This is a genomic window from Bacillota bacterium (genome assembly GCA_012837335.1).
Lineage (GTDB): Bacteria > Bacillota > Limnochordia > Darwinibacteriales > DTU012 > DTU012.
In genome coordinates this window covers 1-48,624 of the sequence record DURM01000011.1, presented here as the reverse complement: position 1 = coordinate 48,624, position 48,624 = coordinate 1, and the positions used below count along the sequence as shown (strand labels likewise).

Sequence of the window (48,624 nt, the reverse complement as noted above, 5' to 3'; positions counted from 1 at the left end):
CGGTCTTTTGCATCAATACTACGAAGTATGACTGAGGTCTATCAGGAGCGGTATACGCGGTCCGTACGTACCGTTCTGTGAGAGGAAAACCGCTAGGCTGATCACCTAGCGGTTACCTACTCGATAAGAGGAAGAGGTGGTGTTATGCGCCAAAGACTTCTATATGTGCTCGTGATTTTGGGACTATTGGTAAACTCAGCAGCGGTCTCTGCTCAAGTGAAAGTGGTTGCGACCTTTTCGATTTTGGCAGATTTAGCAGCTCAGGTCGGTGGGGATTTGGTTTCCGTAGGAGCGATTGTTCCCATGGGAGGAGACCCCCACAGCTGGGAACCAACGCCAAGAGAGGCGCGGATGATTGCTGGTGCTGATGTGATCTTTTGCAATGGATTAGGGTTAGATACCTGGGTGGAGCGGTTAATTGACAGTGCGGCCAGTGCTGCTGTGCCGATCATCACTTTGTCCGACGGTTTACCGGCGCTGCCGTATGGAGACGACCATCACCATGAACAGGATCATGATCACGGCAGTTATGATCCTCACATGTGGCTGGATGTTACTTTCACCATGGAGTATGTACGCCGCATCGCTGACATTTTGGGAGAGATTGATCCTGGAAATGGAGCCTATTATCAATCCAGAGCAGCAGCTTATATTGAGAAGTTGGCAGAACTTGACGCTTGGCTTTTAGAAACGGCAGCTGAGATTCCTCAAGCAAACCGCAGGATAATCACTTACCACAACACATTTTCTTATTTTGCCAAGCGCTATGGGTTTTCGGTGGAGTCGTACTTGGTACTTAATCCTGATCGAGAACCGAGTGTGAAAGATATGGTTGAGCTGACCAAGCTGCTTTCAGCGCATCCCCGGAGGGCGATGTTTACCGAACCGCAGGCAGGCATAGGTATTCGCTACGCTGAAGCCGCTGTGAAGGAAGTGGGAGGCAGGCTCTTTACGCTTTATACTGATACTTTAACAGAAGATATCCCTACGTATATTGAGATGATGCGCTGGAACGGAAAATCTTTATTGGAGGCGCTACAGTGAACTATGCCATCGATGTTCAAAACTTAACGGTTGCTTATGATAACCGCGTCGTGTTGAGTAATGTTTCGTGGCAGGTGAGAGCAGGCTCTTTGGCGGCAGTGATTGGGCCGAATGGGGGTGGCAAATCAACTCTGCTAAAGAGTCTGCTGAACCTGGTCAGTCCCGCAGCAGGTACCGTTAAGATTTTCAATCAAAACCCAAAGCAGGCTCGGCCGCGAGTTGCCTACCTTTCCCAGGCTGATGAGGTTGATTGGGAGTTTCCCATCAGCTGTTTTGATGTGGTGCTCCACGGTCGGCTGGTTCATTTAAACTGGTGGCAGCGTCCATCCAGGCAAGATCGAGATGCAGCTTATCAGAGCCTTAAGCTCGTGGGAATGGAGGAACTAGCTAACCGCCCTATTGGTAATCTTTCGGGTGGACAAAAACAGCGCATATTTATTGCCCGCGCCCTTGCCCAGCAGGCAGATTTGATCATCATGGATGAACCGGCGGCAGCCCTTGATGCGGCAGCCCAGCATCAGCTGTTGGATTTGTTTTTTAAGCTGCAGCAGATGGAACATACCGTCGTGATCGCAACCCATGATTTAAACTGTCTGGCAGCAGGCTTTGACAGTGTGCTGGGACTGAATCAAGAAGTAATTTTGGCGGGAACTCCTGGCGAAGTCCTTAACGGCGAGAGTTTAACCAAATTGTTCGCCAAACATTTTCCAGTTATTGGACCGGAAGGCGAGGTGGCCATGCATGACTTTTCAGTGGATAACTGAACCATTTCAATTCTCGTTTATGACCAGGGCTTTTATCGGTACTTCGCTGATTGCAATCTTAGCTGCCATAGTCGGAGTTTTTATTGTGCTGAAAGGTTTAGCGTTCATCGGAGATGCGATTGCGCACACATCGTTTACCGGATTGGCTGCAGCCCTTTTATTTGGCTGGCCGCTGCATTTGGGAGCATTGGTGCTGGCTTTTGGTACAGCTGTCGGAATAACTATTCTCAACAGAACAGCCAAGGTTCGTCACGACACAGCTCTGGCCATTCTCTTCACCGGCGTGTTTGCAGTGGGAATCCTGATAATGGCTCGGATGCCAAATTTCGCCGGTGATTTATCATCACTGCTGTTGGGATCGGTTTTGGCTGTTCGTATGCAAGAACTGTATTTAATCGCAGCCACAGCCTTAGTGGTTGCCGGACTGGTTTGGCTGGTTTTTCATCATTTGGTATTTGCGGTCTTCGATCCGGTTGGAGCAGAAGCCGCAGGACTGCCGGTAGTCGGGCTGCATTTACTGTTGATGCTGATGCTGAGCGCCGCGGTAGTTGTATCGATTCAAGCAGTCGGAGTGATTCTAGTTATGGCTCTGCTGATTACTCCCGCTGCTGCGGCTGGAATTTTTACTAAGAATATTGTTAAAATGATGCTGGCTGCTGGAGTCTTAGGATTAGCTGCCGCCTGGATCGGTTTGTATATCGCGTTTTATTTTTCCCTGCCGCCCGGGGCTGTAATTGTAATTATCACAACCGGCGAATTTGCACTCGCTTTGGTGATGAAACGCTTGATAGTGAAATTCAGCCGCATGCGGCATGGAGATAGTTTAAAGGAAGGATTTAGCAGTGAAACCTGATTTAGTAGAGACTGTTTTGCCCCATGAAGAAGGCTTAATGATTAAAGAAATCATCTACGGCCGACTGCGCCTAAGCAGGGGTCTTCTGCGGCGGATGAGGAACGGGGGACAGGTCTGTTTAAACGGCCGATGGGCTCATATTACCCAAAGGGTAAAGACAGGTGATAAGATAGAAATCTATTTTGCTGACTCAGCAACAGATCTTGTACCCGAACCAATGGAGCTGGACATTGTTTACGAAGATGACAGCCTGCTAGCTGTTAACAAAGCACCGAATATTCCGGTGCACCCAACCGGCGGGTATCCCAGCGGCACTTTGGCAAACGGAATTGCCCACCTCTGGCAGCAGCGGGGACTAAAGCGTAAGATCCGCCTGCTCCATCGTCTTGATCGGGAAACATCAGGGGTAATTCTTATTGCCAAAGAACCGTATGCTTATCATCAGTTGGTGAGGCAGCTGCGCAGCCGGCGGCTGAAACGCAAATATTTGGCAGTTATTAAGGGCAAACTGAATGATAAGCAGGGGATCATCGACCAGCCGATCGGTATGAGCAGCCAAGCTGACCACGGCTTAAAGCGAACTGTGACCGATTCCGGCAGACCAGCCTGCAGTCATTACCGCGTGATTCAAGAGTATGCCTCTGTCTCCCTGGTAGAGCTGGAGCTGGTCACGGGACGAACTCATCAGCTGCGTGTTCATCTTTCGTGGATGGGCAATCCTATCGTGGGCGATGAAATGTATGGCCAAGCCAGCAGTATGATCAACAGACAGGCGCTTCATGCCTGGTCGCTAGACTTTATTCATCCGCGCACAGAACAACCTGTGCAGATAAGGATACCGCTGCCCGGGGATATGAAATCCATTTTAAACCATCAATTACAGCAATTACAATAATTATGCATAATAGTATTTCTTGGAGGTAACAGGAAATACTATTTTCAATGCGAATATAATATTTAAGAGAAAAGGCAAAATTTTAGGAGGGGTAGCATGAAAAAGGCAGTATACGCAGCAGTATTGGTATTAGCTTTGGTTTTGGCGGTTCCAGCGGCTGCATTTGAATTGTCAGGAGAGCTGTGGTCAGTATCGGAACAGGAGTTCATTCCTGAAGGTCAGCTGACCAATATCTACAGAGCAGAGCTGACTTTAATGCAGATTGGACCGGTTCGCTTAATGGGCGGCGCAGATTACGGCGGAAAACCAAATCATATCACAGACTTTATTGATTTAATCCGCGATGATCTGGACGATGAAAAGCTGGCTGATTTAGATGATTTTTATATTTTGGGCGGCCTGGATGGCAAGGTGAGAGTAGATTGGCCGGTGCTGGGTCAGCTTGATATAATTACTTCTGTTGGCTATCGCGTTTTAGGAAACGTCAGCAAGGCAGAAACTGGCATTGATGGCGGTCTGTACGGCGGCATTGAGTACAGCGCAGGATTGGGAATCGATATCGCACCGGGGTTGAGGCTGTCCGGCGTCTATGAGTACGCACCCAGTCTCATTACACTGGTTGGCGAGGAAGACCAGGGCAAAGTAGAAGGTATCGATATCAGCATCGAGTATCAAATTCCATTGGTTCTTGCGAAAGCAGGTTATCGCTCCCAGTTCTTTGAACTTGAAGAAGCTCAAGGACACCGCATCAGCGGATTCTATGTTGGCGCAGGAATTCATTTTTAGAACCTGTTACCAGTAAAAAAACCGGAAGGGGAAAACCCTCCGGTTTTTTTAGTATACAGGCTCAGCAGCGATAGCGCTGATTTTCCAGGTTTCGCTATCTGGGTACAAGTTTAGTGTCAACTTTAATCTGGCGCTAAACTGCGTTTTGATCATAAAAACAGCTTGGTCATCAGAAGTGCTGACAGCCGACGCAATCCACTCGATTTCAGACCGGATCGCCTGCAGCAGCTTAACAGCCTGCAGTTTATTATGGGTAATGTGATAATCGAGCCAAACCAGGTCAAACTCTGTTACCGCAGTGCGAAAATCATCAAGCCACCGCTGAAGCTCGGAATTTCCAATTCTCAAGTCAAATTCATACTCAGCGGGAATCTGGGACCACTCAACCAAAAACCAGTTTGTGGCTGAGTTCTGCCAGAGACTGTATACTTTCGACGTTAACAGATCATTTTCATACAGATCGCAGTAGACTATAGATCCTGACTCAGTAGGTCTAATTTCTACAACTTGATTGGTAATGGTGCTGTCGTGAGGCCGCGAAATCAAATAAGCAATGAACTGCTCGCGATCAGTAAAGTCAGGGTGAATCAAGGCGTTTAGGTCGTCCCGGCTGCTGAGGGAAATAGCTCTGACAAACTCTGTAACCGCTTCATTTATGAGTTCTTCATCTGTACTTTCCACTAGGTCTTGCATCCAGTCTAAGCCTTGACCATCTTCCAAATCTTCTGCTTCGGCCGGCTCAAGTGGCTCTGGTTCTTTGTCTTCGCTGGTGTCAGGCGAATCTGGCTTTAATTCATCGCCAAGTTCTGATGTGTGTTCCGTCGCATCGCTTGGGTCCGGTTCATCAGTGGGATCTGGTGTGTCCGGATGTTCCGGTTCCTCATCCGGTTCTGGTGTTTCATCCGGCTCCGATTCGTCAGCCGGTGTCCCTTCATCAACTGCATCAAGCTCGTCTTCCGGAGTGTCCTCCTGATCCCCAAACCAAATCACTGGGTAACCTTGGTTTTCAACCAACCAGGTATAGGTTGCAAAAGCAGACTCGCGTACATCCAGCAGTTTTCCATCCAGCTTAGGCAGATAGTCTCGTGAGAGGGAAAGCTTAATGCGGTAATCGCGGTTTGGCTGTGATTCAAACAGGGGATACCACATTAAAGTTTCGTCAAGAGCCTGCATTGGCTCTGATTCATAATTGGGAAGAAAACCTTCATAGCTCAGGTCTAATGTCTGCGCAGCACTATCAGGCTGAAACACAGCAGATACTACCGCTGCGGCAGTAGTGTTGTTTACTTCATATGTAAGCAGAGTGGGAATCCAAAGCGCAGTTACATGGGCTTTGGGAAATAGTTTAAACTGAATTTGATCCTGCTCTGCAGGAACGGAGATCCTGGCATTAACACGGATAAAACCCTGCTCCGGGATAAAGAAGACCTCAACTACATCTTGTTCTGCAAAAACACAGGCAGGAAAGGCAAGTATGACGATAAGAACTGAGATTAAGCTGATTTGTTTCACGAACAACCCCCCCTATTCAACTATAACATTTCTTGGATTCATGCGTTATTCCTCTCTTTTTTCGGAGTTTTAGTTAGGCATTTTTGTTGTAATTTCCCTGCGTTCTTGGTATAATACCCATGTGCACAAAAGTGTGTACATAAATAAGGGAGGTAAATCATGCATCCGTATATTGATTTTGTCAATCCCAATTTGGGAGATCTGTTAACCAAGATCGGTTTAGACAAACGCTATGTCAAGGGACAGGGGTGTTACCTCTACGACCAGGAAGGAAATACATATTTGGATTTAATCGCAGCCTATGGTGCGCTGCCTTTCGGCTTTAATCCAGTGGAAATCTGGGAAGCGATTCGGGAGGTGGAAGTCTCCCTCGAGCCCAGTTTCGTTCAGCCTTCATTGCTGACACCAGCAGGGGAACTGGCTAAAAGACTGATTGAAATAGCGCCACCCGGCATGGCTAAAGTAACATTTGCCAACAGCGGTGCGGAAGCGGTTGAAGCAGCAATCAAGCTTGCTCGATCCAAGACCGGTAAAAAAGGCATAGTTTCTACCAAAAACAGTTTTCACGGCAAAACTCTCGGTGCGCTGTCAGCGACAGGAAACAGAAGCTATCAACAAGCATTCGGAGCCCCGATGGAAGGATTTCACTTTGTTCCGTACGGAGATGCTGCAAGCCTTGAACAGCTGCTGGCTGCTGCGGCGGATCAAATTGCCGCGGTGATTCTAGAGCCCATTCAGGGAGAAGGGGGTATTGTCGAACCTCCAAGTGGATACCTGGCTGAGGTGCGGCGGCTGTGCACGGAATATGGAGTTCTGCTGATTTTCGATGAGATCCAAACTGGCTTAGGCCGCACTGGGACCATGTTCGCAGCCGAGGCCGAAGGTGTAATGTGCGATATTATAACTCTTGCCAAAGCGTTGGGTGGCGGACTGATTCCCATCGGAGCTGTGCTGTGCACAGATGATGTTTATAATGAGGAGTTTGCAACCAAGCACTCGTCAACTTTTGCCGGCAATACCATTGCCTGTCGAGTAGGCGCTAAAGTGGTTGAACTGCTCGCAGCCAACGATCAATTCTTAGTTAAGGAAGCTGCCCGCAAGGGAAGTATTCTAAAGGCTGGTTTGGAAAAAATCCAAGCTCAATATCCAGATATTATTAAAGGTGTTCGGGGCCGTGGTTTAATGCTCGGATTGGATTTTGGAAGCAGTCGAGAAGTTTATCCTAACAGCCTCCTTGGTATAATGGCTGAGCAGAAAGTGCTTACGCCGATCATTGCCAGCCACCTGCTGAATGTGGGTAAGGTGCGAGTTGCGCCGACTTTAAATGGTGCCAGCGTAATCCGAATTGAACCGCCGTTGATTATCAGCGATGAGCAGATCGGTCATGCCCTGACCGCTATTGAGAAAACAGTTAGGGTGCTGGCACAGCGGAACACAGCTGCTTTGACGGCGCATTTGCTGTCGATAGATCTGAAGACAGATAGTCAGCCGCCGCAGGTAGAGTTAAGTCCTTCAGCAGAGCAAAGTCTCGAACAGGAGGACGGCCGATTTGCATTTTTAGTTCATCCCCTGAGTATGAAAAACTACTCAGATTATGATCGCAGCTTGGAGGCCTTCTCCGATGAGCAGCTGGCTGAACTTGCCGGCCGCTGGACTGATATGCTGGAACCATATGTTATCTCCAGCGCCAGGATCACATCCCAAACCGGGCAGAGTGCTTTTGGCGATTTTATAGTAGTTCCGTATACGGCGGATGAGCTGCAGCAAATGCCCCGAGTAGAAGCGGAGGCAAAAATATTGGAAGCTGTAGAATTGGCTGTACATCGCGGTGCCAAAATTGTTGGGTTGGGTGCCTATACCTCGGTTGTTACTGGAGGCGGCCGCTCTTTGGTAGGTAAAGCACCGGTAGCGATTACAACCGGCAACAGCTATACGGTTCTTTCGGGAATTGATGCCCTAACCATCGGAGGGACCAAACTAGGATTGGCTTTAGACCGGTCAACGGCTGCTATTGTGGGTGCTGGTGGCGCAATAGGTAAGGCTTCTGCTATGCTTTTGGCAGAGCAAGTGGCTCGCCTAATTTTAATCGGCAATCCGGCGCGTCCGGAAAAGAGCCGCTTTAGGATGCTTAAAGTCATGGCCGAGATGTACCGCTATCTGCGCGAACAGCATTTCGCCGGACGGGAATTTGCAGCTAACAGTATCGGTGCGGTGGTTAACAGATTACCTGATCTGCCTGCCTTGGACGCAGGACTGAGTGAATGGATGGATTACTGCGAAAGCCAACTTGAAAAACCGGGATGTCCAGTTACCGTCACTGTCGACCTGCGGTCGTATTTACCTGCGGCAGATTTAGTTCTGGCAGCAACCAGCAGCACGGATGATTTAATTACTCCGGATATTATCAAACCAGGCGCCTTAATTTGTGATATGTCTCGGCCAGCGAATGTAAGCGGTGATGTGCTTACACAGCGTCAGGACGTGCTGGTGATAGATGGAGGGGTTATTGAACTACCGGGTGAGGTAGATTTGGGCTGGAATTTTGGTTTTGACAAGGGTCAGGCTTATGCGTGCATGTCGGAGACAATCATGTTAGCTCTCGACCGCAACTATACAAACACCAGTATTGGCGCGGATCTAAATATTGCCTATATGAACGAACTGCGGGAGTGTGCCGAGCGGCATGGATTTAGGCTTGCCGGATTTCGCAGTTTTGATCTGCCCCTGCCGGAATCAGTTTGGGAGCAAGTTGTGGCCGCTCGCCAAGAGTTAATGGTAGGAGGACAGGGAGCATAGCTGCATAGACTGAGTTATCGTGTGAACCTGTGGAGAACTGCCGCAGGTTCTATTTTATTTGCTTAAGAATATAAATTAGACAAACAAAGGATCTCGGCCAAGGTGGTGTAACCCGTGCATCGTGTAGTTGTGGCAGGTGGTACCGGACGAACCGGGAAGGCTGTAGTTCAGTATTTAATCGGTTGTGCTGGCCTGGAGGTAGTTGGCATTGTCAGCAGACAAAACGCAGGGCGGTATTTAAGCAGTTTGCTGCCTGATTTAGATGTAGAGATTCCCATCTTTGGCACTTTAGAACAGGCGTATGCAGCTGTTTTGCCAACAGATGTCGTTGATTTTACAGTGCCAGAGGCAGCAGTAAACCATTTTACCTTCTGCATAGAAAAACGCATTCATCCGATTATCGGTACCACGGGCTTGAGCAGTAAAGACCAGCAGCTGTTCGCAGATCTCTGCCGTGAGCATAAGCTTGGAGGAGCATTAATCCCAAACTTCGCCCTGGGTATGATAGTTGTCAAGAAAGCACTAGCCGCAGCAGCTGAGCTGTTTGCATATGCAGCGGTAATTGATTATTATTCAGATCAAAAAAAGGAAGTTCCTTCGGGAACTTCCAAGCAGTTAGCTGCAGAGCTTAAAAAATACAAGAATTACAGTCACGAATCCATACCGGTTTACAGCTTTCGCATCCCGGGTCAGACCGTCAGCCAGCAGCTGAAATTCGGCGGGATGGGTGAAACGATTACAATTAGTCATGATGTGAGCGATCGGGTCTGTTTTGGTCCGGGGGTATATAAAGCAGTGGTCAACATTGGCCGATATGAGCATCTAGTTACAGACTTAGGTTTTCTGCTTTAGCTGTTCTATGGGTTTTTCGGTACTGCATAGGTGAGCAGCTGGTAAATTTCCGGAATACTCTGCCAAAATGCGAGTGGCTTTCATAACCCACCTGCTCAGAAATGGCGCTGATCGGCAGATCGGTAGTACGCAGAAGCTGCTGCGCTGCCTTAATGCGGGTGTTGTTTAAGTACTCAGTTAGCGTCAGCCCAGTAACTTGTTTAAACATTCTACTGAGATAGTAAGGACTGATATAAAATTCATTAGCGATAGCAGTGAGAGTCAGCTTTTCCCGATAATTCTTTCTGACATGCTGAACAATCTTATGGATGGTCAAGTAAACCGGGTTAAGCTCGTTGAGATGGTGATAGACCAGATCAAAATTTAGGCGATTAGAAAACAAGAGAAGCTCTGTTAACAGAACTCTTTGATACAGCTCACCGCCAGGTTGGTGGTTGCTGTACTCGTCTGCCAGCTTCGTAAGGAGTGATTCAATAAAGTTCTGCTGTGCGACAGTCAAGTGGACTACCTTTGTGTCGTGGTAAAAACAGGACAGCAGTTCACTAACTTGAGCTTGGCTGAGCAGCTGTCTGAGAAAAGTTTCGGTGAAGTAAACCACATAGCGGGCGTGCGCTCCCATGCTGCTGTCCGCCTCGGTTGTCCGGTGAATATATCCTTTTGAAATGAACACCAAATCCCCCGGATGAACATGAAAAATTTGATCCTCAATGAAATAAAAACGCTCTCCTGAAACCAGATAATATATTTCATAATGATTATGCTCATGCTTCTGGGGCATTGTATACGAAGTGTCCAGTTTATTATAATGAATCGAAAAATCTACTGTATTCAAACATCTCACCCCTATGGATTCAATTCTAGCATAGATTCTGGATGCAGCGCAAAAAATGTCGAAAAAGTTATGTAAAAGCAAAAGAGGTAAAGAAACTTAGCCTTCCTTGCTGTATAATAATTAAAGATGGCACAAAAATCAACACTGATTAACAGGAATTTAAAATAAGTTGTCGAATGTTTCTACATGATATACTTTTGATCCGCTGTTTAACGCAGGCAGAGAAGGGGTAGGTTAGGATGAAAAAAAGATTAGCTGCACTGTTAATTATCATTACTATCAGCTGGTTGGCTTTATCAGCAGGAATCTATGCTGAGAGCGAGCCGGAATACACTCTAGGGGATATTACTGCATATGTACGCGAACGAGGATATCTGGATTATCTGGAACAGTATCCTGATGCTGTGCGTCCTGACGCAGAGATTATCATTCCTGCTTCTGACTACTCTGCTTCAGATATGCAGTTAGAAATTATCTCAGATTTTGCTGGCTCTGATCAAGAGGTCTTGATGACTGAAGAGACAGGATATGTCGAGTGGACTTTTGAGGTGGAGCAAGCTGGATTGTATAATCTCGCCATAAAATACTATCCACTTGAAGGACGCGGGGTAGACATTGAACGAGAGCTGTGGATCAATGGCGAGCGTCCCTTTGATAATGCCCAATATCTGAAGTTCTATCGTGTTTGGGGCGACGAAGGCGACTTTATCGTTGACTCTTTGGGCAATGAAATCCGCTCCAAGCAAATTGAAAAGCCGGAGTGGATCTACGCAGATGTAAAGGATCCGCTTGGTTATTTTCAAGAGCCATACAGCTTCTATCTTAATCAAGGCATTAACACGATTAGATTAGTTTCTCGCATGGAACCGGTTGCGCTGGCAGAGCTGAAACTCTATCAATATGTCAGCCCGCCGAGCTATGCGGAGGTATACGCTGCGTACGAGTCTCAAGGAATTCGTCCTACAGCAAACGTTTTTATTAAAAAGCAGGGTGAGGAAAGCACTGTTCGCTCATCACCGACTTTATTTCCTATCTCCGATCATGGCGATCCATCAGTAGAACCTTACCACCACGCAGAAATTCGCCTAAACACGATCGGGGGATACCGCTGGGCACAGCCGGGTCAGTGGATCCGCTGGGAAGTTGATGTGCCTGAAGACGGATTATATATTCTTGCTTTTAAGGCAAAGCAGGATCAAAAAGCAGGCGCTGTCAGCACTCGCCGGCTGTACATAAATGGTAAGGTGCCTTTTGCTGAGGTTTCTGCCGTTCCGTTTTATTACTCTACTTATTATCAGATGAATGTATTAGGCGATCCTGATACAGGTCAACCATACTACTTCTATCTTCCCAAAGGGAAAAACGAAATAACCTTAGAGGTTGTTTTAGGCGATGTTGCCGATGTGCTCAGAGGTACAGAGGAGCACCTCTATGAGCTCAACACTATTTACCGCCGGATTATCATGATCACCGGTGGAAATCCGGACCCGATGAGGACTTATGAGTTAGATAAACGGATTCCTGAGGTAATCAGTCGGATCGGTTATCAAGCTGATATTTACCAAGACCTGGTGGATCAGCTGATCGCCGAAACCGGAATGGAAGGGGAGCATACTCAGGCACTCACTCAGGTCGCGTTCCTGCTTCGGAGAATGTACAGCGATACTGATCGCATAACAAGAATGCTCTCTGAGTTTCGCGACAGCCTCGGCTCTATCGGTAACTGGATTTATCAAACCAGGGAGCAGCCGCTGCAGATTGATTACTTAATAGTTGCCTCTCCCGATCAGACTATGCCGAGAGCTGAGCCGACCTGGTGGCAGTCGCTTGTTCACGAGATAAAAGCAATTGCAGCTTCGTTTTACCGTGAATATGACTTAATGGGCAATATCTCAGGCGACGATATCGCGGAAGAGAGAGAACCGATCACTGTTTGGATTGGCTCAGGAAGAGACCAAGCCCAGATTTTAAAACAGCTGATCGATAACGAATTCAGTCCTAAGACAGGTATACCTGTAAAAATGCAGCTGGTGCCAGATCTGACTCAACTTCTATTAAGAGCAGCTATTGCAGGAACCGCACCTGATGTTGCCATCGGCATGCAACTGCAGGATCCAGTTAACTTTGGAATGCGGGGAGCCCTGTATAATCTCGCCAATTTCGCTGACTTCGATGAAGTAATGCAGGACTTCATGGTCAGTTCTTACGTTCCATTTACATTTAGGGATAATGTCTTTGCATTGGCTGCTCAGCAGTCGTTTCCGGTAATGTTCTACCGGAAAGACATCTTGGCTGAATTGGGCATCGACATTCCCAAAACCTGGGACGATGTTTATCGGATTTTGCCAATTCTCCAGAAAAACGGCATGTCCATTGGTATCAGGCCGTCGATATACTATACCTGGCTCTACCAGCGCGGTGAGTTGGTGTATAAGCCTGACGGGGTTGAAACTAATCTCGACTCAGAAACAGCAATTCAAGCATTTGCAGAGCTGACTGATTTATGGAGTCTGCACAGTCTGCTGATTGAGTTTAATACTGAAAACCGGTTCCGTTTTGGTGAAATGCCGATTGTAATTGAGGACTACGGCTTTTACAATCGCCTGGCAGTGTTTGCACCTGAACTGAGGGGCGAATGGGGCTTTGATTTGGTGCCCGGCACGGTGCAGCCGGATGGAACTGTTAACCACACCGTTGTCGGGATTACCACCGCCAATCCCATGTCGGTTTCATTAGCCGGCATTCAAGGACCAGCAACCGGTATTCTACAAACAGCATCAGACCATGATGCTGCCTGGGAGTTTGTTAAGTGGTGGATCAGTGCTGATACTCAGCTTCAGTTTGGCCGTGAACTAGAAAACTTGATGGGGACAGCAGCTCGCTATCCAACAGCAAATCTCGAGGCATTTTTACAGCTGCCTTGGACTTCAGAGCAGCGAGAAAAACTATTAGAGCAGTGGCATTGGGTTGAAGGTTCGTTAGAAGTTCCGGGTGGATACTATATGAATCGGATGTTTGATTGGGCGTTTAGGGCAGTTGTGGTTGATGACGACTTCACTTCTGCGCGGGAGACCTTGACAAAATACAATATGGATATTAACTACGAACTGCGCCTGAAGAGAGATGAGTTTGGTTTGGAACTGACGCTTGATGAGATCCCGCAGGAGTATATCGATCTCTTTTGGTCACGCTTTACTCACATTCAACCACGTGATCAGTATTGATTATTAAAATAACGGGGGAAGCAAAATGAGTTCATCTGTTCAACGCGATAAAACCCAACTGGGAATGAAGACAAGACCCGGGAGATTTGCGGCACTGCTTAAGGAGATCAGAGCTTCCAAGACATGCTATCTGTTCTTAGCACCATATGCCATCCTGTTCACACTGTTTACTGTTGTTCCGGTTATCATGGCAATTCTGCTCAGCTTCACCTATTTCAACATGCTGCAGCCGCCGCAGTGGGTAGGTCTGCACAACTACGTCCGGCTATTTCTGGAGGATGAGATCTTCCTAATTGCCGTTAAAAACACGCTCGTCTACGCTGCAATTACCGGACCTGTCAGCTATCTACTCTGCTTTGTGATAGCCTGGCTGATTAATGATCTCAAGCCAAAAGTAAGAGCGTTCCTAACGTTGTTGTTCTATGCTCCGTCTATTTCCGGTAATGCGTATGTGGTATGGCGGGTTATTTTCAGCGGTGACACTTATGGCATTGTCAATGGTTTCCTAATGTACTGGGGCTTTATCGATTCGCCAATCCAATGGCTGATTGACCCGAAGTACATCATGCCGATTGTAATCTTGGTTGTATTATGGATGAGTTTAGGCACTTCGTTCCTTGTGTTTATCGCTGGACTGCAGGGAATCGACCCAGCTCTATACGAGGCAGGTGCAATCGATGGAGTTAGAAATAGATGGCAGGAGCTGTGGTACCTGACGCTGCCGCAGATGCGAGGGTATCTGATGTTTGGTGCGATCATGTCAATTACCTCGTCATTTACGGTCGCTGGTGAGATCACCACTTTAGTAGGCTTTCCCAGCACCGATTATGCAGCTCATACCATCGTCCAGCATTTACAGGACTACGGAACAATCAGATTTGATATGGGGTACGCCTCTTCTATCGCTGTAATATTGTTCTTCATGATGGTTGTTGCTCAAAGAGTAGTTCAGAAGTTGCTAGATAAAGTTGGGGAGTAGGGGGGATCGGACGATGGCATTAAGCATTAGAAAAAAACGGTTGTCGCGTTCAGCCGGCGGCGATGTGGTGATTCTGCTGTTTTTATTGGCAGCAGCCTCCTTTATGGTACTGCCGATGATTCTGATTATCAGTAATGCGTTCAAACCATTGAGCGAGCTGTTTCTGTTTCCGCCGCGGTTGTTTGTGCGCAATCCTACTATGAAAAATTTCCATGACTTAATGATCATGATGGCTCAGTCATGGGTACCATTTGGCAGATATTTGCTTAACTCACTATTTATTGTTATTCTCGGTACATTCGGAAACGTTTTGTTTGGATCAATGGCAGCCTATGTTATCTCAGTCCGGAAATTCCCCGGAGCGAAGCTGTTCATGACTATGGTAGTACTGTCGCTGATGTTTTCATCAGAAGTAACCCAGATCCCAAACTATGTCACGATTGCGTTTTTGGGCTGGGTGGATTCACTAAAAGCGGTGATTATTCCGGCGTGGGCATCATCTTTAGGATTGTATCTGATGAAGAATTTTATCGACAGCATGATCCCGGATTCGCTAGTTGAAGCGGCAGAGATTGATGGAGCTGGAGATTTTCGGATTTATTGGCAGATTGTAATGCCAAACGTCAAACCAGCGTGGTTGACTATGATCATTCTTTCGTTCCAACAGTTATGGCGCACCCAGGGTGGATACTACATCTACTCGGAGCAGCTGAAAACACTGCCATACGCCTTGAATCAGATCGCTCAGGGTGGAGTAGCGCGCCAGGGTGTTCAAGCGGCTGTAACTGTTCTGATGATGATTATTCCTATCATTGTATTTGTAATCAACCAGAGTAAAGTAGTAGACACCATGGGCACATCGGGAATGGCGAATTAATTACGCGAGGACGGAGTGAGGAACTTGAAGTTAACTAAGGCATATTTGTTTGTCTGTGCACTGATGCTGATCATATCAATGCCGGCAGCCGCAGTACCATATGAGACTTATACCTATGACTATTGGAATAATCCCGTACCTTCTCCTCACGCATATGTACCGGCTCGGGTGGTGTATGGACAGGAGTTAGGAATAAGCAATTTTAGATCACCGCAGGACATTTTTGCGCTTGATGATCAAATTTATATTGCAGATTCTGGGAACAACCGCATTGTCCACGTTAATCGCGATTGGGAAGTTATCAGGATTATTGATGGTTTCGAAAACGCTGGAACGACTGACCGCTTTAAGAACCCGCGAGGCATTCATGTTACCGAAACTGGTGACATTTACGTTGCAGATCGGGATAATAACCGAATTGTAATTCTCGATGGGGATCTTCAGTTAAAGCAGATTATCACTTCTCCAGCTGAAATAGACCCTGAGTTGTTTACTAGTGATTTCCGCTTTCGACCTGATAAAATTGGTGTTGACCAGTACGGAACGATTTATGTGATTTCAGCGGGTGTATACGATGGAATCATGGAATTTGATTTATATGGTAATTTTCAGGGATTTGTGGGAGCACCTAAGGTTTATCCAACTTTGGCGGATTATATTTGGCGCCTCATTGGTACAAAAGCTCAGCGTGATAGAATGCGGCTGTTCTTGCCGGTAGAGCACAGTAACTTAGACATCGATCACCGCGGTTTTATCTATGCAACTGCTACTGGCGGTGAGATTGGTGAAGCAGAAAAAGTCAGAAGAATTAATACTGCTGGTTTAGATCGGTTGATGCGGATTCCTACTTCGCCTCCGATTGGTGACTTCCCCGATGTCACCACATCGGTGTTTGTTGATGTAATCAGCCGCGAAAACGACATCTTTTCTGTTTTAGACCGCACTAACGGTAGAATCTTTACCTATAGTCCGGCTGGTCATCTGCTTTACGCTTTTGGTGCAATCGGAGAAGTTCAAGGAGCGTTCTCTAATCCGGCAGCCATGACCGAGTTAGACAATCACCTGCTGGTGGTTGATGCGATCAAGAATACAATAACGGTATTTGCTCCTACAGAGTACCAACAGTTGATTCATCAAGCGATCGACTTCTATGCTTCCGGTAATTATGATCAAGCGACCGCATGCTGGCATCAAGTTCTAGAGCTGAATGCTAACTACGATCTTGCTTATACAGGTATCGGTAATGCTCTGCTGATGCAGGGAGATTATGCCGGTGCTATGGCTAATTACAAATTGGCAAACGATCGCGAAAATTATTCTGAAGCATTCCGGTATTACCGCAAGCAGGTGACAGAGAAGTATTTTGGAGTGTATATGTTTATTGCTGCAGCTTTGATTATCTATATTCTGTTCTTTGCAACCTCGAAAAAGAGTGAGCAGAGTGTTGCCGAAGCTAAAGCAGAACAAGCTGCGGCATATGAAAAAGTGCTGCAGTGGGAGTCGATGAAAAAGCGGCCGCTGAAAGTCCAGCTGCTGCGGATTAAACATGGCCTCCATTTCGCCTTAAAACTGATTGTTAGTCCAATCCAAGGTTTCTGGGATTTGAAATATGAGAAGCGGGGTAATCTGCCGACAGCAATGGTGCTTTTAGCGCTCCTGATTATTTCGTACTTAGTTAACTATCAGTACAGCGGATTTATTTTCAATACCCGGGATCCAAGAACATTGAACATTGTTTCGGAATCGATCAGTATACTAGTTCCGATCATAATGTGGGCAGCCATCAACTGGTCGCTGACAACTTTGATGAATGGTAAGGGCAGCTTTAAGGAAATTTTAATCGCAACATCTTATTCGTTCACTCCGCTGATTTTGGTTCTTGTACCTTTAACAATTATCAGCAATTATCTAACCATGGATGAGGGCACATTTTATTACTTAGTGCTTTCCATTGCGCTGGTTTGGTCGCTGATGCTGATGTTTTTCGGCACGATGGTTACCCATGAATACAGTCTACCAGCAACAATCGGGGTTACTATCCTGATTTTAGTTGGAGTCGGGATTACCTTGTTTATTCTGCTGTTATTTGTGGATATTGTGCTGCAGTTATTCGCCTTCTTTGGAGAAGTTTATCGTGAGTTTGTCTTCAGGTTGTAGCAAGGAGGAAGCCTCAATGAAAATTACAAGGCAATCAGGGGTTTTACTTTTAGTACTAGTGCTGTCCTTAACAGCTGCTGTCGGGATTGCTGCAGCTGATGATCTCGCTGGTTATGAGTTTGTTGCGGCAAATGAATACTTAAGCCTCTATTTTAACTCAGAGACCGCTGAAGTAGCTGTCCATGATCTCCGCACCGATTTGATTTGGTACAGCAACCCGCCTAACAGGGCTAGTTTTGAAAAGACAGCTCGCGGTGCAGCCAAGGATGCTTTAGGCGCCCAGCTTAGAATCACCTATTACGAACCGGGCGACGTGATGCGGACAATGGATAGTTACAACGACAGCGTCGCATACGGTCAATTTGAGGCGGAACCAATTGCTAATGGCATCCGCGTTGAGTATGTATTCGGCAAGGAATGGGATGACAAGTACTATCTGCCGCTGATTGTAGAGCAGAATTTATACGAAACTGAGTTTTTTGCCAAACTTGATGCTGCTCAAGGCCGCACCATCTCCAATCTGTATGCTTTAGTAGAACTGAGGGAGCCAGAAGAAGGTCAGACTGCAAACATAGCTGGTAAATATGTAATCCATGATCTTGGGGGCAATCTCAACGCGCGGGATCAGCGGATCATTCACAATGTATTTCTTGGCCATGTGGTTGCCTGTCGTTCCGACTATACTCAAGGCAGTCAGGTAAAACCCGAGGATTTAGAGGCTTTTCTTGGCAAACCATTTTATATGCTGAAATCCCTTGAGAGGGATATGCTTCCGTGGGATAAAGATGCGGTAATTGAGATTACTAGAGATGTAGGATTTGATCCTCATATTATCGGTGAAGGTTACCAACAGTTTAACCTCGAAGCGGGCGAGCCAAATATCGTTGTGTTTAAAGTGCCAATAGAGTACCGCATCGATGGAGAAAATTTGGTAGTTAATCTTGATACTTCTGGCATTGAGTATCCCCTCAATGTGATTAACCGCGAAGGTAATCGCGTGACCTATATTTTGACTCAAATCGATCTGCTCCCTTACTTTGGAGCTGCAGAACAGGGAAGTGATGGGTACTTATTTGTACCGGATGGCCCTGGTTCTCTCATCTATTTTGACAACGGCAAGACTCATCTTAATCCTTACACTCGAAGAATCTTCGATCAGGATCATGCTGTAAGCGCTCCCAGCGCTAATGTCATAACTCACACAAACAGTCTTCCTGTTTTTGGCGTGAAGAAGGATAGTCGCGCATTATTCGCCATTATCGAAGCGGGAGCAAGCATTGCCCGCCTTAATGCCGACATATCCGGGAGGCGGATATCGTACAATACGATCTTTCCATCATTTATTATTTTTGAAAGAACAACTTCTTCGCTGCAGGGAGACATGCCCGATATTCACCGTGCTTCGGCGCAGTGGGTGCAGAGCGGACAGAGTTCGGTTAATGTTTATCAGCCGAAAATGTATGATCAAGACATTCAAATCCGCTATGCTTTTTTAGTTGATGATCAGGCAGACTATGTTGGAATGGCCCATTATTACCAAAATTATCTGCTTGCAAAGGGATTCCTAACTAGAATCGACCCTCAGCCTCAAGTACCATTGATGCTGGAGTTAATTGGTGCGATCCAAGACCGACGGCCAATTTTGGGTGTCCCTCGCGATGTGATTGTCCCGCTGACAACATTTGCTGAAGCACAGGCATTTGTATCGCAACTCTTTGATAAAGGGATTAAAAACCTGAGTGTTACTTATACGGGATGGATGAGTAATGGTGTAAGTCACCGCTATCCCAGCAAAGCCAAGTTAGAATCCAAGCTGGGAACCAAGGCTGAGTTAACTGAGCTTAACAGAATGCTTGCAGACAGTGGAGGCCGTTTATATCCGGCTGTAAATTTCCAGCATATTAAGTATGACACTATGCTCGATGGATTTATATCTATGCGGGACGGTACCCGGGCACTGACGAGGACTGTTGCAACAGGCATAGACCGGATAACGGGCATGCCCTATTACATTCTTTCTCCAGCAAAACTGGATTCATTAGTAAGCCGCTATTTGGTTTCTCAACAGCAGTATGAGTTTTCAGGAATTCACCTCGCTGATTTAGCGAGCAGGCTCTATGGCGACTACCGCCGGGGACATGTGGTAATTCGCGAAGAAGCTATTCGGATTATTGAACAGCAGTTGGCCAAAATTAAGGGCGAATACGGGTTGGAAATTCAATCTTACGGGATCAACAGTTATGCAATTCCTTATGTTTCAAGTGTGATTAATCTGCCACTGCACCATACAGGAATTGATATAACTGATGAAACAGTACCCTTTGTTCCAATTGTGCTGCATGGATTTGTGCACTATGCCGGTGAACCATTAAACCGCATCGGTGATTATGGAGATTATCTGCTGAAGATGGTTGAAGTAGGCGCCTATCCGTTCTTCCAGGCGTTTAATGCCAATCCAAGCATCCTTAAAGGCAGCTTGTATGCCGATTATTACACAGGCGAGTTTAAAACAATCACTGACTATATTGTCGATGTTTACAATGAATTGAATGGTGTATTTATAAATCTGCAGAATGAAAGGATTATCGATCATCAAAAACTGCAGGACAGAGTGTATGCCACAGTATATGAGAATGGAGTTCGGATAGTAGTGAATTACGATCTTGAACCGGTTACCATCGATGGTTACAGGATCGAGCCAAAGAGCTATCGAGTTTTCGAGGGGGAGTAACAGATGATTAAAAAGCGTGGGTCGCGGTTTAGCTTACGAACACGAGAAGCGATAAACGGTTATCTTTTCACCTTGCCTTTCGTGATCGGGTTTATCCTAATGTTCCTGTATCCATTCATTCAGTCGATCATGTTCAGCTTGAGCAGTTTGGAGATCAGTACACAAGGATACAAGCTGACTTGGATCGGATTTGAAAACTATTATACTGCGATGCTCGTTAATGCAGAGTTTCCGCGACTGCTGGCAGAAACCGCCCTGCAGATGGTTCGAGATGTTCCATTAATTCTCATCTTCAGCTTTTTTGCGGCGATATTGCTGAATCAAAGATTTAAAGGCCGTTTATTTGCCCGCGTTGTCTTCTTTCTTCCCGTGATACTTTCGGCTGATATCATCTTGAGGATGGAAAGCGCTGACTATATTACTGCTTTTCTCGATGCCTCGCTGGCTGAAGAAGCAGCAGCGCAGGGGACGCTCGGTACAATTTTCAGCCGCGGTCAGCTGGTCAGCATGCTGATGTATCTGAAACTTCCAGCGCAGCTGGTAGATTACATTGTCGCCGGCTCTGAGCAGATTGCGACAATTATTCGCTCATCAGGTGTCCAAATCTTGATCTTCCTTGCTGGGCTGCAGTCAATTTCACCGTCTTTATTTGAAGTTGCAAAAATCGAGGGTGCAACCGGCTGGGAATGCTTTTGGATGATAACTTTTCCGCTGTTAAGTCCGCTGATTGTTACCAATATAGTTTACAGCGTAATTGATTTCTTTACGATGCCTTCGAACCCGCTTGTTGACTTTATTCAATCAAATATGTTCGGAGGGGCTGGTTATGGAGTAGCCATGGCTATGAGCTGGATTTACTTTATATTCATAGCTCTGTTCCTGCTTTTAACCGCAGGTCTGATATCACGCTGGGTAGTTTATATGGAATAGGGCAGGGGGGATATGGAAGTGAAACGAAAACAAGTCATTGGCTTTATCTTAGGCGTTCTCAGGTATTTGATTATTATCAGCGTCTGCTATGTAATTTTGCGGCCGCTGCTTGCTAAGATCGTGTCGTCATTCATGACCGAACAGGATCTGTATGACCAGACCGTAAAATGGATTCCACGCAACTTTACCTTTAATAATTATCGAGCGATGTATGTTCATATGAAATATTTCACTGCGCTTCGTAATTCCCTAGCCTTTTCATTCCTGATTGCCGTTTTGCAGCTGGCATCCTGTACTCTTGTGGGTTATGGATTGGCAAGATTCAAATTCAGGGGCGCAAAGATCATCTTTGGTTTGGCCATATTCACATTGATTGTGCCGCCGCAGATCATTATTCTGCCTCTGTACCTAAATTTCCGTTTCTTCTCTATTCCATTTGTGCTGCCAAAACCCGGCATCGATCTTTTAAACAGCATCTGGCCGTTCATTTTGATGGCTGCCAGCGGCACAGGGTTTAACAATGGTCTGTTCATCTATATTATGCGCCAATTCTTTAAGAACTCGCCAAAGTCGCTGGAAGAAGCAGCCTATATCGACGGAGCCAACGCTATGCAGACATTTATCCGGGTAATGCTCCCAGGAGCAATGCCGGCACTGGTGATCGTCTTCTTGTTTTCTTTTGTCTGGCAGTACAATGATTACTTCTTTACAGGCATGTACTGGCGGCAGGCAACACTACTTTCCCACACACTAGACGTTGCTGCTGAGAACTATGCATATTCGCAGGGGGCACACTTTACCGGGCAGTATATTTCACTCCTAAATAACACAGGTATGATTCTGTTTATTCTGCCGCTGTTAACCCTATTTGCGTTCACTCAGCGCTACTTTATCGAGAGCGTAGAACGCACAGGTTTGGTTGGTTAAGCTTTACTAATTAGAATAGCGGAGGTGATGCGCGGGGGGGAAGTTGGTCTTAGTTTATCAGCTGACTAGTTAAAACAAAGGAGGTATATTAGTGAAAAGAGCAAGACTGTTGATCACTGCTATGTTGGTGAGTCTTATCGTTTTCGGTTCATCTGCTGCGGCTTTTGATTTGACCCAGTTTGGTCTGCAGCCAGCTGAAAACTATGATTTTGGTGGCGAAACTGTAACCATTATCTCCTGGACCAGCGAAAGAATGGCCAACTATTTCCAGGATGACCTGATGGTTATGGGACGGGTAGAAGAAGTAGAAGAACTGTTCAATGTTAAGATTAATTGGATGCAGGAGCGGGAAATTCCCGAGATTAACTTTAACCGCCTGTTATCCGGTGAATCTGTAAACGACCTCTGGCATGTGCAGAACAAGATCGGTTACTGGGAATTAGTATCTAATGACGCTGCTTATCCAGTTTATGAAATCATTGGCGACCAATACTGGGATAATATGCCCCCGAGCTTAAGACAAGTTGAGGAAGCCTTCAAGTACAAAGGCGAGTACTGGGGTATTGGACCAGTTGAGTGGCGTCCGCTCTTTGGTTACCAAAACGACTTGATATTTGTAGCTTATAACAAGACCCTGATTGACCGCGAAGGTTTAGCTGATCCTTTTGAGCTCTACCTAGCCGGCGAATGGGATTGGGACGCAGCTACTGAAATCGCAATTGCTGCTACTCAAGACCTCGATGGCGACGGCGAAATCGACCAATGGGGTATTGTAGACGCACGTCCTTGGGACTTGGCGGTATCCAACGGTGCGAGCTTAACTCGCGTTGACGAGAACGGCAGAGTTATCTTTACCGGAGATGAGCCAGCTTACCTGGAAGCTTTAGAGCAGTATCGTCTGTGGTGGAGTGAACTGAAAGTTCAGATGCCAACTAACAGCTCTGGTGATCTGAGAAACGCATTTGTTAACGGCAGAGCTGCAATGTGGTTCTACGCAGGTTCCTGGCAGCTTCCAGACTACCTGATGCCGATGGAAGACGAATGGGTAATCGTACCATATCCAAAGGGACCAAGAGTTGACGATTACCAATGGACAGTACAGGCTCTGAATACTACCCTCATTCCGGCAAACGCTGCTCAACCCGAAGCATTAATCGCACTCAAGACTTATATGTGGCGTGAAGAAGACGTAACCCAAAGTGATCTCCTTGCAAGACACGTCCGCAATCAACAATCTGCTCAAGTTTTCTTAGAAGGCAATATGAACTGGTCTGGTACCGCTTCCAGATTGTTTGAGACCTTCTTGGGAACATATGTGGACGATGTACGTTTAGTCGGTCAAGGTGAACTCAGCCCGGCAGCATGCATGGCCGCATTAAAACCGGTTATTCAAGCTAACCTGGACGATCTCTTTAACCAATAATTCATTCATGAGGGGAGGAAACTCCCCTCTTTGGACTAATTTTATTTATATCTTTAAATTCAATTGATGAGGAGAATCGTTGTGCTTGAATCAATCCAAGTTAAAGTACCAACATTTGTCGACAACAAAGTGAATATTCGGGATTTTGGAGCGGTTTCTGACGGTAAAACCTTGAACACCGAGGCGATCAATGCAGCAGTAGAAGCCTGCGCTGCAGCAGGTGGAGGTCAGGTTATTATTCCAAAAGGATTATGGCTAACAGGACCGATTATTCTTAAAAGCGGCATCAATCTTCACGTAGAAGCTGGTGCTGTTGTTCTGTTCACTCCTAATTATGAGCAGTATCCGCTTAGGAAAGTAAGTTTAAATGGAGTGGAACATGTTATGGTGACATCACCTATCTATGGTGAGGATTTAGAGAATATAGCCATTACCGGCAGCGGTGTGTTTGATGGATCGGGACACTGCTGGCGGCCTGTAAAACGCTTTAAAATGACAGATAAGCAGTGGCGTGAGTTGACCGCATCAGGTGGTGTTGTTGATTCCGATGGCGAGATTTGGTGGCCGAATGTGGAAGCTATGGAAGGCGCGGAGAAACTGCGGCAGCTGATGGTCAAAAAGGCTCCCTTAACAGAATATGATGCTGTTAGGGTTTATCTTCGTCCGCGGTTAATGAATCTAATTAACTGTCGGGTAGTATTAATTGATGGTCCTACATTTCAAAACTCACCGATGTGGAATCTCCATCCGATTTTATGTGAAGACATTACTTTACGCAATATCACGGTGAGAAATCCGTGGTATTCCCAAAACGGAGACGGTTTAGATTTGGAGTCGTGCCGCAATGCAGTTGTGGAAAACTCTGTCTTTGATGTTGGTGATGATGCCATCTGTCTTAAATCAGGCAAGGATGAGATTGGGCGCAAAATCGGTGTGCCAACAGAAAATGTTGTGATCCGCGACTGCCGTGTTTATCACGGTCACGGTGGATTTGTAATCGGCAGCGAGATGTCGGGAGGAGTTCGCAATATCTGGGTGACCGGATGTCAGTTTATTGGTACCGACGTAGGTCTGAGGTTTAAAAGCACTCGGGGACGGGGCGGTGTAGTCGAGAATGTTTGGATCGATAGTATTGACATGGTCAATATCGACGGACCCGCGATTCTCTTCGATATGTACTATGAGGTCAAACCGGATGAGAAAAAGGTAATGCCGGTAACTGAGGAGACTCCAAAGTTCCGGAATGTTTCAATGAAGAATGTGATCTGCCGCGGCGCAGATATTGGCATCTTTGTGCGGGGACTTCCTGAAATGCCAGTTAGGAATTTGACATTTGAAAACGTAAGTATTACCTCGGATCAAGGTATCCAAACCATATATGCGGAAGCGATCGAGTTTAAGCAGGTATTAGTGGAAGATCCCAATGGTAAAGTTCTCTTTGACAGTGAAGCTTAAAGGTCGGGAGGGGTCATTGAATTGCAGCTTACAAACAAGGTGCTTTTAACTGCTCTGCTCCTAATTGTTTTCGCAGGATTAGGACAAGCGCAGTTAGAGTATGAGCAGTTTATGGCGATGACAGTGGACCAGAACCCACAGATAAGAGCAGAGGCTGTAGCTCTCTTGGAAGCAGAAAAAGTCAGCGAACAGCAGGTAATAGACCGCCTGGTCGAGCTATTAGCTGATTCCGATTATAGTGTTCAGCAGGTGGCCAGCGCCGCTTTAGTTAAAGTGGGCAGCGCGGCGGTGCCGAGCTTGGAATCAGGTTTAACCAAGTATTCCCATGCTTCCATGCTGCCGGTAAGGCAGGCAATTGCCCGCATCCTCGGTCAGATTGACACAGCAGAAAGTGTGACTGTGTTGATGCAGATGTTGAATGACCCTGCTCCCCAGATACGTCGCGCCGCAGCGCAGGGATTGGAAGCAATTGGACCTGCTGCTAGGCACACATCGAGAAAGCTGGGTGAGCTGATTTTAGACCGCAACGAAGATGCGCAGGTACGGGCAGCAGCTGCGCAGGCAATTGGCAAGATCGGATACGATAATGATCTGGCTGTTTTGGCTCTGGCAGTAGCTCGGGTTGAATCTGCCTTCCAGCTGGTGTGGGCGGCGCAGGGAGCGTTGAATAATCTCCAAATCGATACAGAGGTTATGGTAACCGCGCTTCTGCGGCTTCTTGACGATGCTAAATTGGGCTTTTTGGCCAATGATGCTCTGATTCATATCATCAATACGAGTAAAGATGGTATTTCTGTTGTTAAAAACATCTTTCTGTCGGCAGATACCGATGTCAAGCAGCTTTTGGCAGTGCATTTAGGTGCCTTTGCAGTTGGAGTAGATGAAGCAAGTCAATCAGAAATGCTTGAACTCTTCCTGCTTGCCCTTAATGATGAGAATGCCCAGGTGCGTTTATCTGCCTGCCTTGGTGTGACTGCTCTGGATTCTGCTTATGCAGGAATAGTTCCCCGTTTAGCGGAGTTAGCAGAAGATCACGAGGAGAGCATCGAACTGCGTCGAGCAGCAGTTAATGCGTGGGAATGGTTGGTTAAAAATGACTACCAGCTGGAAGAGCAAATTATTGCTCATGCGCTGGACAGCAGCGAAGACAGGCAGATTCGCGAATCGGCGTACAGAATGATCGGGCTGATGGACAAGGTCAGCTCTCAGTTGGCGCTTAAGCTGCTGGCTGCTCTTGACCAGATCGACAGCGACTGCCGCTGGGCAGTTTCTCCTTATCTATTTGCGGCAGCCAAGCAGGATTCTGAGGTGCTCAAGGCTTTGATTAATACCGCGATTGATCATAGTGACTCGGAAATTAAGCTTTATGCGGTAAGAATTTTAAGTGCTGTTGGTCCCGGTGCTGATCAGGCTATCCCAATCCTGATGGATATGGTACTGAATGCCCATGAGTCCAGTTTAAGGATTGCAGCAGCTAGAGCTCTAAGTGAAATAGGTGCTGGAAGATCAGATTTAAATGATATCTTTACTCTGCTTACAGCCGATTCAAATCCAAATGTAAGTCGTATTGCCAAGCAGTACTTAGGTGTATCTCAGCTTTCGGAACCGCCTATTGTGCCGGCTTTCCCAACCGCTGAGGGTTTTGGAGCATGGACCCAAGGTGGACGTGGAGGCAGGGTTTTCATTGTAACTAATTTAAATGATCGGGGTCCCGGTTCTTTAAGGGAAGCGATTGATGCCAGTGGTCCACGAATTGTTGTTTTTGCAGTTAGCGGTGTAATCAGACTGCAGTCGCCACTGCTGATCACAAATCCTTACTTAACGATTGCCGGTCAAACTGCTCCCGGTCAAGGAATTACCATAGCCGATTATGATACCAGAATTCAGACCCATGATGTGATTATTCAGCATCTCCGGTTCAGACTTGGGGATCTGCATCAGCAAGAAGCTGACACATTGTGGATCAATGAATCGAAAAACATAATTCTTGACCACGTCTCGACTAGCTGGGGTGTGGATGAAACACTTTCCGTATCTGCAAGCGATAATATTACTGTGCAGTGGTCTCTGATCACTGAAAGTCTTAAAAATACGTTTCATTCAAAAGGAGCCCATGGCTATGGCTCACTAATTCGCGGCGAGTTCGGCAGCAAGTACTCTTTCTTAAACAACCTTTGGGCCCATCATATGGGCAGAATGCCGCGCCCGGGCAACTATACTGATTATCGCCGCGATCCGGAAGGTGCATTAATTGATTTTCGCAACAATGTGTTTTACAACTGGGGCGGCACAACATCAGGGGCAAACAATGACAATAACTCTGTTACAAAGTATAATTTTATCAATAATTACTACATCAGTGGATTCAACTCAGGCGGCAGTTTAGCATTTCGGGAATATAGTCCCTATGCACAAGCATATTTTGCCGGCAACTACATGAACGGCGATGTACCGACCGATCCTTGGAGCCTGGTTGATGTGCGGATCAGCCGCGATGTTTTCGAAACTTCGTATAGGCAGTCGCAGCCTTTTGATACCGGTTTAGTAACCACTGTTTCTGCTCTGGAAGCTTATGAGCGCGTTATGGCAGATGGCGGGGCATTACCTCGAGACCTGATTGACCAGCGTGTGGTCCAATCAGTGATTGAACGTACCGGCAGGCATATTGATTCACCCCAGGATGTCGGAGGACTGCAGCGGGTGTTTTCCCACCCGGCAGCCAAAGACAGCAATTATGATGGGATTCCTGATTGGTGGTGCATCAGATATGGTTTTGATCCCAGCTGGGATTTGCCACTCAATGAGGATTTTGATGGGGATGGCTACACCAATATTGAAGAATACTTGCACGGTACGGATCCCGAGGTTTATGTAGATTACACTAAAGGAAAGGGGTATCAGTAGTGGTCAAAAGAGTGTCATTGGTTTTGTTGATCGTTGGTGCTGTGCTGTTAGCAGGGTGTTCTGATTTAGCAGTGATTGAAATCACCCACGATTACCGCTCTAATTTGGAGGTTGGCGAGACTGTCAATCTAACCGCAGAAGGTAAATCCGGTATGGATACGGCAGTTCGGCTGACTGAGGTGACCTGGACGGTAAATGATGAATCTCTGGCATCAGTAACCGGAGATGGACTTACTGCGGTTTTAACAGCCCTGAGACCTGGCGAAGTTGTGGTAACCGCGGAAGCTGACGGTGTTTCCGGCAGCATCACATTTAATGTTTCCTCAGAACTACCCAATCCTGTTGTCTACGAAGAATCTTTTGAGGACTTTGAAGTTGGCCAATATCCGGATGGATGGATTGTGACTGATCGAGAAGTTCACGATGGCACCGGATATTCAGGCGGCAGAATCAGCACTGAGCGGGCTTCAGACGGCAGTAAATCCGTCAAAATCGTGAGTGTGCCCGATGCAGAAGGAAGAGTTGATATTGAATTTGATGAACCACTTCTCTATCACTCGCTCACAGTAGATATTTACAAAGACCCTGATGTTACCGAAAATGCAAATCTTGAATTTTTCTCTGAGTCAGGCCGTTTGTTTGGACTCTTTATGACTCAAAGCGGCAATGTTGGCCACCGCAGACCAGACGGTTCTAACAAACCATACACTCACAGTATGCCAAATGGCCAGTGGAACACTGTGGAATTCCAGTGGAACGATGCGACTAAGAAGTATAAGGTGTTTATTATTGTTGATGGCGTGAGGGAAGAGGTAACACCAGCAGGCGGAGAGGACTTCGAAGAAGCAGCAAGAGATGGACAAGTAATCAGGTTTAGCGCTGCAGTAACCAAGCGCGACATGGATAAAACGATCTATATCGATAACATTCGCGTTGTGGACCTGGCAGTCCAGGAGCTGTTAGAACAGTAATTTTTTGGGGGTACTCTGCAGTACTCCCAAACAAAATGATATTTTTAACAGGAATTTTAATCGAAACGGCAAAATATTAACTGTAAGCAAAAATTGGGAGGTGGATAATAGCAGCAAACTGGCAGGTTGTTGTTTTACTTACTTTGAAAAATAACCAAATGGAGGGCATGTAGATGAGAAAAACATTAATTGCTGTTACTGTATTTTTGTTAGTATCAGTGCTGAGCTTAGCTGTATCCGCTGAAGAACTCGTGTTTTTCGATTCCTTCGAGGACAACACTATTGGTGAGAAACCTGCTGGTTGGGAACTGACTCATGATTTGGCGGCTCAAGTTGTAGACGCTGCTTCTGGCAGAGTATCTGATGGTAACCTAGCAGTAGTGCTGAATAACACTCCTGATCTTTACGGCGAAATCGTCCAGGAGATTCCTGAGGTTGTTGAAGGCAAAATGATGGTTGACTTCTATCAGCCAAGCGCCATCAGGGACAACATCAATATTGAAGTTCACAGTGCAAGCGGCAGACTGATCGGTGTCTTTGTTACTGGCAGTGGAAACGTACGCCCCCGCCCTGCTGGCCAGCAGACTGAAAATCTTGTCAATCTGCCAAACGACAGATGGCATACCTTAGTTCTAACTTGGAATGCAGAAGGATTTAACGTTTACTACCTGGATGCTGTAGGCAATCAAATTGTAATTTTAGAAAATGCTGAGTTTGATCCTGCAGGTGTTGAAGGTGGAGCGGCAAGCAAGATTCTCTTAAATGTTTCCCGTCGGGAAGATCTCAAACAAGCATATTTCGATAATGTCCGCGTTTATGATTTAGCAAAATAATAAAGTGTAGATTAAAATGAATGGGAAGGACTTCACTATGAGGAAAAAGCATCTTTTGGTTCTAGCTTTGGCCCTGATATTACTTGTGGGCTGCAGTTCTGATCTAGCGCAGGTTAGGATCGAAATGGATGCAGCGTCAGTCGATGTTGGGGATGAAGTCAAGCTTTCACTAGTAGGACGAACTGCTGTAGGGGTGCTGACTGAAATAACCGAAACCCCAGTTTGGGAAGCGGTTGGCGGTACAATAACTCCGGGCGATGACAATCAAGCTGTATTTGTTCCTTCAGAGGAAGGAAGAGTCACTGTCAGAGTTACAGTAGGAGAGTTTACTGATGAAATAAGTTTCAATGTAGGTGAAAAGATTATCGCAGTTCGCTCTCTCGATTTTATTGCTCAAGGGGGCGGTTCAGTCCAGGTTCAAACCGATCGCACTTACCCCTGTTTCTCTCACTGGAACGATCTCGGTCACTGGTTGGAGTGGGAGTTTGATGTGCCGAAATCAGGAGTCTATGTTCCTGTCATGATGTATTCAACCGGAGCACGCTATGATGTCTTCCGCAGTGTAAGCGTAGATGGAGAGCTGGTCATTGAGTCCGTAGAATTTCCCAATACGGGTGGATTCGGCCGCAATCCGGAAGAGTGGCGGAGCATCAAGCTGGAACCGATTTATTTGGAAGCCGGTAAACGCATTCTCCATATCGAGAATATCGTTCCGGATGTTGAAACAGGCCTCAATCCAGCGTGGATTGCTCTGGTTCATCCAGTTGAATTGGCAGACAGCCCGGACATCGTGGCACGGGTTGATTCACTGCTGGGATTATAAAAGAATCATGCAGCCGCCAGGCATCGGTCTGTCGGCTGCTTAACTTCGCCCTGGGAGAAAATAACTGGGCAGCATTGATTCTGCTCCATTATTGTCGTAGAGATACCGTTGGAATAGCAGAGCGCACTAATACTATGTTTTGGGACAGTCCGAAGATAGTAGAGCAGACTAGTCTGACTGATTAGGTAAAAACTTTTACCAGCTGATTCTAAATAAAACTGAGAGCGTGATAGGCGTGAGAAAAATCCGCGCTTAGCGCTAGTAAAAGGAGGAAGCAAAAATGCAAAAAAGGGTATTATCTTGTGTATTGTTAGTTGTGCTGTTAGTTGGCTTAAGTCAAATTGCGGCAGCTGAGTCTGTTGTCGACAATATTGTTGCTTGGAAAGCAGTAGATTTTATTAATCAGGACGGAGGAACTGTGCAGATTCGGAGTGATCGGGCGTATCCTACATTTTCCCATTGGGACTATGCTGATCACTGGGTCGAGTGGAAAGTTGTAGTGAAGGAAGACGGTCTCTATGTGCCTGCAGCTATGTACGCTACCGGTAGAGATCAAGCTCCGCGGCAACTGAGTCTTAATGGCGAGGTTGTTTTAGACATGGTCTTCTTCTCAACCGGAGATTTCCTCACATATCAGCTCGGCTTTTTTGATCCGATAACGCTGGCGGCTGGTGAGTACACTGTCCGCATGACCGTATCAGCAGATCCGGGTGTGCATGTAGGGGTAAATCCAGCCTGGTTTGCTTTTCTGCCGGTAGATGTAATTTTAGGCATGGATGACGATGAAATAATTTCAACCGTAGAGGCTATGTTGGGACTGTAAACTTAAATAATCCTCAGTCAAAGGAGCTGGTTGATGTGCGCTATCGTGTTGGATTAGCATTGGTTATGGTGCTGTCACTGGTGCTGAGCGGATGCTTTGGTTTCTTAAAGCCAGATAAAGAACTGGCTAAGCTGGAACTTAACGCTGCCAAAAACATGATTGAACCAGGTGATGCCAATACATTGACAGTAGATGGCAAAGCTGAAGATGACAGCACGGTGGCTGTTGAACTGACGGCTGACGCATGGAAGCTTGTTACTGAAGGAGCAGGAAAACTCGAAGCTAAAGCGGATAATCCAAATCAAGCAGTATTTACAGCTGCCGAAGACTTTACTGGTGACGTTAAAGTTGAAGTCAAGTTGAATGATCTGAACGCGGACGTTACATTTAAGGTTGTTGTCACTGAAGTCAAAGGGGTTAAAGCTGGAGATTTGAAGGAGCAGGATGGCTATCAAGACTCGCCGAACAAAGATGATCATAATGGTGTGAGAATTGTTGAGGATGACCAGCGGGGTTATGCTCCGGGAACCGTCTTTACCCACTGGAACTGGCCGGGACACTGGATCAAGTGGGAAATCGAAGATGTTAAAGCTGGAGAGTACGCATTGGTACTGCGCTATGCAACCTCATCCGCCGAAGAATTTACCAAACGCACCTTGAAGGTAAATGGAGAAGAGGTTCGTGGTGCGGATAATCCGATCGAACTGCCGACAACCGGTGGTTTTGCCGGCGGTGGAGCAGTTGGGGATTGGAGCTATCAGGTTGTACCCGGGATTAAGATTGAGCAGGATGGCAAGGTCGAGCTGATACTTACCCACGCAGGGACACCAGGTGAGAGGAAAGGCACAAATTTAGCCTATCTGGCTCTGGTTTCTCCGGCAGAATTTCCAATTGATGACAGTTTCTTACTGAGAATTGAAAAAGCAATTGGAGTGGAAAGAACAGAAGGTATGTGGGACTAAAAGATAGGATGTGAAGCCCGAGATCATGGTGATCCGGGCTTCTTTTACATGGGTTTTAGGAAGTTTTACTGGATAAACTTGGGAATAAAATTGGCGAATATGTATAAAATCCACTGTATTTGCGGCAGAAAAATAAGGAAATTTACCTAATGTTAATATATAATTAAATATAGAATTGAGAGTATGGTAAAATCTGCACGCTTGTGTGCGGCGATGCCATGTTAAATAAAAGAGGATTTAGTTAATCGGAGGCGAACAATTAATCTAGGTTAGGGTTTATCGAGCGGGCGTTCTTAATTCATTATAAATCACAAGGATGAATTGGAAGGAGAGACCTGCAGTGAAACTCAGCATTAAGAGAAGTAAGTCAACCTCAGCCGCAGTAGGACTCATAGTTATTCTTTTAATGCTCATCTCGACGAAGGTATCAGCAGTAGAATCACTCGTAGTTCCGTATGAAAGCTACATTTATGATTTTTGGGGTGCTCCGGTACCGGCTCCTCAAGCGTATCTGCCCGTAAAAATGATGACCGGGCTGGATATGGGAGCAGAAACTCTGTCAAATCCTCAGGATATCACAGTTGTAGGTGACAGAGCCTATATCCTAGATACAGGTAAACACCGGATCATCGAACTTGATGAAAACTGGCAGTTTATCCGTAGTATCAGTGAATTTATGAACGGCGATCAAGTCGATCGCTTCAGTTCACCTGAGGGATTTTTCGTAACTCCTGATGGGAAGTTTTATGTAGCGGATACCGGGAAAGAGCGGATAGTCATCCTCGATTATGAAGGAAATCTGCTTGATATCATTACCTCGCCCCATGTCGATTACCCTGATATGTTCCCTGATCGATTTGTGTTTAGGCCGCGCAAAGTCGGCGTAGATCACATTGGACGTATTTACGCAATTGCTCAAGACCTCTACGATGGTATTGTGGTTTTAAACAATGAGGGCGATTTTACCGGCTTTGTCGGTGCGCCGCGCGTTTCAGTATCTGCAGTAGAGTTATTTTGGGCTTATATCCAATCAGATGAACAGAGAGAAAGAAGCCAGCTGTACCTGCCGATTGAGTATGCCAGCATTGATATTGATCCCGAAGGCTTTATATATGCTGTTGAGGCAGGTCCCGCTAATGATACGGCAATTAAACGCTTAAATCCGGGTGGAGTAGATATTATTGTTCGCAACGGTTTCGTTCCAATGCGGGGCGACTCTGCGTCTGCTTTTGACAGCAGTGAAAATAACGATACGAGAAGCCGCTTCGTTGATATCGTTAACCGTGAATTTGGCATGTTCAGCGCGTTGGACCGCCAGCGTGGAAGAATCTTCACCTATGATAATCAAGGTAACCTGCTGTATGTCTTTGGCGGCATTGGTGATGCTGTAGGCCTGTTTACGCGGCCGCAGGCAATCACTACCAAAGGAGAGCAGGTGATTGTTCTCGACGCGGATGGAAGAGTTACGATTTTCGAGCCGACCAATTATGCAAAAATGATCCACGCTGCCCTTGAGTATTATGACGCAGGTGATTACCAGCGCTCTACAGAGACCTGGCAGCAGCTGACCCGAATCAATCCTAATCTCGACGTGGCCCATACCGGCATCGGTCGGGCGCTCTTCTATGATGGTCATTACGAAGAAGCCATGCAATCATTCCGGCACGGCCAAAATCGCTCCGGTTATTCCCAGGCATTTACTAAATACCGTCAGAACTGGGTAAATGAGCATTTTGGACTTGTTGCGTGGATTATTATTGTCATAGCTTTAGCTATTTATCTTATTTCCAAATTCCGTCTCTGGCAGCGCCTAAAGCAAGCAGTTGGTGGAGCGTTAGTGGACAGATGGGGAGAAACCGCAGCTACCGTTGTGTACCTTGGTGTTCCCATCAACAACACTCAATCTTTTAAAGCAATTTTCTTAAAGACTTTAGACAGTCTTCGCTATGCTCTGCATGTAATCTTCCATCCCTTTGATGGTTACTGGGATTTGAAACATGAAGAGCGGGGAACAGTAGGAGCTGCCAATATCATCCTGTTAGTTACTGTTTTATCTTGGGTGTTTTACCGCCAGTACACAGCATTTACTTTTAACACCCTCAGAGTTGAAACGTTAAATATCCTGACAGAAGCATCAAGTATCCTCATTCCGGTACTGCTTTGGTGCATCTGCAACTGGGCACTGACTACTTTAATGGAGGGTAAAGGTACATTTAGAGACATTTATATAGCAACAGCTTATGCACTTACACCACTTCCGTTGGTGTTTGTACCAGTAACATTAATCAGCCATTTCCTCACTCAACCAGAGGGAGCATTCATCCAATTAGCGGTTTGGATTGCAGTGGTTTGGATGGTTGGTCTGATTTATGTCGGCACCATGATAACTCATGAGTATTCCGGCCCCAAAACTCTGATTACTTCAGTTTCTACTGTTGCCGGAATTGCTGTCGTATTGTTTATTCTCTTGTTGTTTACCAGCTTAGTGAATCAGGTGATAGGTTTTATCTACAAAATCTATCTGGAACTAGTCTTTAGATGATGTAGTTAGCCTGAGTGGAAGGGAGCTGAAACCCATGAGATTTAAACAAACTGGTCTAGGTATACTTGTTCTAATAATGCTGATAACGGCAAGTATCGCCGGGGCAGCTCAGGAGGTGCCGGACAATTACCGGTTGGCTGCACAGTCTGCGGAGATTTCCTTGTATGTCGATGATGCAACAACATATATCGCTGTGCAGCACAACCAAACAGGTGACATCTGGTACTCCAATCCCATCAACAGCCGAACAGAAAGGGATACGCTGGCAATAGTTTACTACAATCCTTCTGATGAAATGAAGCAGATGAATAACTGGAAGGATAGTATTGAGTATGGCCAATACGAGATCGAATCTATTGACAATGGTATCCGTGTTAACTATCTATTTGGTCAGGAGTGGTGGGATGATGATTGGCTCCCATTGATGGTGCCCCAGGATCGCTTTGAAAACGAGATCCTGCCGAAGCTGTCGGACAAGGATGCCGATTGGCTTAAGAGCAAATACAAGTTAATAGGCCTTGAGAAGGTGAGTGAAGACAACCAAAGGGTTTCGATTACTCAACTTCCTAATCAGGACCAGCAGTTTGGAGATTATGTGGTTGTTTCTCCCGGCACAAAACTAAGCGATAAAGACAAAAGCACTTTAACCCTTCTGCTTGTTGATACAGTAGTTGCCGCTAACAACGATTTGACTGAAAGAGCAGATCTGCGGTTAGAGCATATTGAACAGCTGATCGATATGCCTGCCTATGTTATTGATAATACTATCAGACCGTGGGATCGCACAGACATTCAAAACTTAATGAAGTCCATTGACTATACTCCTTTTGAAATTGCTAAGGACCATGAGGCAAACAAAATCATACCACCAAAGCTCAATGTTGAAATCTTTCGCATCAGTGTAGAGTATGTTGTTGAAGGCGATTCTTTGATTGTCAGGATTCCAATGGATCTGGTGTACTATCCTGTTCAGGTTGAGCCAAATGATCGTTATATTACAGGTGTCTCCAGCTATTTTCGACCCACCAATCGTTCTGAAGTTTTTGATCACTTTGGTCAAATCGGCGGCACTTTGGTGGATTTTCCACTGTATTCAATCAACGTGCTGCCGCATTTCGGAGCATCCCCCACCGGTAAGGATGGTTACATCTTAATTCCCGATGGCTCAGGGGCTTTAATCCATACCGGTGTTGCTACTGGCGTGCAGTACGCGAGGGATGTCTATGGCACGGATCATACTATTGCTTATGGTCTGGCTGAACATGAATTTGTTGAGCGATTTGATCGCTATATAAAAGAGAGATTATATATGCCGGTCTTCGGTTTAAGAGAAGACAATAAAGCCTTCTTCGCTATTATTGAAGAGGGGGGCGGTATAGCAAGAATTAAGGCCAATACTGCCAGCAACATTATTCCTCATGCCAAGGTTTCCAGCGAATATGTGCTGATCCCATTTGGAAACATCAGCTTAACTGAAACGGACAGAACAGAGGAATTAGCGCGCCGCGCTAGGGGACAGATAAAAGCCTATGCTAAGGCACTGCCCGAAGAGGATATTGTAATTCGCTACTCATTTTTAGTTGAGGAAGAGTCTACCTATGTGGGTATGGCGAATCGGTTTCAGGAGCATTTGGTGAGAAAATACGGTCTTGAAAAACTGGAGCCAAGAACCGACATACCATTCTACCTGGAACTTGTTGGTGCAGCACCTGTGCGGAAATCGATCATGGGCATTCCCAGGAACGTAATCACATCACTGACATCGTTTGGTGAGGTTCAGGAAATTGTTGGTCAGCTGGATGACAGCGGGGTTAAGAATATCCAGCTCCGCTACCTGGGATGGCGAGAAGGCGGATTAATTCCAGGTATTCCTAATCGTGTTCGAATTGAAGAAAAACTGGGCAGCAGAGAAGAGTTTCAAGATCTAGTTAAGTTTTTACAAGACAGGGATGTTGGCTTCTATCCAGATGTTGATTTCCTCAATATTTACGACACTAAGTATGCTAGAGTCAATCTGAAACGTCATGTGGCGCAGAGCTTGAACCGCCAGCCTGTTTGGCTGATTCGGGATAACCTTTTCCAAGCGTTTGCTACAGCACCAGGTCAGCTCAATAATTTTATTGATAGTTTTATGAAAGACTATCAAAATTTGGGAATTAGCGGTTTGGCATTAGGGGACCTAGGTACGCAGATTAATTCAGACCATAATGTAAATAGTACGGTTTCACGAGCTGACAGCTTGGTGATCAATCAAGACGCAATGAAGCGTTTGAATAAGGAATATGGTCTAGAGCTGATGATCAACAGGGCAAATGTCTACGCCGTACCTTACGCCAGCCATGTGGTAAACATTCCACTGACTGCCAATAATTACAATATCGTCGGGCGCAGTATTCCATTTTACCAGATGGCGCTCCACGGTTATGTGAATTATACCGGAACTCCGCTGAATCACGCATCTGACCTTGATTTCGCAGTGCTTAAGTCATTAGAAACGGGAGCGGCCCCTTATTTCAGCTGGATGTACAAAGAAGGAACTGAGGTCAAAGGCACAGAATTTGATCATCTCTTCCCTAATTATTACGGTGATTGGTTTGAACTCGCTGTTGAAATTTATGATAAAATGAATGCTGTGCTGAGACAAGTTCAAGGTCAGCGTATTATCGGTCATGAAATGCTGACTGAAAACGTATATAAGACCAGTTATGAAAATGGGTTGAGCATTATTGTTAATTATAATGCGGAGGCAGTCGAGTTTCAGGGAGTTGAAATAGAAGGTACCGGTTTTAAGCTGATTAGGGAGGGTGAACCGAATGAAGCGTTTTAGGTTGACCATGCGGCAGCGGGAGAATGTGTACGGGTACATCTTTATTCTCCCCTTCGTGATTGGGTTTCTGCTGTTTGTTTTGGCGCCGGTAATCCAGTCAGTTGTTTTGAGCATCAACGAAGTTACCATTACGCAGACCGGTTTTGATACGACCTATATCGGTTTTGAAAACTATTACTTCGCTTTGCGGGTTCACGCGGATTTTCTGCGTCAGCTCGTTGAAGTAATGGGCATTATGCTTCTCAATGTTTTTTGGATCTTGGTATTTAGTTTCTTTGCAGCGCTGCTGTTGAATCAAGAATTCCGAGGCAGACTGGTTTTCAGGGTAATTTTCTTCCTTCCTGTAGTTTTAGCATCGGGAGTAATTCTTCAGCTCGAGATTCAGGACTACATGATGGGAGTTATTGGAGGAGAAGTTCAGGAGACCTACTCGTTTATCGATTTCCAAGCGTTGAGTAATTTCCTGACATACCTCCAGGTACCTGAAAAGTTTATGGAGTACATTGCCCTAGCCGTTGATGGTATTTCGAGTATTATCAACGCATCCGGAATTCAGATTCTGATCTTTTTGGCGGGACTGCAGTCAATTTCTCCTTCACTGTACGAAGCCTCAGAGGTAGAAGGCGCAACAGCGTGGGAAAACTTCTGGCTGATTACTCTGCCAATGGTCAGTCCCTTGATTCTGACAAACATCATCTATACAATTATTGATTTCTTTACATCGACATCCAACTCATTAATACAGTTAATTCGCAATACAACCTTCCAGGGAGCCGGATTTGGTGTGAGCGCAGCCATGTCTTGGATCTATTTCGGCGCGATCTGCGTGATCTTGGGCATTGTCTACCTGATCTTTAACAGACTGGTATTCTATCATGATTAGGGCTGGGAGGTTATAAAATGGCTAAAACGGGTGCACAAATCAGTTATGGCAAGCTGATAATTAGGGGCAGGAGTGTAGTCAACTTCCGTACGCTGGGCAAAGTGGTCACGTCCATACTGCGCTATTTAATCTTGATCGGAATATCATATGTGATTCTGTATCCTTTGATCGTCAAGTTTAGTTCATCGATCATGACCAGGACAGATATCTGGGATCCTTCGGTTCTGATCATTCCAAAATACCCAAGCTTAAATAACTATAAGCTTGCGTATCGGTTCATGGAATTCCCGATCGCCTTTTGGAACTCGTTTAAACTGGCAATTCTGGTGAGTTTATTCCAGTTGATTTCCTGTACTTTAGCAGGATATGGTTTTGCTCGCTACAACTTTGTTGGTAACGGCTTGTGGTTTGCCTTGGTAATATTCTCGCTGGTAATTCCACCTGAGCTGATTTTGATTCCACTGTATTTGAATTTCCGCTTCTTCGACTTTTTCGGCATCCTTGCCGGCGGCGGACTCAATCTGCTTGGAACTCACTGGCCATTTTTGCTGCCGGCTATGACAGCATCTGGTTTTAAAAATGGTCTTTACATTTATATCATGCGTCAAATCTTTAGAGGTGCTCCGAAAGAGCTGGAAGAAGCAGCGTACGTGGACGGTGCCGGACCATTCACCACTTTCTTGAGAGTCGTACTGCCCGGTGCCAGACACGGATTGGTAATTGTGTTCCTGTTTTCTTTTGTGTGGATGTGGAACGACTTCAACTTAACCAGTTTCTACTGGCCAAAGGCAAAAATTCTGCCGATTATGCTTAACGATTTAGCACGAAATGTACTAGGAGACCAGTATCTCCACGCACCGGTGGAAGCATCGCTAGTCAACAATGCGGGTAGTTTTCTTATTATCCTGCCGCTGTTAATACTGTATGCGTTCTTGCAGCGATACTTTGTTGAAAGTATCGAGCGCACTGGTCTGACCGGATAAACGGATTTAAGGGGGGTGGTTTTGGATTTAGGATGGTAGGTTAAGCTCTAATGATCATAAAAAATACTTTTTAGAGGAGGAATATGATGAGAAAGATTAAGTTAACACTAATTACTGTTCTCTGCATGCTGTTATTAGCTGGTATTGCTGGTGCTGAAGATTATGTTGCACCACCTGGAGTTCTTTCTCCTGAAGAGGTTGATTTTGGCGGCGCAACTGTTACCATCATTCGTGGTGCGCTCCCAACAGATGAAGATCGTGTTGCCAGAGCTGAAGAACTGTTTAATGTAAAATTTGACACTCTGCGTCTGGAAAGTGCAGATCAAATCATGGCTAGAATCATGGCTGGAGACTCAAAATATGATATTATCAGATCTCCTCATCGTGAAGGTTACTTTGCGTTAGTATCTTCAGGCATGCTTTGGCCAGCAGGCGATTATCTGCCGGATGAGTTTTATGAGAGCCTGCCGAATACTGACCGTTACATTATCGAAAAATTAAAGTATGAAGGTAAGCGCTACGGTATCGGTGTTCACCAAGACGTTGTTAACGATACTATGATGATCATGTCCTACAACAAGGACTTAATCGAGCTTTATGGCTTGGAAGATCCATACGAGCTGTGGCTTGATGGTCAATGGACTTATGACAAGCTCGAAGAAATGGCAACCATTATTACCCAGGACACTGACGGTGACGGTTTAATCGATCAGCGCGGTATTACTGACATTAATAACTACTACGGCTTTATCCGTTTTGCTCCTTCAAACGGCGCAGAGCTGGCTGTTCAAGAAGATGGCAAATGGGTATTTGCTTACAACCGCGAGAATGCGATTGAAGCGTTCAACACCATTTTACGCTGGAGAGAACTTGGCATTATGGGTGATGGTGACTACAATGCTGGTAAAGTCGGTTTTGTTATGCACACTCACTTAGGTGGCAACCGCCATGCTCAAGCAGCTGGTGTTAACTTCGGCTTAGTACCGATGCCGAGAGGACCTCACGCAGAGCGCCATTACTATCCGGCATTTGACTTCTTCATGATGTATCTGCCGGTTAACGCTGAAAATCCGGAAGCTTTGGTTGCTTTGGCTAACTATCTGTACCGTCCTGGCGACAGAATGGAAACTCTGGATCAAATGGTCAGCGACTGGATGACAACTCAAGAGCACTACAGAATGTATATCACTGCAACAGAAGAATGGCGCGGTGAAGGCGACGTGTTCCAAAACACTGATCTCTGGGGTATTGCTGGTACACCAATTAACCAAGTACTTGCTGGAGAAAAAGGTGCAGCAGCAGCCATGGACGAAATCGCTGCTGAAGCTCAAGCCTTCCTTGATGACCTGTTCAAGCAATAATCTCAGCAGTTTAGGATATACGGGGATAGGCCAGTCCCTTAATGGGACTGGCTTTCTCAATCAATATTTGACTATGATGCCAGTTTAAGGAGGAGTATAATGAAAGTTAGAAATGTCGCTTGGGTAATTACTGCGCTGCTTCTGGTTATTCTCAGTGGTATTAGTGCAGCAGGTGATTATGTGCCGCCACCGGGTGTTCTTTCCCCTGATCAAGTCGATTTTGGCGGGAAGACTGTTACCATTATTCGGGGCGCTCTGTCTGCAGACGAAGAAAGGGTAGCTGAGGCTGAGCAGTTGTTTAATGTAAAGTTTGATACAATCCGTTTGGAAAGCGCTGATCAGATTATGGCTAGAATCATGGCCGGCGATTCCGCCTATGATATTATCAGAGCTCCACATCGCGAAGGATATTTTGCTCTGGTATCCAGCGGCATGCTGCTTCCGGCTGATGATTATTTGCCGGAGGAGTTCTTTGAAAGTCTGCCCAATACTGATCGGTATGTCATTGAAAAGCTGAAATATGAAGGTAAGCGCTATGGTATTGGTGTTCATCATGGTGTGGTCAATGATACCATGATGATCATGTCGTACAACAAAGACCTACTTGAGCAGTACGGTCTTGAGGATCCATATGAACTTTATCTTAACGACGAATGGACCTATGACGTCTTAGAAGAATATGCAATCATCCTGACCCAAGATACAGATGGCGATGGCTTAATCGACCAGCGCGGAATTACCGATGTAGCAAACTACGCTGGCTTTATTCGGTTTGCTCCTTCTAACGGAGCCGAACTCGCAGTTCAAGAAGATGGCAGATGGGTATTTGCTTATAATCGGGAAAATGCAATTGAGGCATTCAATACGATTTTAAGATGGCGTGAGCTGGGCATTATGGGTGATGGGGACTACAACGCTGGTAAAGTCGGTTTTGTAGTTCATACTCACCTTGGTGGAAACCGCCACGCTCAGGCTGCAGGGATCAACTTTGGTTTGGTACCTATGCCGAAAGGACCTCACGTAGATCGCTATCACTATCCAGCTTTCAACTTTACAATGATGTTTCTGCCTGTTAACGCTGAGTATCCAGAAGGCTTAATTGCACTGGCTAACTTCCTCTATAGAGAAGAAGATACCATTGCAACCTTGGATCAAATGGTCAGCGACTGGATGACAACCCAGGAGCACTACAGAATGTACGTCACTGCAACCGAAAGCTGGCAGGGCGAAGGGGACATTTTCCAAGGTACAGATCTTTGGGAAATTTTAAGAACACCCATAACTGAAGTTCTTGCTGGTGAAAAAGGCGCTGCAGCTGCGATGGATGAAATTGCTAATCAAGCGCAAGCCTATCTTGATGACTTGTTTAACCAATAGTGCTTTATTAATGTGAATCAAACACAGCCCTGCATTTTTGCAGGGCTGTTTTCATCTTTTCTTAAAATAGCGGCAGGGATACTGCATTTTATCGCCAATATATTATTATAAACTATATAAAGTAAAGGGGGTTTGAATTTTTTTGCTTTTTACCTTAATGTAATTTAGATTTGGGAGGATATGTAATGAACAAAAGACTACTATCAGTGCTAACAATTATCGTTTTAGTTGCTGCTGTGCTGGGAGCATCTGCAGCCGCGTATACTCCTCGCCCAGGGGTTTTAAGTCCGGATGAAGTTAATTTTAACGGCAAGACTGTAACCATTTTAGTAGGTGACTTAGGTTATACCGGTCACAATGGCGGTTTGCCGACTGATGAAAGAGTCCGTGAAGCAGAAGTATTATTCAATGTTAAAATCGAAACCCAAAGCCTTGGTACTAAAGATGTTGTAGACACACTAACAGCAAGAATTATGGCCGGAGACTCCAAACTGGATGTAATTCGCATGCCGCACCGCTATGGTTATTATACTTTAGTATCTACCGGCATGCTGCTGCCTGTCAGCGAAATTCTCCCGGCTGAATACTACGAAGCTCTGCCGAGCGTAGATCGCTACACAATCGAAAAATTAGAATACCAAAATAATCTGTATGGATTTGGTGTTGTATACGGATTGTTCAACCCAACTATGATGTTTACAATTTACAACCGCGATATGATCGAGCAGGAAGGTCTGCAGGATCCGTACGAGCTCTATCTCAATGGTGAGTGGAGCTTTGAAACCATGACTGAACTTGCTGCAGCTGTTACTAAAGATTTAGATGGTGATGGCCAGCCGGATCAGTTCGGCATCGAAGACAAAAGCGTCAGCCATGACTCCAGAATCTACCGGATTGCAGCAGCAAACGGCGCAGAAATTGCTAAGCCGAACAGCGAAGGTAAATGGGTGTTTACATACAACCAGCCTGAAGCTCTTGAAGTCATGACCCAGGTTGCAGCTTGGAGAAAAGACCTGGAGATAACCGGCGGCAGCCTCGCTGGCGGTACAGCGCTGTTCAATACTCACAATCACTTAGCCGGAACACGCAACTTAACTATCAACTTCGGTATGGTTCCGATCCCAAGCGCAGTTCCCGGCGAATACCGCTATCCGGTATTTGACTTTGCTATGAACATGCTGCCGCTTAACAGTGAGTATCCGGAAGGTTTAATTGCTTTAACCGACTTCCTCTTTAGAGAAGAAGACGGTGAGGAGTTCTTAGACTTTAATATCAACTCCTACATGAAAGACGAAGAGCATTTCCGGGTTTATATGGACGCAGTTGAAAACTGGCAGGGTGAAGGCGACCCCTTCCAAGAACTGATTTGGGCTAAAACCCAGCAAGCTGTAATCTCCGTTATTAACGGCGAGAAAGGTGCAGCAGCTGCTATGGATGAAATTGCTCCAACAGTTCAAGCTGAATTAGATGACTTATTTAAACAATAAGGTATAATAAAATTAACAGCTCTGCTGAAACAGCAGAGCTGTTTAATATCTAACTTAAGGAGGTACCGGGATGATTGATAGAAAAATGCTGGTAAGCAGGCATAATCCAAAGATTCATGAGTTTGATCCTTTTGCCCCCTTATCAGTAGGTAACGGTGACTTTGCTTTTACTGTAGACAGCACAGGTCTCCAGACATTTCCTGAGCTTTATCAGGATGGAATGCCGATTGCCACAATGTCCAACTGGGGCTGGCACAGCTATACTACACCAGATCATCTGCTCGGCAGGACAATCAAGCTGAAAGACTACGATACCTTTGGCCGTCCGGTAGGCTACCACACTAGTCCGGAAGGGCAGGAGGAGCTGTTTGATTGGCTTCGCATTAACCCTCATCGTTTTCATTTAGGTCAGATCGGTCTAGTAATGGCCCTGAACGATGGTAATCCGGTTCAGCCAAGCGATGTGCACAGCATTAATCAAACGCTGGATCTGTGGACTGGGGTAATTACCAGCGAGTTTAAGGTCGAGGACAGCCCTGTCACTGTAGTCACAGCTTGCCATCCTCATCAGGATTTAGTTCTGGTGTCGGTAGAATCACCTTTAATTGATGAGGGCAGACTGCAGGTCAAGATTGCTTTTCCCTACGGATCCCACCACATGTCCGGTGCGGACTGGCAGCAGCCGGATAAACACAAGACTGTTGTTTTAGAATCTGATGCCCAATCGATCCAGTTTGTTAGGACCATGGATGATGAGGTATACTACTGCGCGATGCAGTTTGCGCATAAAACAACAGTATCCAAGCTGGATGCCCATACATACGCGTTCTCCCCAATAGAATCAGGAGCTCCGCTTCAATTTGTTTGTCTGTTTTCTCCACAGCAGTCAAAACAGCCGCTGCTCAGTTATGACGATGCTTTAGCAGCGGTCAGGCTCCACTGGCCCCAGTTTTGGCAGAGCGGAGGAGCTGTTGAGTTAGCTCACAGTCAAGATGAGCGGGCTAACGAACTTGAGCGGCGAGTGGTGCTGTCTCAGTATGTGACTGCAATTCAATGCTCAGGTGTCCTGCCGCCTCAGGAGACTGGCTTGACTACCAATAGTTGGTTTGGCAAAGCTCACCTGGAAATGCACTGGTGGCACGCTGCCCACTTCCCGCAGTGGGGAAGACCACAGCTTTTGGAAAACAGTTTATGGTGGTATGATTACATCATGCCGAAAGCTAAGAAACATGCAGCAAATCAAGGTTATACTGGAGCTAGATGGCCGAAAATGGTAGGGCCGGATGGTGTGGATTCTCCTTCAAAAGTTGCACCTCTGCTGATCTGGCAGCAGCCCCATCCGATTGCTTATGCAGAGCTGATGTACCAGAGCTATCCAACTCAAGAGACTCTGGAACGCTATTATGACATAGTGATGGAAAGTGCCGAATTTATGGCCAGTTTTGCTCACTATGACGAGAATCGGGGCGAATATATTCTAGGGGCGCCGATTATTCCCGCGCAGGAGTGTCACCGGGCTGTTGAAACTCTCAATCCTACCTACGAGCTTGAGTACTGGTGGTTTGCCCTGCGGATTGCTCAAGAGTGGAGGGCTAGAATGGGTATAGAGCCCAATCCTAAGTGGGATGAGATTATCGAAAAACTGGCGCCGCTTCCGGTTAAGGACGGAGTTTACTTAGCCCATGAGCATTGTCCTGATACTTTTTCTAAGTTCAACTATGATCATCCATCTATGTTGTGCGCTTGCGGAGTGCTTCCGGGTACCCGTGCAGATCATGAAGTAGTGCGCAATACCATTAGGACCGTATTTGAGACTTGGCAGTGGGATAGAGCTTGGGGCTGGGACTTCCCGGTTGTTGCGATGGCTGCAGCGCGGGTGGGTGAGCCAGAGCTGGCTTTAGATGCGTTATTTGTAGATTCTGTCAAAAATACCTGGCTGCCAAACGGTCATAATTATCAGCGTCCGAATCTGCCTTTATATCTACCCGGCAATGGCGCACTGCTGCTAGCTGTGGGTATGATGGCTGCGGGTTGGAACGGTGGGCCTGATGTGCATGCACCCGGTTTCCCACAGGATGGATCGTGGAAAGTAGCTGTCGAAGGAATTAATAAATACTGGTAAAATTAAATAATTTTGGGAATGCTAGAGTCGAGGTGATCAGGATGACTAATGTCACTTACTTACTCGTTAAGTTTGTGTCAATGTTAGTGCTGAGTTTGCTAACCTTGACTCTTTTTGATTCTAATCCATTTGGATTAGTGCTCGTCTATGCCTTAATTACTACAGGAGTTAATTATATGATCAGTGCACGGCTGTTTGAATCCGACGATGTTAGGAGCCCTGCGGCATTGGCCGAAGGAATCAGTTCAATGCTGATTGCTTGGCTGATGTCGCTGATTGTGCCTGGGTTCCGCTCGACATTTTTAACCTTGTTTGCGCTAGCGTGCGCGGTAATTCTCAGCGGATACTTTTTTCATAGTTTGTTAATACCGGAAATAGACAAATAAAACGCAATGTTAAATCTAAAGTGAGAAAGCAGGAAACGGAGAATGATTAGCAAATAAATATTAATAGATGTCAACAAAACATTATAAATGTTAAATGAGGGGGAGGGGTGCAGCTCTAAATCTCGAGGGTGTGATGGCTCTGCTAAAAAAATAATCAGGAGGGTTTAGTGTGAAAGCAAGAGCGAGAAGTCTAGTGTTGTTATCGCTGGTTGTATGTTTGGCATTGGCGGTTTCCGGAATGGTTTCCGCTTATACACCGCGTCCGGGTGTACTGAGTCCGGATGAAGTGGACTTTGGCGGGAAGACAGTAAACATTCTTGTTGGTGACCTCCACTACGTAGTGTTTAACGGCGGTCTTCCGCTTCAAGAGCGGATTGCTGAAGCAGAAGAACTCTTCAATGTAAAGATTCAAACAGGTAATACCGGTGGAGCAGAGGCTATGATCGCTCGGATTTTAGCGGGTGATTCCACATATGATATCTTCCGGTTTGAACACCGCGGCGGCTATTTCCCATTGGTAACTCAGGGGATGCTGCTCCCGGTAAGTACAATTTTGCCGGATGAGTATTTCGAATCTCTGCCGCGCGCAGATCGCTATACTATCGAAAAGTTAAGATATCAAGGCGAACTCTACGGATTTGGCGTTACTTATGATACCTTCAATGGTTCGATGATGATTACCATGTATAACAGGGATCTCTTTATAGAAGCTGGCCTTGAGGAGCCATATGATCTGTGGAAAGAGGGCCGCTGGACCTATGACGAAATGGAGCGCCTCGGTATTGCATTAACCCAAGATACTGATGGCGACGGAGTAATTGATCAGTGGGGTATTGGCGATTTGGGTAATCCGGCAGCTGTTTATCGCTTCCTGCCTTCTAATGGCGCCGAGGTTGCTAAGCAGAAGGATGGGAAATGGGTATACAGCCTCAATGATGCTGACGCTATCCATGTTCTCAACACCGTTAACCGCTGGCGCAATGAACTGCAGATTATGGGCAGTGGAGACTTCCTCCAAGGCAAAGTTGCAATCGCTCCCCATACTCACATAGCTGGAGCAAGACACGCGATCAATGCCGGTATGAATATTGGTTATGTACCTCAGCCGAGAGGCCCTCATGTTGAAACCAATAGACAGCCTACATTTGACTTTGCCGCCAACTTCCTGCCTGTTAATGCGGCTGAACCTGAAAAATTGATCGCTCTAGCCGACTTCCTGTTCAGAGAAGGGGATGGAGATGAGTATCTCGATTTCTACATTAACAGCTATATGAGATCGAGAGAGCACATGGAAGCGTACATGGCATGTGCTGATAACTGGCAGGGCGAGGGAGATATCTTCCAATGGTCAGGCTTGTGGGATATCACCGATGAGCAGGTTTCCCTAGTTATCAACAATGAGAAAGGCGCAGCTCAAGCTACTGACGAGGTTGAGCAGCAGGCACAAGCTTTCCTCGATGATTTATTCGGACAATAATTATTAAAAGCATTTCAGCTGAAAGGCTCTGCCCTGGGCAGGGCCTTTTTTCATGTTAACAAGGAGTTTGGTAAGATTCACCGAAGTATAATCAATGTAAAATAAATAGAGGTGGTATCAGTGTATGTGGCAGATATTTACGCAATTATTCTCAATTGCTCCTGAACTCTTGTGGAAGTTCGTGATTGCGATGCTGGCAGCTACTGCAATCAGTCTAGGCATTGGTTGGGTGTACAAGTTTACTCACCGCGGACTGAGCTATGAAGCGACCTTCTTGCCTACACTTGTCAGTATGGCCCCGATTGTCTGCTGTGTGATGTTTTTTATTCAGGGCAATTTATCTCTTTCATTGGGACTAGTAGGTTCCCTGGCTATTATCCGCTTTCGCACTCCTATTAAAGACTCTCGAGATATGGTTTTTCTGTTTTGGTCGATCGCTACCGGATTAGGTGCCGGAACTGATAATCTCGGTTTGGTTTTGGCAGCTGGTGTTCTTGTAGCGCTATTGTATATTATTATGCATTATGTTCGATATGGCGTTCCCACTGATGCGGAATATGTTTTGATTATCAGAGGCGAGGAAGGATTCCCGGCAGACCAGATCAATCAGGTGATTTCTTCGTTGGGGATTGAGGCATATCTGCGGTCCCATGAAGTTAAATCAGATTATTGGGAACGAGTTTTAGAGTTAAAGCTGCTGAAAGTCAATCAAGACCTAATGGATCAGCTTGTCGGCTCCATCAGCAAACTGGATCAAGTTTCTGAGGTTTCTCTGTTAGCTCCGCAGCTCGCTTTACCGCTATAATCTAATACGATCTAAAGGATG

The 48,624-nt window shown here is 46.0% G+C and carries 35 protein-coding genes; 33 read left to right on the top strand and 2 right to left on the bottom strand.

The features are described 5' to 3' along the window. The first annotated feature begins 144 nt into the window (after positions 1 to 144). The 5 genes from GX019_01890 to GX019_01870 all read left to right on the top strand — a co-directional run bounded on the left by GX019_01890 (position 145) and on the right by GX019_01870 (position 4,342). Positions 145 to 1,044 carry a zinc ABC transporter substrate-binding protein gene (locus tag GX019_01890; protein ID HHT35907.1) on the top strand — a complete coding sequence of 300 codons (900 nt, stop codon included), beginning with the start codon at positions 145 to 147 and terminating at the stop codon, positions 1,042 to 1,044. Continuing rightward, positions 1,041 to 1,808 carry a metal ABC transporter ATP-binding protein gene (locus tag GX019_01885; protein HHT35906.1) on the top strand — a complete coding sequence of 256 codons (768 nt, stop codon included), beginning with the start codon at positions 1,041 to 1,043 and terminating at the stop codon, positions 1,806 to 1,808. The genes GX019_01890 and GX019_01885 overlap by 4 nt, the downstream gene beginning before the upstream one ends. Next, complete coding sequence (locus tag GX019_01880; protein ID HHT35905.1) at positions 1,786 to 2,661, top strand: metal ABC transporter permease; 876 nt, start codon at positions 1,786 to 1,788, stop codon at positions 2,659 to 2,661. Before GX019_01885 ends, GX019_01880 begins: the two co-directional genes overlap by 23 nt. Then, positions 2,651 to 3,556, top strand: coding sequence for an RluA family pseudouridine synthase (locus tag GX019_01875; GenBank protein HHT35904.1), 906 nt, complete (start codon positions 2,651 to 2,653; stop codon positions 3,554 to 3,556). The genes GX019_01880 and GX019_01875 overlap by 11 nt, the downstream gene beginning before the upstream one ends. 96 nt (positions 3,557 to 3,652) lie before the next feature. Then, entirely contained in the window at positions 3,653 to 4,342 is a 690-nt protein-coding gene (locus GX019_01870; GenBank protein ID HHT35903.1) for a hypothetical protein, read from the top strand. 48 nt (positions 4,343 to 4,390) lie between these two features. Here GX019_01870 and GX019_01865 read toward each other — a convergent pair whose 3' ends face one another. Further along, entirely contained in the window at positions 4,391 to 5,854 is a 1,464-nt protein-coding gene (locus tag GX019_01865; protein ID HHT35902.1) for a hypothetical protein, read from the bottom strand. Positions 5,855 to 6,013: 159 nt separating this feature from the next. On the opposite strand from GX019_01865, the gene GX019_01860 reads away from it, so the two are divergent. Next, positions 6,014 to 8,650, top strand: a complete 2,637-nt coding sequence (locus tag GX019_01860) for an aminotransferase class III-fold pyridoxal phosphate-dependent enzyme (protein HHT35901.1) — start codon at positions 6,014 to 6,016, stop codon at positions 8,648 to 8,650. Between the two features lie 114 nt (positions 8,651 to 8,764). Next, complete coding sequence (gene dapB, locus GX019_01855) at positions 8,765 to 9,502, top strand: 4-hydroxy-tetrahydrodipicolinate reductase (protein HHT35900.1); 738 nt, start codon at positions 8,765 to 8,767, stop codon at positions 9,500 to 9,502. On the opposite strand, the gene GX019_01850 is transcribed toward dapB, so the two are convergent. Continuing rightward, a complete protein-coding gene (locus GX019_01850) occupies positions 9,477 to 10,334 on the bottom strand; it encodes an AraC family transcriptional regulator (protein ID HHT35899.1) in 858 nt (285 codons plus the stop codon). The two genes, dapB and GX019_01850, sit on opposite strands and share 26 nt — an antisense overlap. A 239-nt stretch (positions 10,335 to 10,573) precedes the next feature. On the opposite strand from GX019_01850, the gene GX019_01845 reads away from it, so the two are divergent. The 26 genes from GX019_01845 (at position 10,574) to GX019_01720 (ending at position 48,603) form a co-directional block, all read left to right on the top strand. Further along, positions 10,574 to 13,558 (top strand): extracellular solute-binding protein, encoded by a 2,985-nt coding sequence (locus tag GX019_01845; protein ID HHT35898.1) that lies wholly within the window; start codon positions 10,574 to 10,576, stop codon positions 13,556 to 13,558. 25 nt (positions 13,559 to 13,583) lie between these two features. Then, positions 13,584 to 14,537, top strand: a complete 954-nt coding sequence (locus GX019_01840) for a sugar ABC transporter permease (GenBank protein ID HHT35897.1) — start codon at positions 13,584 to 13,586, stop codon at positions 14,535 to 14,537. A gap of 13 nt (positions 14,538 to 14,550) precedes the next feature. After that, on the top strand, positions 14,551 to 15,414 hold the full coding sequence (locus tag GX019_01835) for a carbohydrate ABC transporter permease (protein HHT35896.1): 864 nt from the start codon (positions 14,551 to 14,553) through the stop codon (positions 15,412 to 15,414). 24 nt (positions 15,415 to 15,438) lie between these two features. After that, on the top strand, positions 15,439 to 17,571 hold the full coding sequence (locus GX019_01830) for a tetratricopeptide repeat protein (GenBank protein ID HHT35895.1): 2,133 nt from the start codon (positions 15,439 to 15,441) through the stop codon (positions 17,569 to 17,571). 16 nt (positions 17,572 to 17,587) lie between these two features. Continuing rightward, positions 17,588 to 20,302 (top strand): hypothetical protein, encoded by a 2,715-nt coding sequence (locus GX019_01825; protein HHT35894.1) that lies wholly within the window; start codon positions 17,588 to 17,590, stop codon positions 20,300 to 20,302. A 3-nt stretch (positions 20,303 to 20,305) separates the two neighbouring features. Continuing rightward, positions 20,306 to 21,232, top strand: coding sequence for a sugar ABC transporter permease (locus GX019_01820; GenBank protein ID HHT35893.1), 927 nt, complete (start codon positions 20,306 to 20,308; stop codon positions 21,230 to 21,232). Between the two features lie 18 nt (positions 21,233 to 21,250). Beyond that, positions 21,251 to 22,159 (top strand): carbohydrate ABC transporter permease, encoded by a 909-nt coding sequence (locus GX019_01815; protein HHT35892.1) that lies wholly within the window; start codon positions 21,251 to 21,253, stop codon positions 22,157 to 22,159. A gap of 91 nt (positions 22,160 to 22,250) precedes the next feature. Next, positions 22,251 to 23,582, top strand: a complete 1,332-nt coding sequence (locus GX019_01810) for a hypothetical protein (GenBank protein HHT35891.1) — start codon at positions 22,251 to 22,253, stop codon at positions 23,580 to 23,582. Between the two features lie 81 nt (positions 23,583 to 23,663). Beyond that, complete coding sequence (locus GX019_01805) at positions 23,664 to 25,037, top strand: glycoside hydrolase family 28 protein (protein ID HHT35890.1); 1,374 nt, start codon at positions 23,664 to 23,666, stop codon at positions 25,035 to 25,037. 21 nt (positions 25,038 to 25,058) lie between these two features. After that, entirely contained in the window at positions 25,059 to 27,941 is a 2,883-nt protein-coding gene (locus GX019_01800) for a hypothetical protein (protein HHT35889.1), read from the top strand. Beyond that, positions 27,941 to 28,912: a hypothetical protein gene (locus GX019_01795; GenBank protein HHT35888.1), complete on the top strand. Its 972-nt coding sequence runs from the start codon at positions 27,941 to 27,943 to the stop codon at positions 28,910 to 28,912. Before GX019_01800 ends, GX019_01795 begins: the two co-directional genes overlap by 1 nt. Positions 28,913 to 29,085: 173 nt before the next feature. Continuing rightward, on the top strand, positions 29,086 to 29,745 hold the full coding sequence (locus tag GX019_01790; protein ID HHT35887.1) for a hypothetical protein: 660 nt from the start codon (positions 29,086 to 29,088) through the stop codon (positions 29,743 to 29,745). Between the two features lie 37 nt (positions 29,746 to 29,782). Beyond that, positions 29,783 to 30,568, top strand: a complete 786-nt coding sequence (locus tag GX019_01785; GenBank protein ID HHT35886.1) for a hypothetical protein — start codon at positions 29,783 to 29,785, stop codon at positions 30,566 to 30,568. Positions 30,569 to 30,848: 280 nt separating this feature from the next. Beyond that, positions 30,849 to 31,391, top strand: a complete 543-nt coding sequence (locus GX019_01780) for a hypothetical protein (protein ID HHT35885.1) — start codon at positions 30,849 to 30,851, stop codon at positions 31,389 to 31,391. 35 nt (positions 31,392 to 31,426) lie between these two features. Beyond that, the gene (locus GX019_01775; GenBank protein ID HHT35884.1) at positions 31,427 to 32,353 is read left to right on the top strand and encodes a hypothetical protein; all 927 of its coding nucleotides are present in this window, start codon (positions 31,427 to 31,429) and stop codon (positions 32,351 to 32,353) included. 340 nt (positions 32,354 to 32,693) lie between these two features. Next, positions 32,694 to 34,895, top strand: coding sequence for a hypothetical protein (locus tag GX019_01770; GenBank protein ID HHT35883.1), 2,202 nt, complete (start codon positions 32,694 to 32,696; stop codon positions 34,893 to 34,895). Positions 34,896 to 34,929: 34 nt separating this feature from the next. Then, positions 34,930 to 37,722, top strand: a complete 2,793-nt coding sequence (locus tag GX019_01765; GenBank protein ID HHT35882.1) for a hypothetical protein — start codon at positions 34,930 to 34,932, stop codon at positions 37,720 to 37,722. Continuing rightward, positions 37,709 to 38,605, top strand: coding sequence for a sugar ABC transporter permease (locus tag GX019_01760; protein HHT35881.1), 897 nt, complete (start codon positions 37,709 to 37,711; stop codon positions 38,603 to 38,605). The genes GX019_01765 and GX019_01760 overlap by 14 nt, the downstream gene beginning before the upstream one ends. A 17-nt stretch (positions 38,606 to 38,622) precedes the next feature. Next, on the top strand, positions 38,623 to 39,588 hold the full coding sequence (locus GX019_01755; GenBank protein ID HHT35880.1) for a carbohydrate ABC transporter permease: 966 nt from the start codon (positions 38,623 to 38,625) through the stop codon (positions 39,586 to 39,588). Between the two features lie 86 nt (positions 39,589 to 39,674). Continuing rightward, positions 39,675 to 40,949: a carbohydrate ABC transporter substrate-binding protein gene (locus GX019_01750; GenBank protein HHT35879.1), complete on the top strand. Its 1,275-nt coding sequence runs from the start codon at positions 39,675 to 39,677 to the stop codon at positions 40,947 to 40,949. Between the two features lie 99 nt (positions 40,950 to 41,048). Then, positions 41,049 to 42,326, top strand: coding sequence for a carbohydrate ABC transporter substrate-binding protein (locus GX019_01745; protein ID HHT35878.1), 1,278 nt, complete (start codon positions 41,049 to 41,051; stop codon positions 42,324 to 42,326). A gap of 185 nt (positions 42,327 to 42,511) precedes the next feature. Beyond that, a complete protein-coding gene (locus GX019_01740) occupies positions 42,512 to 43,813 on the top strand; it encodes an extracellular solute-binding protein (GenBank protein ID HHT35877.1) in 1,302 nt (433 codons plus the stop codon). Between the two features lie 70 nt (positions 43,814 to 43,883). Further along, on the top strand, positions 43,884 to 45,935 hold the full coding sequence (locus GX019_01735; GenBank protein ID HHT35876.1) for a glycoside hydrolase family 65: 2,052 nt from the start codon (positions 43,884 to 43,886) through the stop codon (positions 45,933 to 45,935). Between the two features lie 41 nt (positions 45,936 to 45,976). After that, positions 45,977 to 46,321: a DUF2512 family protein gene (locus tag GX019_01730; protein ID HHT35875.1), complete on the top strand. Its 345-nt coding sequence runs from the start codon at positions 45,977 to 45,979 to the stop codon at positions 46,319 to 46,321. A gap of 169 nt (positions 46,322 to 46,490) precedes the next feature. Further along, a complete protein-coding gene (locus GX019_01725) occupies positions 46,491 to 47,798 on the top strand; it encodes an extracellular solute-binding protein (GenBank protein HHT35874.1) in 1,308 nt (435 codons plus the stop codon). Between the two features lie 124 nt (positions 47,799 to 47,922). Continuing rightward, positions 47,923 to 48,603: a DUF4956 domain-containing protein gene (locus GX019_01720; GenBank protein HHT35873.1), complete on the top strand. Its 681-nt coding sequence runs from the start codon at positions 47,923 to 47,925 to the stop codon at positions 48,601 to 48,603. Positions 48,604 to 48,624 lie beyond the last annotated feature (21 nt).

Excerpts from the sequence above, each read along its gene's own strand:
- GX019_01890 (HHT35907.1), top strand. The coding sequence starts at position 145 with ATGCGCCAAAGACTTCTATATGTGCTCGTGATTTTGGGACTATTGGTA.
- GX019_01880 (HHT35905.1), top strand. The coding sequence starts at position 1,786 with ATGACTTTTCAGTGGATAACTGAACCATTTCAATTCTCGTTTATGACC.
- GX019_01870 (HHT35903.1), top strand. The coding sequence starts at position 3,653 with ATGAAAAAGGCAGTATACGCAGCAGTATTGGTATTAGCTTTGGTTTTG.
- GX019_01860 (HHT35901.1), top strand. The coding sequence starts at position 6,014 with ATGCATCCGTATATTGATTTTGTCAATCCCAATTTGGGAGATCTGTTA.
- GX019_01845 (HHT35898.1), top strand. The coding sequence starts at position 10,574 with ATGAAAAAAAGATTAGCTGCACTGTTAATTATCATTACTATCAGCTGG.
- GX019_01840 (HHT35897.1), top strand. The coding sequence starts at position 13,584 with ATGAGTTCATCTGTTCAACGCGATAAAACCCAACTGGGAATGAAGACA.
- GX019_01835 (HHT35896.1), top strand. The coding sequence starts at position 14,551 with ATGGCATTAAGCATTAGAAAAAAACGGTTGTCGCGTTCAGCCGGCGGC.
- GX019_01825 (HHT35894.1), top strand. The coding sequence starts at position 17,588 with ATGAAAATTACAAGGCAATCAGGGGTTTTACTTTTAGTACTAGTGCTG.
- GX019_01820 (HHT35893.1), top strand. The coding sequence starts at position 20,306 with ATGATTAAAAAGCGTGGGTCGCGGTTTAGCTTACGAACACGAGAAGCG.
- GX019_01790 (HHT35887.1), top strand. The coding sequence starts at position 29,086 with ATGAGAAAAACATTAATTGCTGTTACTGTATTTTTGTTAGTATCAGTG.
- GX019_01785 (HHT35886.1), top strand. The coding sequence starts at position 29,783 with ATGAGGAAAAAGCATCTTTTGGTTCTAGCTTTGGCCCTGATATTACTT.
- GX019_01780 (HHT35885.1), top strand. The coding sequence starts at position 30,849 with ATGCAAAAAAGGGTATTATCTTGTGTATTGTTAGTTGTGCTGTTAGTT.
- GX019_01765 (HHT35882.1), top strand. The coding sequence starts at position 34,930 with ATGAGATTTAAACAAACTGGTCTAGGTATACTTGTTCTAATAATGCTG.
- GX019_01760 (HHT35881.1), top strand. The coding sequence starts at position 37,709 with ATGAAGCGTTTTAGGTTGACCATGCGGCAGCGGGAGAATGTGTACGGG.
- GX019_01755 (HHT35880.1), top strand. The coding sequence starts at position 38,623 with ATGGCTAAAACGGGTGCACAAATCAGTTATGGCAAGCTGATAATTAGG.
- GX019_01750 (HHT35879.1), top strand. The coding sequence starts at position 39,675 with ATGAGAAAGATTAAGTTAACACTAATTACTGTTCTCTGCATGCTGTTA.
- GX019_01745 (HHT35878.1), top strand. The coding sequence starts at position 41,049 with ATGAAAGTTAGAAATGTCGCTTGGGTAATTACTGCGCTGCTTCTGGTT.
- GX019_01740 (HHT35877.1), top strand. The coding sequence starts at position 42,512 with ATGAACAAAAGACTACTATCAGTGCTAACAATTATCGTTTTAGTTGCT.
- GX019_01735 (HHT35876.1), top strand. The coding sequence starts at position 43,884 with ATGATTGATAGAAAAATGCTGGTAAGCAGGCATAATCCAAAGATTCAT.
- GX019_01730 (HHT35875.1), top strand. The coding sequence starts at position 45,977 with ATGACTAATGTCACTTACTTACTCGTTAAGTTTGTGTCAATGTTAGTG.
- GX019_01720 (HHT35873.1), top strand. The coding sequence starts at position 47,923 with ATGTGGCAGATATTTACGCAATTATTCTCAATTGCTCCTGAACTCTTG.